Origin of the sequence: Oceanobacillus bengalensis (assembly GCF_003628445.1) — a bacterium.
Classification (GTDB): domain Bacteria; phylum Bacillota; class Bacilli; order Bacillales; family Amphibacillaceae; genus Oceanobacillus; species Oceanobacillus bengalensis.
In genome coordinates, this window is the sequence record NZ_RBZO01000021.1 from 1 (window position 1) to 57,671 (window position 57,671).

Below are 57,671 nucleotides of genomic sequence, written 5' to 3' on the forward strand. Positions count from 1 at the left end.
TGAGCCAAGATCAAACTCTCCAAAAAAGTTTGTATCTGATTAACACCAATCAATCAGACGAGTCTTAGCTTTTAGAAGTGTTACCTTCTATAGAAAGAAACTAGCGTTTCTTTTGTATAATTGTCTAGTTCGAGCGTTCAACGACTAGCGAAACTTCCTTCACCTCCGTACGATAAGTCAACATCGACTCCTTACGGTCGTCGTGTTTCCTTTATCTCCTTCGGCTCAGTCCAGTTCGTACGTCGTAAAACGAACGCTCTCACCTTTCCTTGAATCATACTGGTTGTTTTGTTCAGTTTTCAAAGAGCAATTCATTCAGCCGCTTTGTAACAGCGACTTTATTAATATAACATACGAGCCAACCACATGTCAACAAGTATTTTTGAAATTAATTGTCGTTAAATGCTTTGTTTTAGCGACAAGTTATACTTTATCATGGGTGAAATAGAAAGTCAACGTTTATTTTTTACTTTTTATTAATCCTTGAGAACTTCACTGCCAATGTTATTCTATGAAGAAAGCAGGCACATGTTACTACTTATTATTGGATTTTATATTTCCTTTGATAAACTCCCTTTCCTTTCGTCTCTTGAAGGACAACTTCAATCATTTCCTTTTCCTCTAAATAAGATATGATCGCTGACAAATCCAACGTATATGTTTCAATCATTGGAGAACTTTTTAACTCAGCATACGACCAAGGATATTCCTTCATCCTCATAATATCCAATAGATGCTCTACTGAAACCTCTGCTCTGTTTTTTATAACAAAATCCATTGCAAGTATCATTAATTCTATCCGTTTACTAATTTCCTCGTTACTCTCAATAAACTCTTCATATAATTTATAAACTTCTAGATCAATTTGCTTCACTTGATTCCATACGGTTACCTCTGGATAAAAACCTTTTTCAATCACAGCCAAGCGTGCTAAATAATGTAGGGAATAGAGCACTTTACTATTCGCATCCTTATATTCTTTTAATTCATATAACTCTTTCGCTTCATTGTAACTCTTCACAAGTTTTCCAAATTCAATTGCTTTACGAATCTTCCTTTTATCACGCGGAAAGTCTCTAAGTTTTTCTTTCAACTCACTTATGTATTCATTTCGATCATAAACTACCTTCCCGTTTATTAACCATTCTACCGCTCTTCTATAACTACTTGTATCAACCCATTCCATCAATGTTCCTTCCGTTACAACATGTAGTGCAGCTGTTTCCCCACCACTCTCATAATGCTTCACATGCCATGATTGCTTCGCTTCTTTAACAATGATTAGTAGGATAATATCAAAGTTATCTGTTAAGGGGCTGTTTGGTTTGATCTTCTCCATTGTAAGTATTCCAAGTGTATTTTGATCACTTGCACGTTCTTGATAAATAGGTCTTAGGAAATTTTCCATTTGATTCCCTCCGCATAAAATAATCAACTTTTAATAAGATATCATTTTTTCTAGTAACTGACTATATAGTAAAACATCAATTTCCGACAAAATATCACAAAAAATCTACTCCTATTATATATTTCGTTATATATAATAAAAAACCCTTTTTTCTAGAACGAATTTCCGTAAAAAATATGCTATACTACTGATGGAGAAATAAGGAGGATACATATGGCGGAACGAAACTTAGTTTATTCTAGTAAAATCAATAAAATACGTTCATTTGCTTTGATCTTAATTGGTGCTGGGATTCTTTTAATGTATGCTGGACTATTATTGAAAAATACAGAGTGGGTAATGGTACTTTTCTTCATCTTGGGCTTGTTGATGATTCTCTTAAGTTGTGTTGTATATGTATGGATCGGCACATTATCCTTAAGGGCCGTCCCTGTTGTTTGTCCTGAATGTGGTAAACCAACAAAAATGTTGGGAAGAGTTGATGCATGTATGCATTGTAAACAACCATTAACAATGGATAAAGAATTAGAAGGAAAAGAATTTGATGAGAAATATAATTCTAATCGCAAAAAGGATAAAAGCAATAGCTAAATAAAAAATCCAAATGCAATTTCACGCATTTGGATTTTTTATTTGGGATAAGTATAGTATAAAAATTCCCTTGCTACATTTTCTTTTCAGTAAAAGCACCGTCTAACACCAGCACTCGTTGCGAAGATACTCCATATACCTCTAAATGCGCTTTCGTTTTTCTTTTAATGACCTTTACTTGGTACTTTCTTACATTCTTTACATGTACCATAAACTTCTAGGCGATGGTGACTAACATCGAATCCTGTCACCTGCTCGGCTAACGATTCTACTTCATCTAGTGATGGGTAGTGAAAGTCAACTATCTTACCACATTGGTCACAAATAATATGGTAGTGCTTTGTCGTATTACAATCAAACCGACTTGATGAATCTCCATATGTTAGTTCACGTACTAGACCAACTTCACGCAAAACGCGCAAATTATTATATACAGTTGCAACACTCATATTGGGAAACTTACCTTCAAGTGCCTTATAAATCTCATCCGCTGTAGGATGGATCATTGAATTAAGTAGATATTCAAGTACCGCATGACGTTGTGGTGTGATACGGACTCCTGATTCCTTCAAAGTATCAATCGCTTGGTGTAAACGTTTTTCAGACACAGTCATCCACCTCACTTTCAGTTAATTTATACCTGTTTAATAATATTATTAATTTATAATCTTTATAAATAGTTTACCTTCTATGATTACTTTCTGTCAATATAAGTACCTTGATTATAGTATTAATATATGTCTAGTCCCTTGATTTGATTTCTCGTCCTGTTTATTTCCTTCTATATTATCCAATTTAAATATCAGCTACCAGCGATTTCTCTTCTCCACCTAAGCATGTATTAATATAACGTGCTGCAACAAAGAGAAAATCGGATAATCGATTGAGATACTGCCTTACAAAGGGATTTTCTAGTTCATCTTCAAGCGCCACTGCTGTTCGCTCTGCACGCCTTGCAACGGTTCTTGCAACATGTAGGGTACTAGATATACGATTTCCAGAAGGTAAAATAAAGTTTTTAAGTGGTTCAAGATGCTGATCCCATTCATCAATTTGCTTTTCCAGTTCATCGATATGTTCCTGCTTAAGCTTCCAGGCAACTTCTTTTCCTTTTGGAGTTGATAATTCCGCTCCCACATGAAACATGATTGTTTGTACACGATGCATCGTCTCAAGGAACTCTTCCTTCCCATCCCATTCTTCCTGTTCTAAAAAACTAACCGCTAATCCAATAAAAGAATTCGCTTCATCGCATGTCCCATAAGCTTCTACACGTAAATCATTCTTTGGAACTCTTTCCCCATATACAAGTGAAGTCAACCCTTTGTCACCTGATCGTGTATAAATTCTCGCCATTATTAATACCCCCTATCCAAATCAATTCTATTAACAAAGTTTTTCTCATTCGTTTCATATTTTTCTATGTTTTTTGCCAAAATTTCAAGTGCCCTCTTCATATAATTAGGTGATAGCCCCGAAACATGAGGAGTCACTGTAATATTTTCTTCTCCCCAGAAAGGATGATTCTCAGGTAATGGTTCTTCATGAAACACATCTAATACAGCGTGAGCAATTTCCCCAGTCTGAACAGCTGTTAGAAGATCAGCTTCTATTACCGCATCGCCTCTACCCATATTAAGGAATACAGCATTTTCAGGCATCAATTTGAACTGTTCTAACGTAAAAACGTCCTTCGTTTCCTCTGTACTTGGTAATACCGATACAATAAAATCTGTCGATGGCAAATAGCTATCTAGATTTTCTATCTTATCGTTTTCATCAAAATATTCAACCGTATTCCCACTTCTAGAAACACCGATTGTCTTCATTCGGAATGCTTTAGCTAATCGGGCTACTTCACTTCCAATCGCACCAGTACCAGCAACAAGCATTGTTTTCCCACTAATTTCCTGCATACGTATAGACTTATCCCATATATGGTTTTCCTCGTTTTTCGTAATAACTTTTGCCTGGCGATATACTTGGAGAAGCATCGAGATCGCATATTCAGACATTTGAATCGCATGAATTCCTTTAGCATTTGTTACGGTAATCCCTTTCTCTTTTAGCAATGAAAAAGGAAAGCCATCCACACCAGCAGAAAGTACAGCAATCCATTTTAGCTTCTTAGCCTCACTTAATAATTTTTCATCCACGTCATCACCAAAGGTAACGTAAACCACTGCATCTTTCACGTTCTCAAAAGCCTCTTTAGCAGAATGACAAAAAATAAATGTTTGCCGAGGAAAGCTTGTCCTTAATCGTTCCTGATGCTTGCTTGAAATTTTTGCAGAAAAAACAATCATGTTCGTACCTCCCAAGAAATGATTTACTATTATTTTACCTAAAATTATGAAAGATTGGGAGTATTATTACTTATTATCATTTTTATTAGGCGTCTCTATATCCTATTCAAATAAAAGACAACGTATTACTAAAAAAGAGAAGCATACGGAATCCCGCTAACTTCTCTTTTCATTATGATAAGTTTTCACGTATATACTGTAGTGCGTCTTCTACATGACCTTGCACTTTTACTTTACGATATTCCTTTTGTAAGACGCCTTCCTTATCAAGAATAAATGTAGAGCGTTCAATTCCGTAATATTCCTTGCCAAAGTTCTTTTTCAGTTTCCATACGTCAAAATCCTCTGCAACTTGATGTTCTTCGTCTGCTAAAAGAAGAAATGGCAATTCATGTTTATCAATGAATTTTTGATGCTTTTCAATTGGATCTGGGCTAACACCAATAATAACCGCATCAAGGTCTGCAAAACTTTCGTGATTATCACGGAAATCACAAGCTTCTGTCGTACAACCTGGAGTCATATCTTTCGGGTAAAAGTATAATACGATATTTTTCCCACGGAAATCGGATAAGCTCACCTGTTCACCATTTTGGCTTGGTAATGTAAAATCCTTTACTTGTTTTCCTACTTCAATTGTCACTTAAGATTCCTCCCCTTTTTCCCAACTATACCATATCATTCATCTAGGTTCATTTATCTCTACTTCTTTCCCTTGCTTCAAATAGTTTTAATACAAATGCAGTCGGTAGAACATAACCAATTAGCGCTTCAACTAAGGCAATAAATCTCCCTAATCCGATTGGTGTAATATCCCCATATCCGATCGTTAACATGGTCGCACCACTAAAATATATTGAGTGAATAATTGACCCTAACAAACTCGGTTGTCTTAACTCACCATTTTCTACCAAAACAATCCCTTGAAACGAAAGAATAAAGTATATCAAACCAAAACCTAAAATTACGATGATATAAATAACTAGTAAGGCAAAAAATAGTTCACTTGAAAATCTACTTTCTCTAAGTTCAAATTGCACATAAATCTTCTTACCTTTAATAAATCCAATAATGCTTATACCTATAATGAAACAAGTAAGTAAAATAAAAATCCAAGGAATTATATTCATAAATAAGTACCCCTTCATTAAACTCTATTCTATCTATATGTTGGATTTCCTAAAAGCTTGTCTCTTTTTAATTCATGACAAGTTTTTCGTGTTATTCGGTATTTTTTGGTATATTAAGTACGGGTTTAATTTTTGAGGAGGAATCTACTAATGAATTTTTCTAAATCGGAAGCATTATATAATGAAGCACTAGGACTTATTGTTGGCGGGGTCAATTCTCCTTCCCGAGCATATAAAGCAGTCGGTGGAGGCTCACCTGTATACATGGAAAGAGGAGAAGGTGCGTACTTTTATGATGTTGACGGTAATAAATATATTGATTATTTAGCAGCATATGGACCAATTATTACTGGTTTCGCTCATCCACATATTACAAAAGCGATTCATGAAGCTGCAAACAACGGTGTTCTATTCGGTACGCCAACAAGCCTTGAAAATAAATTTGCTAAAATGTTAACGGAAGCCATTCCTTCATTAGAGCGTGTTCGTTTTAATAATTCAGGTACAGAAGCTGTGATGACAACGATACGTGTTGCTCGTGCTTACACTGGAAGAACGAAAATCATTAAATTTGCAGGGTGCTATCATGGACACTTCGACGCAGTTCTCGTTCAAGCTGGATCAGGTCCATCAACATTAGGTACACCAGATTCTGCTGGTGTTCCAGTTTCTACTGCTGAAGATGTTATCACCGTTCCATTTAATGACCTAGTTTCATATAAGGAAGCATTAAATAAATGGGGAGATCAAATTGCTGCTGTTTTAGTTGAACCTGTTGTCGGCAACTTCGGTATTGTAGAACCAGAGGAAGGTTTCTTACAAGCTGTAAACGACCTAACACACGAAGCTGGTGCATTGGTTATCTATGATGAGGTAATTACCGCTTTCCGCTTTACATATGGTAGTGCACAACAATTATACGGCGTCGAGCCAGATATGACTGCTATGGGTAAAATTATCGGCGGTGGCCTTCCAATTGGGGCATATGGTGGTAAAAAAGAAATCATGGAGCAAGTTGCACCGCTTGGACCAGCATATCAAGCGGGCACAATGTCTGGAAATCCAGCATCAATGTCTGCTGGAATTGCTTGTTTAGAAGTACTCAGCCAGGAGGGTGTCTACGAAAAACTAGACAGGCTTGGTTCGCGTTTAGAAAAAGGCATTCTCGCTAAAGCAGAAACTCACGGAATGCATATTACAGTAAATCGTCTATGTGGCGCTCTAACTGTATTTTTCGATGTAGATAAAGTAACGAACTATGATGAAGCACAAGCAAGTAATGGAGAAAAGTTTGGTGAATTTTTCAAGTTGATGCTAAAAGAAGGCATTAACCTAGCACCTTCTAAATATGAAGCATGGTTCTTAACAACCGAACATACAGAAGCAGATATTGACGAAACAATCCGCGCTGTAGGAAATGCATTTGAGAAAATGGCTAAATAAATAGATTTTAACACGCACCTTCCGTTTTGGAAGGTGCATTCTTTTTAATATCCCCTTACCTTAGCTTACTATATATAAAGTGCTGGCATACTTAGTGGTGGATAGATATAATTTCTTCCTCTTATGCTGGTGTTACTTCTAGACTTTTTTCTTCCTTCTTACCTTTACGGCTGAAGCGAATCAGTCGCATAGCGTTCAGAATAACGAGCAGGACACTCGCTTCATGAATGAACATGCCTGATGCCAAGTGAATAATTCCTCCGAGCACCCCTGCTAATAGAACAAAGACAATGCCTACTGCTAAAAAGGTGTTTTGCTTCATGTTGCGAATGGTTGCTTTGGAAAGTGAATATGCATGTGAGAATTGGGATAATTTATCTGCCATTAAGACGACATCTGCCGTTTCCATTGAAATGTCTGTTCCACCTTCTCCTATTGCCAATCCGATATCTGCGGTAGCAATTGCTGGAGCATCGTTTATACCATCCCCTGCCATTGCAACAACATGACCAGATTCTTTTAATTGTTTTACATATTTCACTTTATCTTCAGGTAGTAATTCTGCATGAACCTCATCAATTTCTAACTGATTAGCAACAATTTCTGCTGTGTGTTTATTGTCTCCAGTGAGCATAATAATTTTCTTAATACCATTTTTCCTCATTTCTGCTAGTGCGCTTGGTGCGTCTTCTCTAATTTGGTCCGCAATCGAGAAGATTCCAGCAACCTTACCATCAACAGCTGCGAAAATAGCAGTGTTCCCTGCTTTCTCACGGTTTACTGCATATGTGACAATTTCTATCGGTATGTCAATGTTCTCAGACCTCATTAATTTACGGTTACCAATGACAAGTACTTTTCCTCCCAATGTAACACGTATTCCGTTTCCTTTAATGACTTCACTTTTCTCTGGTTCTTCGTCTAACGTAATATCTCTTGCTTTTGCTTCTTTCACAATTGTTTGGCCCAGATGATGTTCAGAGATCATTTCAGCTTCGGCAACAAGTTGTAATATCGCATTTTCTTCGTAATCGTTAAATGTTTTAATATCAGTAACTTCAGGTTTTCCTTTTGTGAGTGTTCCAGTTTTATCAAATACAAGCGTGTCAACTTTAGAGAAACTATCCATTACTTCTCCACCTTTTACGAGTACCCCATGTTTCGCACCATTTCCAATTCCAGCTACATTCGAGACTGGAGCACCGATTACAAGTGCACCAGGGCAAGCGACTACTAAGAATGTAATGGCTACGTGCAAATCTCTTGTCAGAACATATACGAGTACAGACAAGATAACAACGGCTGGTGTGTAAACATTTGCGAATTTATCGAGAAATTTTTGCGTTTTTGATTTGGATTCCTGTGCTTCTTCCACCAGTTCAATAATTTTTGCAAACGTTGTATCATCGCCCACTTTTTCAGCAATCATTTCAATGTAGCCATTGTCAACAATCGTTCCACTGAAAACTTTATCATCCATTTTTTTCACTGCGGGAACAGACTCCCCAGTTACAGCTGCTTCATTTAATGAAGCCTGACCTGAGACTATACTGCCGTCAACTGGAACCTTTCCACCTGATCGAATAATAATCCGATCTCCTAGGACAACATCTTCCACTGGAATGGTTTCTATATCACCATTACGAATAACGGTTGCTTCTTGTGGTGCCATATCAACAAGGTCTTTTAGGGAAGAACGCGTTTTTTCCAACGTACGTGCTTCTAGATAATCTCCAAATAAGAAGAGGAAGGTTACAACCGCAGACTCAACATATTCGCCGATAAACAGTGCACCAATTACGGCGATTGTTACTAACAGTTCAATACTGAATGCTTTCATACGTAAGGCTTGAAATGCTTTCGTGAAAATGGGTATTCCAGCAATAATCGTGGTAATGACTAAGATTGTTTGACGCACATTGTAATAGCCTGCGAGGTTAACGACAAGTGCTAGTACTAATAATCCTCCCGATAAAAATGTGATTTGTTTTTTATATTTATTAATCCATTGAATAAACATCGTGCATCTTCTCCTTTTTATATGACACATAATTGGATAAGCAATCATTGTTTTCCTTATGAATTCATCATAAAGGAGAATTGCTAAAATGAAATTGACGCGCGTCAAGATTCGGAGCAGATTTTAATCTTTTAATAAGGCTCTTTTCGTATTTTCCTGCTTTCTTTATAACTTCTTTAATTCAGAACAATTCTAAACACACCGTTCCGGAAAGATACTTCGCTTTTCGTGGTTAGCTATTGAACCTCCACCGGTATTCCACATATCTTTACCCATAAAAATAAGCAGTCCATTTCATGTGTGAAATGGACTGCCTTAAAATTCAATATTCTATTCCCTATTTAAACCCAATGCATGAACTACCATCTATGCTAGTCATCCAAGTTCTGTACCTGATATAAATTATAATAACTGCCTTGCTTTAGCATTAATTCATCATGAGAACCTACTTCGGTTATTTCCCCATTTTCTATAACAACAATCCTATCAGCATGCGTAATTGTTGCTAATCGGTGCGCGACAATAAATGTTGTACGGTCTGAAGCAAGTTTTTCCATTGTTTCTTGAATTAAATGTTCACTTTCTAGATCAAGCGCAGATGTCGCTTCATCAAAGATTAGAATTGGTGGGTTTTTCAAGAACACACGCGCGATAGCTACTCGCTGCTTCTGACCCCCAGATAATTTCACACCACGCTCCCCAACCAGCGTGTCATAGCCATTCGGTAACTTTTCAATAAAGCCATGAGCATTTGCGGCCTTTGCTGCTACAATTACTTCTTCGTCTGTTGCTTCTGGATTTCCCATTCGAATGTTAAAAGCAATTGATTCACTAAATAAAATATTATCCTGCAATACCATACCAATATTATTTCGTAGTGATCTTGCTTTTACATCACGCAGGTCCATTCCATCAATTTTTATCGAACCATCTGACACGTCGTAAAAGCGTGGAATCAAACTAACGATTGTTGACTTTCCTCCACCACTCATTCCGACAAAAGCTATCGTTTCTCCCTTTTCAACATGAAGATTAATATTTTTAAGCACTAATTGTTCTTCATCTTCATATCGGAAAGATACATTCTCTATATCAACTTTTCCTTCGACCCTACCGAGCTTGATTGCATTCTCTTTATCAGTGATATCGTATTTCTCATTGATAAATTCCATCACACGGTCAATGGATGCAATCGCTTGAACGAGCGTTGTCGATGAGTTAATTAATCTTCTTAACGGACTGTATACACGCTCCATGTATCCGACAAATGCAACCATCGTTCCTACACTTAAGCCCTCACTTATTACGAGATATCCACCAAATGCGACGACAAGTAATGGAGCTAAATCCGTTATCGTATTTGTTACTGCAAAGGTTTTTGCATTCCAATCAACCTGTTTCATCGCCTTACGTAAAAAGGTATCATTCCGCTTCCCAAATTGGCCCTGTTCATATTCTTCCAGGGCGAAGCTTCGAGTAACCGGAATTCCTTGCACACGTTCATGTAAATGACCCTGCACCTCCGCCAGCGCTTGTGACCTCTCCCTCGTTAAACGGCGTAATTTACTGTAAAAGTACTTAACCGCAAATCCAAATAAAGGAAATAGAATGATAGAAATAATCGTCATTTTTACATCTAACGTTAACATAATACAAATAGCTATAATAATCGTTATTATGTCTAACCATATATTCATCAAACCGGTTATGACAAAATTCTTCGTTTGTTCGACATCATGTATTACCCGGGAAATTATTTCACCGGATTTTGTCGAAGAATAATATTTTAAGCTCAAATTTTGTATATGATCAAAGAGTTTATCCCTTATATCATATATAATTCTGTTTCCAACCCACTGCGCTAAATATTGCCTAATGTATTCAATTGGTGGGCGAAGAACGAGAAAAACGACAAATGCAATACCCATAATCCAAAAAAGTTCATTTAGTTTTTCGGCATTAGCCATACCCTCTGCTGCAACAATATTGTCCAAGACGTATTTTAAAATTAACGGCATTAATAATGGGATACCAAATTTTACAATACCGACAATAATAGTCCAAAAGATTTTCCATCTATAGGGTTTAACAAATTCCATGTATTGTTTTACACTGCTCATCGCAAACCTTCCTCTTTACTGTTCTTATAATAAAAAAATAAATCCTTGTTACACAACACGTAACAAGGATGTTGTTCGTTAAAACTTTAACGATACGTTAAGTATCTCTCATACCAATTATCAATAAATTCTGGTGAAAAAGGCCCTTTGCGCTGACGAACCCATCTGATGAGGTAATTAATATTATTATGTAGGATACGATCCAAAACAACTGGATAATTCATTTGCTCTTTATGTTCATCATATTCATCAACATCTAATACATCGTATGTCATATCTGGATACACTTTTAAATCCAGATCATAATCGATGTATTTTAACGCTTCTTCATCAAACACAAATGGAGAGCTAATATTACAATAATAATAGATCCCATCATTCCGGATCATTCCAATAATATTAAACCAATGTTTCGCATGGAAATAGCATATCGCTGGCTCTCTTGTTATCCATGTTCTACCATCACTTTCTGTAACTTGTGTTTTATCATTTGCCAAGACGACAACTGATTCTGTACCTCTTAATACGAGACTATTCTGCCATACTCGATGTAGTTGCCCATTATGTTTATAGCTTTTTATCTGTATCTTTGACCCTGCTCTCGGAGCAACCATCCTATCTACCTTCCTTATCTATATCCCATTAGTCATCTTGCATCAATTATATAGATAATACGGTGAAATATAAAGCGAAAGACAATAGCAGGTAAAATGGAAGAAGAGCACCCTAACACTTAGGATGCTCTTCCCCACTCATAAGTAAATTTCAGGAAGGAAATTTACTTATTTTTTATTAGATTCAGCTTGTTGGTTTTGTTTTCTCACTTCTTGAGCGTTTGTCTCAGAAGCGAACTCTGTACCATACTGACTAGAACCTTGTGCTGCTTTTTTATTTTGCTTTCTCACTTCCTGAGCATTTGTCTCAGAAGCAAACTCTGTTCCATATTGTCCAGTACCCGCGGCAGCTTGTTGGTTTTGCTGTTTTACATGCTGAACGTTCGTACCAGAAGAAGTTTTTTTAGGATTAGCCATCAATATCACCTCCGCAATAATTAATTTGTCCAGATACCGGTTTGTTATCCAATCTTTTTTTCTTTAACAAGTGACAATTATGGTAATAAGTGTTGGGGAAGAAAGAAGAAATTACACAAATAATATTAGCGAAGGCATTCCTTCTATAGGAGGAAAAAAATGAATACAATAAATACGAGGGACTTTACAGAATTGTCCATGATGAGTAAGTCAAAATGGAAAGATGATGAACTAAACTATTATCAACATGCATTATCTCAATTACTCCCATATGTAAATGCAGAAGGTTTAACGATATTGCATGAAATAAATAAGGAATTGATCAGAAGAGGTTAAATAAGTCGGTAAGACGCCTGTCCTAGATCTTGTAATTGGAGAGAGATTAGTCCATGAGATCCTTTGTCATGGACTTTCACTAAGGATGAAAGGAGTTTTTCGTAAGCGTGAAAGCCCTTCTTTCTCATTGAATTTCGTGCTATCTGCTGATTCTTCCCCCCCCCATCTACCGTTTCTTCTGATTAAAGTGTGTATTGCCTATCAGAGCAACTTTATTTATTGAATATCAAAAATGCCCAGAAATTCATTCTGGGCATTTACTAGCTAATGATTGCCATATTGTTATATGAACTTCATCATATTCTGATGGGATACTGGAAAAGGATATGTCTTTAGGTCATTTTTCTTCACAAACCGCAAACGCGGAGCTGTTACAGTTTTTTCTTCTGTTTCCACCTCATGAATCTCCAATTCCCATATCAAATGGGAAAAAACATGCTTGAGATCCCCTTTTTTCTGCTGATTTCTAACAGTAAGACCGTATTGCTTCAAAAATTCTGATTCGATATCTATTTCTTTTGAAACTACCTCTATCATTGGAAATTGCCATAAATCAGCTAGTAATCCTGTATTCGGGCGCTTTTCAATTAAAAATTCATCTTTTTCATTTTTCACCAGCAACGCAATATATTGTAATTTCTTTTGTTTTTTCGCCTTTGATTTAATTGGTAAAACTTCCTGAACCCCATCCTGAAATGCCCTGCAATGTTCCGCTACTGGACACACTAAACAAGCTGGTGACTTGGGCGTGCAAATTGTCGCACCAAGGTCCATGATTGCTTGGTTATATGATGAAGGATCATCTTTTGAAATAAGTTCCTCAAGGTATTTTTCCATTTGTTTTTTTGATTTAGCTAGTGCAATATCATCTTCAATCTTTAACACCCTTGAAAAAACACGCATCACATTACCATCTACTGCAGGCACTGGCTGATTATAGGCTATGGAAAGAATAGCGCCCTTTGTATAGGGCCCAACACCTTTTAATGATTCTAATTCCTTTGCATCATCAGGAACCTTTCCATTATACGTTGCAACAACTTCCTTTACCGCTGCTTGCAGATTTTTAGCACGAGAATAATAGCCAAGTCCTTCCCACGCTTTAAGTACATCTTGTTCCTCTGCTTTTGCTAAATCATATACAGTTGGAAAGCGTTCCATAAAACGGTGGAAATATGGGATTACTGTATCCACCTTTGTTTGTTGTAGCATAATTTCAGATACCCATACTTTGTATGGATCATGACTTCGACGCCATGGTAGGTCACGTTTATTTTCGTAATACCAGTTAAGTAAATCTTCCTCAAACTGAAAATTGTTAAAATCTTGTAATATTCCCTGACTCATGATTGCACTTCCTTATGATACAATAAATGTATAAATATTTATGATTAAAAAGGTAAAACTACATATAGATAATAGAGCGAAGGAGGACCTTGGACTATGGATACAGGAACCCATATTGTCATGGGTATTGCACTCGGTGGCCTTGCAACCGTTGATCCTGTTGTGCAAAGTGACCCAGCACTATTCCAAGCAGTATTAGTTGGTACTATCGTAGGTTCTCATGCACCAGACTTCGATACTATCTTTAAGTTAAAAAACAATGCTACTTATATTCGTCATCATCGCGGTGCATCTCACTCAATACCAGCCATTATTCTATGGGGTCTGCTCATATCTGGTGTAATATTCCTATTTGTTCCAGATGTAAGTTTTCTTCATTTATGGCTTTGGACTTTTCTAGCCGTAATTATCCATGTATTTGTTGATTTATTCAACGCTTACGGTACACAAGCATTCAGACCCTTTACAAATAAATGGATAGCACTCGGTTTTATCAATACGTTTGATCCATATATATTTATGCTGAATGTCGGTTTGATTTTAGCTTGGTTATTAGGAGCACATCCCGGGATTACCTGGCTTATTGTTTATTCCGTGATTGTTTTATATTACATTAAACGTTATTTGGATAAAAGGGAAATCGTTAAGAAAATCCAGGAAAATATCCCTGGAACGATTGAGATTGCAACATCACCTACTTTGAAACAAAACTATTGGCGTGTCGCAATCACAACTTCAGATAATTTCTATGTTGGTACAGTTGAAAATGGCCACATTGAAATTGTTGATGAATTTACTAAGATTCCATTACCTGACTTTCCAATCATGCAAAAAGCATTAACAGATAAAAATGTGAAATCCTTTTTAAACTTTTCTCCAGTATATCGCTGGGAAGTTAATGAGTACGATAATTATACGGAAGTACGACTCATCGATTTACGTTACCGTTCTAAAGAATACTATCCATTTGTAGCCGTTGTACAAATTGACCGTAATTTAGAAATCATCAGTTCCTATACTGGCTGGATTTTCTCCGAGTATAAACTACAACGAAAATTGTACGTGGAAGATAATCCAATTTAACATGTAACATATAAAAGCAGCAGGCGCCTAAGTACCTGCTGCTTTTCGATTTGTTCTTTTCTAAAAGAATGTTGCTTTTCACATATTATGTGTAAAATGTGAAGAACGTAGTGCGTTAGCACGGAGTTGGCTCACCAGCCGCCCACGGAAAAGCGAAGTGCATTGCCGGGACGGTGGGATTATGCATATTTCAAATTACTTCACAATTTATACCCCTACGAGGCCAAAGAAGCAACAAACATTAAAAAATAGCCTTCTATTTTACCTTTTTCCCTAATAAAGAAATTGGTAGCGCTTCTTCATCTTCAAGAAGTTCATCTAAAAGATTAATGCGCTGTCCCCATGCAAATACACCATTTATGTAATTAATTTTAAATGTAAATCCCGGATCCATTTTCAACTGATATACTTCATCCGCTTTAAATTCTTCTGGATTCATCGTATAGGCCATAGCAACCTGCATTTTTCTTTCATTGATTTGTACTTCAGATATATTACCCAATTGTTCCGCCTTTTGCGCTTTCTCCTTAAGCTTCCCAATCTCTCTATATAATTCTTCAATGGAATAATCACTATAGCGATAATTCATGTTGATTCCCCCTTGTAGTTATTTTACATGGAATAGATAATAAAACCAATCCTATCTTTCTAGACGCTCATCTAAATAACGGTTAATGACTTCAATAGAAAAGCCTTTTCGATACAAGCCTTCCTTTATTTTATTCTTTAGTGCATAACCCTCATGTTTTGCACTATGTTTTCGTAATAGCTTGTCCCCTTGATAAGTGAGTGCATCCCACTCCGCATCATCATCCTTTTCCTCATGTATCTCAGATAATGCACCGCTAATGACTGCTTGTGAAAAACCCTTTTGTAAAAGCGTTATCTGCAGTTTTTGGATTTGATTTTGAAAAGATTCTTTCTTTGTTGTTTTCACTTTTTTTTCTGCCCAGTGAAGCACTTTTTCAAATTGGATTTCATATGGATATTCTGAGATAGCCTCCTCCGCAATTGTTGCTGCTACTCCTTTTTCAATTAGCTCCTTCTTTATAAGCAAAGGACCTTTACTTGACGTATTCATCCGTGTACGAACGAACATTTCCGAAAATAATTTGTCATCCAATAGTTTTGCCTTTATTAATCGCTCTGTAACGATTGGTATATGTTCTGGGTTTACTTCCTTCTTTATTAGGTAATCTTTCATTTCCTTTATCGTACGCATGCGATAACTTAAAAAGTTGATTGCTAAACCGTATGTTTTCTCTAAATTATCTTTTTCAATCAATTCTTCCATTAAGGATTGTTCTAACTCAAGACCCTTGCGAAGATGATATTCAACTAGAATTGCTTCATCCACACTAAACCCATAGGACTCTTCATCACCATCGGATATATAAATATTATAACGATCTTTTCTTTTCTTTTGCGTTGTAATACGGGTAATTTCCTTCACGCTGCTCACCCCTTTTCTATTTTAACATTTTTTGAATCCGTGTCACATAAGCGAAAATATTACATATCCTGTATTTGAATATTTAGCCAAAAAAATCCACGAAAAATTAACAAAAAAATCATTTCCATTTTGAAAAAAACATTGTAAAATGAAGTTATCAATTTATGAGAGAGATGAAAATTTAAATCACAAAACTCATAACTAAATAGGGAAGGCAAATGGTGCGCCACCAGTTGATACTGGTTCTAGTGGGTTCGATTCCCACCCCGAATTTTTGTTGAACTTAAAAATGAAAATTCGAGGGTGGGACCACTCACTAGTTTTCCCCTATTGGAGAACGGTACGTGCATGCCCACCTGGAATAAGGAGGGTATTTTTTTATGTTAAAAATGCGTGACTTACACGAGGTGCCGGTATTATTTGAATTAATGTCACATCCAGATGTATTTCCCTATGTTAGACATAAAGCATATACAGTAGATGAATTTTACTTCATTACAAAGCATACGATTGAAGCGGAAGAAAGTGGAGAACTTATTTCTCGCACCATTTTAGACGAATATCAACAACCGATTGGTACAATTAATCTATTCGATATTGACAAGAACTATGGATTTTTAGCTACATGGATTGGTAGCCCGTATTTCGGAAAAGGCTATAACAAACACGCAAAAGAGCAATTTTTCGATGAATTATTCTTTTCCCATCAAATTGATGGTATTTTCATGAAGGTTAGAAAAACAAATACTCGCTCATTAAAAGCAGCTAAAAAATTACCTTACGTAACACTTGCAAATGAAACCTATCGTGAAGTATATGAGAAGATTAATAACAACGACGATATTTATGATCTGTTTGTTATTACAAAAGAACACTATGCTGCTTACAAGCAATTTGCTGCCATCGATGCCGCATCTGCTGGTGAGGAAGTTTCCTAAATTAGTCGACCTCATACTAAGATAACCCTACCGAGAGTCTAGCTTCATTTAAAATAAAAAACAGACTATTTTTATTACCATTTTGAATGTATATTTTTACCTCCAAAGGTAATGATAGGTTTAAAAAGCGAGGGATTATCATGACAAAATATAACTCAACTCACCGTGACAGAATATTAAACAGTACCCAGGAAGTATTATACCAAAAGGATTTTAAAAAGGCAGATCGCGTTTACAAGCAGCACTCCCAAAAAGGAAACCGAAGTTAATAGTAACAACAGACAAAAAACACTCAGAATTCTGAGTGTTTTTTGCTTGTCAATACATTTCCCAGTAACCCTTTCTCACTTATCCCCATTAGTTATCCACAAACATTCAAAATTTATTGACAAGTTAATGAAAGCCTTGTCAATTATATATTCACTTATACACAGAAAGTTAAGTCAATTTGTTGATTAATCTGTGGGTAATGTGGATATATCGGTTTATTATTGAAATAATAACCCTTTTACTGTGTATAAGTTTAATACTTACTTTTTCAACATTACTATTGCTTGATTATCGTTCCATCTGTTATACTATAAATATAACAAGCATACAATAAAAGTAGGTGAAATTAAAATGCTTATTCAACTAGATTTAGAAAACGCCGAACCCATTTATATTCAATTACAGCAGCAGATTATTGAAGGCATTGCCAAGAAGCAATTAAACCCTGGCGAATCGTTACCATCTGTCAGATCCATGGCCGCTGATATTGGAATCAATCTCCATACCGTAAATAAGGCATATCAGCATTTAAAGCAAGATGGCTACATTTTAATTCATAGGCAGAAAGGCGTCGTCATTAATCCTGATGGTGTACCAAAAGCAGACGGAGCATACAAAGAAAAATTAAAAGCAAACTTGAGACCGTTCATCGCTGATTCCGTTTGTAGGGATTTAAGCGAAGAAGAATTTATTAAATACTGTAGCAGTATTTTTGCTGAATTTTACAATGAAGAAGGTGACAGTTAATGGAAAATATACTAATGTTTTTTCTCCTTATTATGCTTGTACCTTTCTTTATTCTTTCGATTTTCATGCCTTTTTGGACTCGAAAGACGGAGAGCTTCGGCGTAACAATACCAGAAGAAGTCTTTCACCATCCCAAGCTCCAAACAATGCGGAATAAATACGCGCGATATACAACCATTCTAAGTATTATAGGGATTGCTGCTTTCATGCTTTTAGGTTTAACTGCAACAACTGAAGAAGCAACAAGCATCTATTTTGCTGTAATCGTTGTCTCATTTTTAATAATAAATTTTATTATATATCTGAAGTTCCATAAAGAAATGAAAACATTCAAAGAGCAGGAGAACTGGGCAAAAGAGAAAACGCAACATGTATTTGTTGACATCAGGTTCCGCCAAAATAAACTAACCTATTCCTATGGATGGTTTATAATCCCGATACTCGTTACTGTCGGACTTATCATCATCACTTTTCAAAACTATCAACGTATTCCTGAGCTGATCCCAATGCAATATAATTTTGAAGGAGAAGTAACAAATTGGGCGACAAAATCTTATCGTTCTGTCTTGATTTTGCCAATTATGACAATCTATCAAAATCTACTCTTTATCTTCATTAATATCATTATTGCTCAGGCAAAACAGCAGATTAATCCTGATAATCCAGAAGAATCGATTAGAAAGAATGTTATTTTTAGACGAAGATGGTCAGCATTTTCAATTGTTTCTAGTTTTGCTTTAACACTATTATTTTCAGTGATCCAGCTCTCTTTTATCTATTCAACAAATGAGAGAATCATTACGATTGTTTCTCTCGTCGTTACAGCATTCATTCTTCTAGCTGCACTTTTCCTAGCAGTAACAACTGGTCAAGGTGGCAGTCGTGTTAAAGGAGTAAATTCAACTACTGATACGACAATCAACAGGGACGATGACAGGTACTGGAAGCTTGGACAATTTTATTTTAATAAAAATGATCCATCCTTGTTTTTAGAAAAACGCTTTGGTGTTGGCTGGACGATTAACTGTGCAAGGCCATTAGTCTGGATTATCCTTATCGCCATTATCGGTTTATTCATTGGAATACCACAATTTTTAGGAATGTAAATTCAAGCACATATACAGGAGGTTATCATCATGCAAGAATTTCTTGAAAACATTAACTGGGGTATTATTGCCCCGCTTTTCTTCATACAAGGTTTATTACTTATCTTTGCAATTCTTGACTGGGCAAAGGCAGACAACTTCAGAGGTCCAAAATGGATGTGGTTTTGTATCATTGTCTTTATTAACATCGTCGGACCTGTTGTTTATTTCCTATTTGGAAGGAGGCGTAACTAAATGGGATTACTAACTGCCCATCATTTAACAAAAAGCTATAAAGAAAAGACAGCCGTCAATAATATTAGCTTTACATTCCAGAAAAACAAATGCATTGCATTAATTGGGCCAAACGGAGCTGGGAAGACGACAATTCTTCGTATACTTGCAGGAATACTTGATCCCACATCAGGTGCAATTACTTTTCAAAACATGGAAGTAGGTAGTGATTTTAGGTCCAAGATTGGGTATCTACCACAATATCCTGTCTTTCACTCTTGGATGACAGGACTAGAATTCCTTATATACAGCGGTAGGCTTTCGAATCTTTCCAAAGTGGAATCCAGAAATCGTGCAGAAAGTCTTTTACTTAAAGTAGGAATAGAAGACGCCAAAAATACTTTGATTGGAAAATATTCTGGTGGGATGAAACAGCGATTAGGTATCGCCCAAGCAATCATCCATAAGCCCGAAATCCTTATGTTAGATGAACCAGTTTCTTCATTAGACCCAATTGGCCGTAGAGAAGTTTTAACATTAATGGGTGAACTAAAAGAAGAAATGACAATTCTATTCTCAACCCATATTTTAACTGATGCTGATGAAGTGAGTGATGAATTACTCCTTCTTCGTGATGGGGAAATCGTCGAATCTGGCTCGATGATAGAGCTTCGTGAAAAATATCAAACATCCAGTATTAAACTAGAATTTCAAACTGATTTGCATCTATATCAGAAGAAGGTTGAGAAAATCGCAAGTACAACGGGTAGCTATATCGAACGCAATGCTTTATATGTTTCCGCAACAGACATCCAGCTTGCTAGACGAGAAATATTAGCACTAGTGTCAAAGGAAAACTGGCCACTGTTAAGTTTTACATTAAATCGCGCAACACTTGAAGACATGTTTATGAAAGTGGTGAATCAATGATGCAATGGATGACACTTTTCAATAAAGAAATGACAGAAAATTGGAGAAACAAAAAGTGGATTTGGGTGCCCTTAGTATTTATTCTACTTGCTATTACAGACCCGCTTTCTACGTATTATATGCCACAAATTATTGATGCTGTTGGTGGTCTTCCAGAGGGAACAATTATCGAAATGCCTGAACCCGCACCCGCTGAAGTAGTAGCGATGAGCTTAGGGCAGTTTAGTAGTTTTGGTGTATTAATCATCGTACTAACATCGATGGGGACCATTGCTGGTGAAATTAAAAATGGTGTAGCTGAACTTATTTTAGTAAAGCCTGTTGCATATAAAAACTATATTTCTGCAAAGTGGGCTGCACATCTTCTTCTTATTTTAGTTGCATTTGCCGTCGGTATGTTTGCTAGCTGGTATTATATCAATTTATTATTTGGAGATTTATCTTTCACAAGCTTCTTATTTATCCTTTTATTCTATGGTACTTGGCTGCTCTTTGTCGTGACACTATCGATTTTCTACAATACTTTCTTCAAAACACCAGGACTGGTCGCCTTCTTTTCCATTTTAACTATTGTGGTGATGAGTATTGTCACACAAATATTTGGCACGTATCTTGAATGGAGCCCGAATAATCTCTCTAATTATATTTTTGAAATGGTACGGGCGGATGACATATCATCACAGCTAGTCGGAACATCCATCGTAACAGTCGCTATATCTATCGTTTTACTCATTTTATCGATTTATATTTTTAAAACGAAGGAGCTAATTCAGTGAAATCAAAAGGACTGATGCCTTAATAAAGCATCAGTCCTAATTTTTATTTTGCCTTCACCGTTGTGATTCTTCTCATGAAAATGAACGATAATAGGTACACAACCATTCCAATTCCAATCATCTGAATAAAGAGTGTCAAATCCATTGTACGAAAAACATCAGCGAAGAAGTCGATTAGCCAACCTTGCGCAATTCCGAATAGCAATACCACAACAACTACCCCTGAAACAATTCCACCACCTGCTAACCCATACTTGTAAAATAATAAACCAATGAGAAACATTACGGAAAAACTGAGAAACATAATCGCAATATCAATAATTACCCTGTTTGCCCATGTATCTTCTAACATCGCAGCTGGATGGATAAATCTAAAAATATGAATATTAGTTGCATCTGTAAATAATAACGTTAACGCATGGATTATATTTGCAAAGATAGACTTAGCAACAGCTAATACAAGGAAGAAGATCCCAAGACTAATGAATAAATTCTTTCTAGTCGCACCCATCTTTAATGAAAATGGAATGCTTTCTTTTACCGTAATAAAGCCTAAAATAGAACAATAAATATAGATAGGTACCGATAAACTTAAATAATATTCTGCCCCTTCAACACTTAGTAAGAAGTAGGAAATACTTAGTGAAACAACTAAGATACTCAGTAAAATTGTCCAAAATATCATTAGTGAATGACGAATATCTGTTGCAAAAAAATAAAGTAGCCCTTTAATTTGTCTGCCCACAACTTTACGCCCCCTTCTTTCTTTCTGTTAGATAGATCATTAATTCCTGAATTGGAACACCTTCTACATCCAATCCATGCATTTTCGCCTCTTCTACTGTCCCGTATACATATGCTGTCATCATTCCAGCTAACGTCTTTTTCTCAATGACTTCTTTTCCTTCGATAAATTGCTCTACTTCGTCAATCGTCCCCGATATGGCAATTGTGCTATTACGTAGGATCTCTGACTCCTCTTGTAACACTAAAGAACCTTCACTTAGGATGAGTACTTCTTCAAACAATAAGCTAACTTCATCAATTAAGTGTGTTGATAAAATAATCGTACGTGGTGCGGACTGGTATTCCTCAAGCATTATTTCATAAAATCTCTTTCTAGATGGCGCATCAAGCCCAATATATGGTTCATCAAAAATCGTAATCGGTGCCTTACTTGCAAGACCAACCGTAATTCCAAGTGCCGATTCCATTCCCTTCGATAATGTTTTTACCTTGGAATTCGGGTTGAGATTGTATTCATCAATTAAAGATTCCGCAAGTCCTTGATCCCAGTTAGGATAAAAATACGAATAAATTTTAAGGACATTTTTGACCGTTAAATCCTTCTTGAAATTCTGGCCCTCTTTAATTAAACAAATAGACTCGGTTAAGCGTTGATTATCAAACGGATTTTCACCGTCAATTAATATTTCACCACCACTTTCTAGAATTTGCCCTGATAATATATCCATGAAGGTTGTTTTTCCTGCGCCATTTCTACCAAGTAATCCATAAATCTTCGGCTCTTCCAGTGAAAACGAAATATCGTTTAGTGCAACCTTATTCCGATATTTTTTCGATAGGTTCTTCACTTCAATCTTCATCAAATGCATCCTCCCTATTCACCATTTCTCGTAATTCTTCGGCACTTATTCGTAATTTCTGAGCTTCCTCTTTCAGTGGAAGCATATAATTTTCATAAAAAGATTGCTTCCGTTTCTCGATTAAAATCTCTTTCGCATCTTCTGTAACAAACATGCCAACACCCCTCCGCTTAAATAGAATCTCCTCATGAACGAGCTCATTAATCCCTTTAGCTGCTGTAGCTGGATTAATCTTGTAATAAGCCGCAAATTCATTCGTTGATGGTACTCTTTCGCCAGCATGTATATTTCCATTGATGATGGAGTCCTCTATTTGCTCTTTTATTTGAAGGAATATTGGTTTGCTGTCATCTAATCTGTTTTTCATAATAGGCTCCTTCGTTAATCGGTTAATTACTTATGTAACTAACCATATAACAATCTGATTGAATTGTCAATGTATTTTGTGAAATTATGGTCCCATAAAGATTATTGTTAATTACTCTATTTATATAAACTGTCACTAAGTGCACGTTGATTTCCGCTACGGGAAGTATGCTTTCCGCGGGCACGGCCTCAGCCCTCCTTACGAGCAAAGACCGCTCACTGCGGGGTCTTCAGACACGTGCTTTTCCCTCAGGAGTCGACTGCCCTCCGCTCCAATCAACAACCATAATAGTGCTAAACTATATAATTTGCTTGATCAGAGAGCATTTATTAGTGGAGGAAAGACACGAAGACTCCTGCGGGAGGACAGGCCTAGGTGAGACTGCGAAGTGCGTTAGCACGTAGGAGGCTCACCAGCCGCCCGCGGAAATGAAGCGAAGTGTCTTTCCGGAACGGTATGACTATGCAAAATCCTTCACTTAGTCCACCGTTTATATCAAGTTCGAAGAAAAAAAACAACAAACATTATGAAAAACAGCCTTAAAAATAAAAAAATAGCCTAGTTTCCTAAGCTATTTCATAGTTACTCGTCTTCATTTTGTTTTTTAGGTGTTCTTCCAGCTTTTTTCGTTGCCTCACGAAGCAAAAATTCAATATGACTATTTACACTTCTAAATTCATCTTTTGCCCAGGACTCAAGAACATCATATAACTTCGGATCGATTCTTAGTGGGAAGTTCTTTTTCTTAGCCATAAAACCCCTTCTTTATTGGTATAGTGAGCCAGTGTTTATTACAGGTTGCGCCCCGTGATCCGATACGATAGAGACAAGCAAATTGTTAATCATTGCGACTCTTCGTTCATCATCCAACTCAACAATCCCCTCTTTTTCAATACGCTCAATTGCATCTTGGACCATTCCAACAGCACCGTCAACAATTTGCTTACGTGCAGAAATAATCGCACTTGCTTGTTGACGCTGCAACATTGCTTGGGCAATTTCTGTTGAATACGCAAGATGCGTTAATCTTGCCTCAATTACTTCAACCCCTGCTACTTTTAAACGGTCCTGTAATTCCGTTGTTAACTCTGATGAAACTTCCTCAGCATTCCCACGTAATGTCAGTTCTTCATGTTCGAACGTGTCATAAGGATATTTTGTCGCAACCGTTCTGATTGCTGTTTCACTTTGAATTTCAACAAATTTTTCATATTGATCCACATCAAATACTGCTTTTGCAGCATCTATTACTTTAAAAACAATAACTGCTGCAATTTCGATAGGATTCCCGTTAACATCATTTACTTTTAAACGATTACTATTAAAATTCCTTACGCGTAGTGAGATTGTTCTTCTTATTGAGAATGGAATCGTAAGTGTAATCCCTTCACGACGAATTGTACCCATGTATTTACCAAGGAAAATGACAACAACCGATTGATTCGGCTGTACTAGTGTTATACCAGAAGCCAATGTGACCGCCAATACAAGCAATATCCCGCCCAAAATAAACTGTTCTTCAAAAAAACTTAACACTGTCCCAGCCAAAAGCAAAGCGATAATCACTATCCCAATAAAACCATTCATCGACCAAGCTTTTCTTTCATTCATCATTTACATACACCATCCTATAGTGATTTTATTATTATATTAATATGATATCACTTTTATATCGTATTGTATACCAAAAAGACAGATAATTTGTATTAGAATACAAATTATCTGTCTTTTATTTATACTTTTGTTGCTCTTTTTCGTAGTTGCTACTGTTTATTTGTTAACTTTGGCGAACAAGTTGTGAACTTCGGCGATTATCTGATGAACTTCAGCGAAACTCCTGTGAACTATGGCGAAACCACTGTGAACTTCAGCGAACTTACGAATCTAAGCTGGTTTCTCCCGTATATTATCTAACGGACTACGGTCAGGTAAAACTAGAAAATCCTCCCCATCCGTAGTAATAACGACATCTCCATATACAGCCGTCGAGTAGACATCTGCGTCCACTCTATCCAAATTCTCGATTACTCTTTCAACTGGATGACCATAATCATTTTTTACACTATACGTTAATATGGCAACTTGCGGTTTTACCGCATGTAAGAATTTAAAGGATGTACTCGTATCTGAACCATGATGTGCAACCTTTATAATTTCTGATTCGAGTTGGTACTTTTTAAGCAGTTTTTCCTCCTGCTCTATTTCTACATCACTCATTAATAAAAAATCAATATCCTCATAACTTACCTGTAGTGCAATGGAAGATTCATTATTGTTCTTATTCTTCCTGTGTGCATTTAATACTTTTATCTTCACCTCTGGATCAACTATAATATTTTGGCTTTCCTTTGCTATGCTTGTTGGAATCCCTTGTTTACGGATTTCATTCACATATCTTGCAAAAGCTTTTGTAAAGTGTATTTTCCCTGTATCTAGTATTTGTTTGACCTCAACAGCCCTCATTACTTTTACTAACCCACCAATATGATCATAGTCAGGATGTGTTGCAACGAGCAGGTCAATTTTCTTGATATGAAGCTTCTCCAAGTAAGAAACAACCTTCTTCCCTGCTTCAGGTCGTCCGCCATCAATCAGTATCGTTTTATCCTGGGGTGTTTGAATTAAAATGCTATCACCCTGTCCAACATTAATAAAATGAACCCTCATTTCATCTTTCGCTTCACCATAAATAGAAATAGGAAATAATAATATACAAATCATGACAAAGCTATGAACCAACTTTCTCATCTAAACACCCTTCGTAAGCGAAATTTTGTTTATTTAGTTTGCCATGCTTGCGCTGTTTTATGTTTGTTTTTTTCTGTGGATGAAAAAAGGAGAAATTGATGTAAACAGATTTTCTTTTGTAATTGTGAACTTCAGCGATTTCGTTGTGAACTTTGGCGATTTGAATGTGGACATCAGCGAAATCGCTGTGAACTTTGGCGAAATAGCTATGAACTTCAGCGAAACGCGATTTTTTACTCTTCTTAACACAGAAAGACCCCGCTAACTCCAGCGGGGCCTCCATACAACAGCCAATCATTATGCTTTTTGAACCGCAATCTCTCCATCGACAACATCTACATAAACGTTCGAGACATTCTCGTCCTCCAATATTAGGTCTGTCAGCGCATCTTCAACTTTATCTTGAATGACGCGGCGCAATGGTCTTGCACCGAAGCGAACATCAAAGCCTAATTTTACAAGTTCACGTTTTGCATCCTCTGTAATGGAAATTGCAATGTTATTTTCCTCAATGTTTTCTTCTAATTCAGCAAGCATCAAATCAACAATCTTAATTAAGTTATCCTCACTTAATTGATTAAAGTTAACAATTGCATCAAAGCGGTTTAAGAATTCTGGTTTGAAGAAATCACTCAACATTTCTAGGGTAGAAACAGATTCATGTGCCGCACTATTAAAACCAACATTAACCTGTTTTGCACCAGTACCTGCATTACTAGTCATAATAATTACCGTTTCTTTAAAACTTACGGTTCTACCTTGTGAGTCTGTTAAATGACCATCTTCCATAATTTGTAGGAACATATTTTGTACGTCTGGATGTGCTTTTTCAATCTCATCTAACAAAATAATGGAATATGGATTTCTACGGACACGTTCTGTTAACTGTCCTGCTTCTTCATGTCCAACATATCCTGGAGGAGAGCCGATCAGTTTAGACACAGCGTGTTTCTCCATGTATTCACTCATATCTAGTCTAACAAGTGCATCTCTTGATCCAAATAATTCCTCAGCCAAGGCTTTCGTTAATTCTGTTTTACCAACACCAGTTGGTCCGACAAATAGGAAGGAACCGATTGGACGATATTTTGATTTCAAGCCTGCACGACTACGGCGAATTGCTTTCGCTACCTTGTTAACTGCTTCGTCTTGACCAATTACTTTTTTGCTTAAATCAATAGAAAGATTTTTCATTTTTTCTTGTTCATCTGTTTGCATTTTTGTTACTGGGATACCTGTTTTTTCTTCAATTATTAATTGTATATCTGAAATAGCTACATCAACAATTTTTTCGTTATCTGTTGTTTTCTCCAATTGTTTTTGTAATTGTATTTCTTGATAACGAAGATTTGCAGCCCGTTCATAATCTTCTTTTTCAGCCGCTTGTTGTTTTTCCTTCGTAATCTCGGATAATCGATTCTTAATGGATTCAGAGTCTCCTTGAGAGTTCCTCAAGTTTAAGCGTGAGCCGACTTCATCCATTAAGTCAATTGCTTTATCTGGTAAAAACCTGTCTTGAATATAACGGCTAGAAAGTGTAACAAATGCCTTTACTACTTCATCAGAGTAACGAACATCATGGAATTTTTCATAACGATCTTTGATACCTTCTATAATTTTGATTGCATCGCTGATAGAAGGTTCCTTTACAATAATTGATTGCAAACGACGTTCAAGTGCTGCATCTTTTTCGATTTTACGATATTCTTTCAATGTAGTTGCACCAATAATTTGAAGGTCTCCACGTGCTAACGCAGGTTTTAAAATATTTCCGGCATCCATTTGTGATCCTTCTGCAGTACCAGCACCAACTAATAGGTGAATTTCATCGATAAAGACGATAACATCATTACGTGTTCTTAACTCTTCAATCAATTTCTTCATACGTTCTTCAAATTGACCACGAATGCCTGTATTTGCAACTAACGATGCAACATCTAATAGATAAACCTCTTTATTTAATAATTTTGTAGGAACATTTCCTTCAATAATTTTAACAGCCAATCCTTCTGCGATAGCGGTCTTACCTACCCCAGGTTCCCCAATGAGTACAGGGTTATTTTTATTTCTTCTATTTAGTGTTTCAATTACTCGTTTTATTTCAATATCTCGTCCAATAACTGGATCGATTTCTCCAGCTCTTGCGGAATCCGTTATATTTTTACCTAATTGATCGATTAGGCCTTTTCTTTTCTTTGTTTGCTTTTGTCTTGTCCGAGTATTTGTATTTCCTTGTGCATGACCCTCGGAAGAAAAATTATTTGAAAATGCGTCTGCACCTGCAAATGGGAATCCCGAGAAAAGGTCTGATTGATTCATAACTTGACCTTGTATTTCACGAAAACACTCGTTGCAGAGATGCATTTCCATTCTTTGATTATTCATTTGCATCGATGCATTCACATTCGCTTCATTAACTCCACATTTTTGACATAGCATTTTCCATTCCTCCTCTTATAATGAAAAGCGTAAGCACCCGTTTAGCAACGTACGGACTGCGCCCACGTAGTGTGTGGGTGGTTCGATTTAATCGAACATTCCTACGTAGGAGATAAAGGAAACATGCCCCTTTATGGGGGTATGCCGACGTTGGCGTAAACCCGCTTTAGTCGGCCTTCCTTATAACCTGAGCCGATGTTGACTTATCGTGTCATAAGGTGAGGGAAGTCTCGCTAGTTGCTGGGTGCTGAAGCTGGACCGGCCTTCCCTCGTATAGGCAATAACGTGACCAACTTTCTTAAATTCTAAAGGACTAGAACCAAATTTGACTTTGACTTTCTTTGACCTTATGACTTTATTATACTCTGACCTTTTTTGACTTTCAAGTGTTTTGTTTCATTTTTTTCGTTCTAAAAAAAGAGTGAGAACAATATGCCCTCACCTGCAACCAGCTTACTTCTTCAGTTTTTCTTTCTGTCTTAGTTCCACTCTCCGAATCTTACCTGACGTTGTTTTAGGTAATTCTTCTAAAAATTCAATTTCCCTGGGATACTTATACGGTGCAGTGAGTGCTTTTGTATGATCCTGCAATTCTTTCACCAATTCTGGATTTGTTTTATCTACATTTTCTTTCAACACTATATATGCTTTCACAATGCTTCCTCTAATTTCATCTGGACTAGCAACAACCGCACATTCCTGAACGGATGGGTGTTTTACTAAAGCATCTTCTACTTCAAATGGCCCGATCGTATAGCCAGAGCTAATAATGATATCATCTCTCCTGCCTTCAAACCAAAAGTATCCGTCTGCATCCTTCCTTGCCTGGTCGCCGGTAATATAATAATCGCCTCGTCTTGATATGTTCGTTCTTTCCGTATCTTTATAATATTCTTTAAAAAGTGCAGGGCTATCTAATTTAACTGCAATATCGCCAATAACACCTGTAGGAACAGGAACACCATCTTCATCAATTATTTCTACTTCGTTACCTGGTGTTGGTTTCCCCATTGATCCAGGTCTCACTTCCATATCCTTCATCACACCTAATAGTAACGTGTTCTCCGTTTGTCCATAGCCATCCCGAACCGTTACATTAAAGTATTTACGAAAAGTATCAATCACTTCTACATTTAATGGTTCCCCTGCAGAAACGGCACTGTGAAGAGCCGGCAATTGATAATCATCTAGATTATCAACTTTTGCAAGTAATCGATATTCTGTTGGTGTGCAGCATAACACATTAATTTCCCTGTCCTGTAATAAACTCAAGTACCTCTTTGGATTAAACTGCCCATTATAAATAAAACCAGTTGCACCTGTTCCTAGGACGGATAAAAACGGACTCCAAATCCATTTCTGCCAACCAGGGCCTGCTGTTGCCCACACTTTATCACCCTCACCTGCACAAAGCCAATTTTCAGGTGCAGTCTGTAAGTGCGCGTATCCCCAACCATGTGTATGTACAACACCTTTAGGATTTCCAGTCGTTCCAGATGTATATGGTAAAAATGCAATATCATCACGTGTTGTATGTATTAAATCAAACTGTTCAGAGGCTTCATCCCTTAACCTGTCTAAGAATAGCCAATCTCCAGATGGCCCACCAACTGAAAACTTAATTAATGTATCATATTCCGTAATACCTACATACTGATTTGTATACGGATAGAAGCTCACAACTGCTTTCACTTCTCCATGTGCGATTCGATACTGAAGGTCTTTTGTCTTTAACATTTCAGAGCTTGGAATGATAATCAACCCCGCTTTCAACGCAGCTAAGTAGGTTTCATATGCCTCAATCATTCGAGGAATCATGATGAGAATCTTATCTCCCTTTTTCAATCCCTCACGCTTGAAAACGTTACCAATTTTATTCACATTTTTCATAAGTTGTTGATATGTAATTTCTCGGGTATTCCCTTGCTCATCTTCCCAAATAATTGCTTTCCGTTCTGAATCATGAGCAAACTTTTCTACTTCCATCACGATATTATAGTCTTTCGGAGCGATCAAATCTTCACGTTTCATTTTGCATTACTCCTTTATTTTGGATTATTTAAATTATAACAAAAATTATTATATTTTAAAAATATTATTTCACTCCATTAAAAAGAGGCTTAGACAATCGTGTTTTACTAAGGTGTAGTCCAAACTATTCTTTAAAATTCCCCATAACAATTCATGTTACTTCGGATTTTGTATAGATTGTTGTTGATTTCTTTAATTCAGAATAATTCTAAACACACCGTTCCGGATAAGTGGAGAGCGGTGACTCCATGAAAAAGAAAAGCACTTTTTCTCATGAAGATATTACGCTATCGAAGTCTTCCTTGTCCTGCGGGAATAGCACGTTTCCGAAGACCCCGGAAGAAGCGTTTTGCGTCACGAGGAGGCTTGTGCCGTGCCCGCGGAAAGCATCCGCCCGGAGCGATCTCGGACGGCGAGATTTGCTCCGATTTATGATATTCTTAATAAGTCCAAAGTTTGCATCAACAATGAATTTCGTTATAAAAAGTTAACATTCAAAGCTTCCTATTCTACAATCGTTCGTCTTTGGTGAGGAACATTTCAGTTAAATCCCAGATTTTTTTCTTATTCAATACTCCGCCACAATGTTAATGACGCATAACTCCTGTATGGGCCCCATAACTTACTCATATCAGTCAACGACTCTATCGTGGGCTTCCTATCCATCGCTAATAATCTCTTAACCGCATTTTGAATACCAATATCCGCTTTTGGGAATAAGTTTTTCCTGCCTAAACCAAAGAGCATCCAATTTTCAACCGTCCATGGCCCGACACCACGTATCTTCACCATTTCTTGTAGAATTTCTTGATCTGTTTTCTTTCCCATCTCTTCTAAATTAACTTCACCATTAGCTATCATCTTTGAAGTGTCGATAACATATTCCGCTTTTCTTCCACTAAATTGCAATTCACGTAACGCCGCTATTTCGATATTTGCTACTTTTTCAGGCGATGGATAAAACCACACACCATTAATCTTTTCACCGAAGTTTTCGATAAATCTAGTTGAAAGAACATATGCAAACTTCATGTTTAATTGTTGATGGATGATCGTTTTCATCAGGCAATAGAAAAGGTCAAACTCCCTAACGATTGGGGTTCCTGGATAGGTATGAAAAAGTTCCTCTAGGTTGGTGCCCTTAAAATGCTCTCCTACCTTGTTTAGATCAAAATCCCACTGAAAAAGATCGTAAATATAGCTAATAATCGAATCCTTCCTAGCATCCTCATCACTTGTAATGATAAATGCTGGTTTTTCTGTTGTTCCTACTGCTTTTACTTCCACAATATGTTTCCTTTCAAGAAAAACAACAGGCACCTTTACAGACCGTTCTTCTCTGTCCACGGTAATGATTGGGTCAAATGAAAAACGATATAATGTATAGTCAAAATCATACAGCGTAGATAACGTAATTCTTTCCGTCCACATACATTCGCCCCCCTTTTTACCCATACTATACCTAATTTTCTATACAGAGAAAAGCGAGACAGTTATCCCTGCCCCGCTTCTCTTTATTATAGCCCTATAAATCCATCTGGAAGAATATCCTTCATTAATAAATCATCTAAGCTTTTAAATGTATAGCCTTCCTTTTTTAATTCCTGAATGATTTTTTCCAATGCATCCGCATTGTCCGATGACACAGAATGGAGCAAAATAATTGCACCTGGATGTATTTGTGCCATTGTTTGGTCATAGGCATATTGCCACCCTTTTTGATTATCGGTCTGCCAATCCGAGAAAGCTAATGACCAAAATACATGTACCAACCCTAATTCATTAGCCCACTTCAGTGTTTGTTCACTAAACATCCCTCGAGGTGGTCGCATATACTTGATGTCATCTTGGTCAGAAATTCCAGCTACCGCTTCCTCTAATGCCTCAAGTTCTTTTTGAATGGCCTCTTTGTTCATTATCGTGAAGTCTGGATGGTGATAGGAGTGATTACCGATAATATGGCCTTCATCTACCATTCTGTTGATTAAATCTGGGGCACTTTCTACATAATGCCCAGTTACAAAAAAGGTCGCAGGTACCTTTTCCTTTTTCAAAACATCGAGAATTTCATCCGTGTACCCTTGTTCATATCCATTATCAAACGTTAAGTATACGACCTTATCACCAGATAAATCAGCATAATAGGAACCATACTTCTCAAGCATCGCCTGGTACTTCCCAATCTCTGGCACTTTATGTTCGGTATTCTTTGAGAATCCCCATCCATACCCACTAGCAGCCGCTGTATCCAATTGCAAAACTGCTATCGTAAAGGTAAGAAAAACGACAATTGAAGATATTATATTCTTACACATAACAACCCACCTATTTTTATCTTACCTTTCCCTGTCTCCATAAAATTATTCGGTGCCTGTCACTTGTCGGGATTTGTCGAACGGTGCTTGTTGTGTCCTATAATATAATTGCTGCGATCCAACCAAATATAAATAAAGGTATATTAAAGTGGATAAAAGTTGGAACACATGTATCCCAAATATGATTGTGTTTTCCATCAGCATTTAAACCAGATGTTGGTCCTAGCGTGCTATCGGAAGCTGGTGATCCTGCATCTCCAAGGGCACCTGCTGTTCCGATTAGTGCTGCTGTTGAAAGCGGTGAAAAACCAGCTGCCATACAGATCGGAACATAAAGCGCTGCAAGGATTGGAACCGTACCAAATGAAGACCCGATTCCCATTGTCACAACTAAACCTATGATTAAAAGTATAAATGCAATCAATGCTTTATTGTCCCCTAATATACCTGAAGATAACTCAACGAGTGCAATTACCGAACCTGTTTCTTCTAATACTGTTGCAAATCCAGATGCCGACAACATGACAAAAGCAATGGTCCCCATCATCTTGATTCCATCAGTCATGATCGTATCCCCTTTACTAAACGGAACAACGAGTAATACAAACATCATAACCAAACCTGTTAACGCACCTATAATCAAATTCCCAGTAATAATTTGAACAATAAACGCTGCTGCAATAGCAACCAACGTTAAGACATGTTTTTTATTAAACGTAATCGATGGTTTTTCCTCCATCACGATTGGAGCTTCAACAGAAACATAATCTTTATCTTTCCGATATGTAATAAATATCGCTATAAATAGACCTACAATCATTCCTAGTCCTGGTATAACCATGGATAATGCAACATCTTCCATTGAGATATCTGCACCATTTTGAACCATTCCTTTTTGGATTGCCTCATGAAATATAAGCCCATAACCAGCAGGAATCATGACGTAAGGTGTTTTTAATCCGAACGTCAATGATACTGCGACAGCTCTTCGGTCCATACGCATCTTATCGAATAACCTTAATAATGGTGGTATTAAAATTGGAATAAAAGCAATGTGTACTGGTACTACGTTTTGTGATAAAGATGCAACACCTGCTATTACGAGAAGTAGCATTGTTTTCTTACCAGTTAAAACACGGATAAGATAATTCACTAAAATAGAAGTTATCCCAGTATAACTAATCGCAACCGCAAATGCTCCTAGTAAAATATAACTCAACGCGGTACTGGATTGCCCCCCCATTCCACTAACAAACAATTCTATTGATTCAACCACTGACATCTCAGACATCATTCCAGCAGTAAGGCCAGCAGCAATAATTGCAATAATAACATTTACCTTTAATAAACTAAGGACTGTCATAATTAGTACAGAAACAATTACGACCCATTCCATATTAGCTTCCCCTCTCTATACTTAAACAAAATACTTTAATACTTCATTATGATAAAGTAATAAAGCGTAAAAATCAACCCTTAAATAAAATAAAACGCTCAGATGGAATGGGTAATCTGCGCGTTTACAAGAAAGTACTCTTAAGAAATAATTTACCAGCGTAATGCGATTAGTAAATCGCAGCAGTCTCCACCCTGCTCAGAGTTATCTAATAGTATTCGAATACCAGTTGGAGTAAAGGTAGTTGCAGTTTTGATTGTAACTCCTGTTGATTCAATTAACTCCTCAACTTTACTTTTGTCTGTCTTTTGCGCCGCACTCATTAATTCCCTTGCAAACACTGGATCTTCTACTATCTTATCTACTAGCAAATCAGCCTGCTTCATAAGTGCTTGGAATCTGCGTGCAGAGATATCTAATTGATGGATATCTACCTCTGGATACTGCACTTCAGGTCTTTGGTTGCTTGTTTGTTGTTCATGCTCATTATATTGAACAGGAACATATTGAATTGGTAAAGAATTTAACCGCGGATAATAATGTGGATAAACAACATATGGATTTGCGTAATAATACATGGAATTCCCCCTGCAAATTAAAGTAATTCCGTATAGCGTATGCCTATTAGCTTGGCAAGGTTAAGAGGTAACAGCATATCGGCGGTCTTCCTGAGACCTGCTCTCCATCTAGAGGTATATTCTCTCAGGAAATGAGCGTTCTTCCCAAGATATTTTATAAGGTTTATATCAATATTGAATTTAACAACAATTTATTAGAAAACAGGCTTTTATAAAAACCCAGAACCACAAAAAACTCCAAGGAACATTTCCTCAGAGTTTTTACCTTACTTTAATTGGAAAGAAAAGGATACATGGTCTTGAATTGGAATCCAACCACCAATTCCTTGTTTTGTTACATTCTTGATAACAATTGACTTCTTAGAACCTTTTAATTCAATATATACTTCACCAAATGTTACTTGCCCTTTTTCATTAACTGCTGGTGCATAAGCTTGTAAAGATCCATACTTTTCAGCAGGAATATTATAGGAGTTATCCTTTTTCGTGTTTTTTCCAATTACTGTATTGTAGGATAGTGGCAATTTTGTTTTCTCTTTCGCCTTTAGTAACATCATCTTCTTAATATCATCCGGATTGGAAATCTTATTTGTTAATGCTCCTAAAATTTCTTTCTCCTCTTGTTGAATATAATTCATTTCTTGATTGACGTCACCACCAAGATTATTGATTTCGTTCTTATTAATCTCCTGGTATTCCCAATTTATATTCGTCTCAAGTGATTCATAATTTAATGGCCAGCGTCCTAAATAAACCATGCCACGATAGCCAATTGCAATCGGCGAGGGCTTTAATGTTGTTTCATTAAGCATTTTAATTAAATCAGGATTATCAATTGAAGTGCTAACTTCTCCAATTAACTCTTTTGTTAACTCACTAGCTTCAATGACTTCCTGGTCTTCGGTTGAATTAGGGTAGGTGTTCTCCTTCGAAATATCCAATACATGGCTTGGTATATCATAAGGACTTTTACTTTCCTTCTTCTTCTCTTCTTCTCCAAAGCTTGCATTTGGCGACACGAGCGTATAAACAATAACAATTAATGCACTAAGTAGAATCTTCTTCATCGATGTCATCCCTTTTCATGTGTTTTCCTCTAGTTTTTTCTAAGGACAGAAAAAATATACACGATTGAAAACTTTAGAAATAAACGATTTGAGGAGCACTTCCATTAACCGTTGATTGAAGAAGTATGTGCAGCATCTCAAACATATGTATGGAGCTTTTATTGATGTATAAAAACGCTTCGCTTGGTTGTGTGAACTTCCCACTTCAAAATTAGAGGCTCTTTTTCTTTCAAAAAGAATATTATATATTGACTTCTTTACCATCCATGTTAATATAATAATAAATACTTATTAATAATTATTATAAATAAATATTAATTATTATTAGATTTAGTAAATGGAGGGATAAATCATGACTACGAGCACAATAGAAAGTCACCATCCAAAGAACGGTCCGTCAAGTAACTTTCTGTTAAAAGGCAAAGAACATATTGAGTTAATTGCAGCATTATTCAGTGGTCTTCTAATATTATTCACTTGGCTATTCGAAAATAACCTATCTGAATCAATGTGGGTCGTCCTCTATCTAGTCACATTTGGTATTGGAGGATTTGCCAAAGCGAAGGAAGGCATAACGGAAACCATTCGATCCAAACGTTTAAATGTAGAAATGCTCATGATTTTTGCAGCAATAGGCTCTGTTGCAATTGGTTACTGGACAGAAGGGGCTATCTTAATCTTTATTTTTGCTTTATCAGGTGCATTGGAAACATACACTACCAATAAAAGTAACAAAGCCATCTCTTCCTTAATGGAACTACAGCCTGAAGAGGCCTTGTTAATCGAAGGTGGCAAGGAAAGCATCGTCCCTGTTTCATCATTAAAAATAGATGATATCATTCTTGTACGTGCTGGAGAAAGAATTCCAGCAGATGGAATCATTACCAAAGGTTCCTCTTCCATTGATGAAAGTGCGATTACAGGGGAATCCATGCCCGTTAATAAAGTAAGAAATTCGGAAGTTTATGCTGGTACGGTCGCACTTGATGGATCATTAACCATTAAGATTACAACAAAACCAACCGAAACATTATTTCAAAAAATTATTCAAATGGTTCAGAATGCACAAGAAGAAAAATCACCCTCACAACTTTTTATCGAGCGATTTGAAGCCATTTATGTAAATATCGTTCTAATAGTAGTAGCAATTATGATGTTTTTACCATATCTTGTCTTTGGTTGGTCACTTTCTGAGAGTATTTACCGCGCAATGGTGCTTCTGGTTGTCGCTTCTCCATGTGCACTTGTTGCATCCATTTCACCTGCTACCTTGTCTGCCATCTCCAATGCCGCTAAAAAAGGGGTTCTTTTCAAAGGTGGAATTCATATGGAGAACCTAAGTAATATTAAGGCAATTGCTTTAGACAAAACTGGGACATTAACAAATGGAAAACCCAAAGTAACTGATGCTTACTTTAAAAAGGATGTTGATAGAGATTATATTACTTGTGTTGTTGGAGCTATCGAAAGTGAATCAACTCATCCATTAGCACAGGCACTCACGACCTATAGCAATGAAAACACGGATACAAACCAGCCAATCGAAGTCTTCGGCATGAAGAATATTAGCGGAAATGGTGTCACTGCATTTGTTGATCAGAAAAAGTGGGAAATCGGAAAACCTGATTTTGTTGGAATGGAACATGCTAATAGCTTTTTAGACGGAGTTGCTGGAAAATTGGCTTCAGAAGGAAAAACGGTAGTCTTTGTAAAAAGGCAAGATGACATTGTTGCTGTGTTTGCTCTAAAAGATACCGTACGTGATACAACGAAGGCAGCAATTATGAAGTTAAAGAATCTTGGCATCCATACTGTTATGCTCACTGGGGATAATGAAATTACGGCAAAAGCAGTTGCAGAAGAAGCGGGGATTGACGATTATATCGCAGACTGCCTGCCACAAGAGAAAGTGGAACATGTAAAAGCACTTCGAAATAAATACGATAGTATTGCAATGGTTGGTGATGGGATAAATGATGCCCCTGCCTTAGCAAGTGCTTCTGTTGGTATAGCCATGGGCGAAGGAACCGATGTCGCGTTAGAAACAGCGGATGTCGTTCTTATGAAAAGTGATTTATCTAAAATAACCAATTCAATATCCCTTTCTAATCGAATGAATCGGATTGTAAAACAAAATGTTATCTTTTCTTTAAGTGTCATTTTTATACTTATACTTACAAACTACGTACAAATATTAGACCTACCACTTGGTGTCATCGGACATGAAGGAAGTACGATTTTAGTAATATTAAATGGACTGCGACTTTTAAAATAGTTGGTAAAACTCGTCTCTAAACAGGCGAGTTTTTGTTATAATGAAATAAACAATTTAGGCTGTTTTCTAAAAGATTGTGTACACTATTTGTATAGACTTCGGATCTATTTAATTCAGTATTGTGCAAAACACATCATTCCGGAAACACACTTCGCTTTCCACGGGCGGCTGGTGAGCCTTCTTCGTGCTAACGCACTACGTAGTCTCACCTAGGCCTATCCTCCCGCAGAACAGGGAAAGCTTCGTCAGCATTTGCTTCGCACGCAGAAAAAGTGATTTTCTTTTTCAAAGAGTCTACGTGTCTTTCCTCCACTAAGGTGCCTGCTCTACTTGTCTAAAATTAGAAATATGCTGTTTTTTACAGAAAACAACTGTCCGAAACGTGATTATATGGACTATAACTATAAAAATATCTAGAGCAGGTATCATAGCGGAGGCAGAATACGAAGACTCCTACGGGAACAGCACGTGTCCGAAGACCAGGAAGAAGCGTTCTTTGCGTCTGAGGGGGCTGAGGCCGTGCCCGTGGAAAGCGAAGTATTCTGCCGCAGCGAATGACGACATAAACCAATCATAAGTGTAAGCGAGAGCTTAATTGCTTGAATTCAAATAGTCTACACTATCTATCAACTACAAAAAATTAAGAGCAGCAAACCTTACGAAAACAACCATTTTAAAAATAAGGATGGGACTTATGGGCAGAAGTGAAAAAGTTATATTAACAAACATGTGTATGATTTATGATGACAATGGAAGAATTCTTGTACAAGATAGATTGAATCCAAACTGGTCCGGCATTACATTTCCAGGAGGCCATGTGGACAAGGGGGAATCTTTCTCGCATTCCGTAATACGCGAAGTATATGAAGAGACTGGTTTAACCATTAAGTCACCTTTACTTTGCGGTGTGAAACAATTTCAAACAACGGAGGATGAACGTTACATAGTCCTTTTTTACAAAACAAATAAATTTGAAGGCAAACTTACATCCTCAGAAGAAGGAAATGTGTTTTGGTTAAAAAGAGAAAACCTCTACAAATATAAACTAGCTAATGACTTTGATAAAATGCTTGAAATATTTGAGTCAGATGACCTTAGTGAATTCTATTATAATAAAGAATCGGAACTACTAACCGTGCAACTTCTCTAAAAGATTTTTTTAAAACTATTTTCATTAGTGGGTTAAGCATATAAACTTAATTCAGAATTTCCCTAAATACGTCGTTCTAGCAATACACTTCGCTTTCCGTGGGGAGGCTTGAGGCATGCCCGCGGAAAGCGAAGTATTCTGTCGCAGCGAATGATAGCACATAACATTAATACATGTAAGCGAGAGCCACACCATCACTTTTTTAGCTCCTTATATTGACGGATAGTAGCATTAACAACACCACCAAATATAATAATTAATCCAAAAAGATAAAACCAAATCATAAGCACAATAACTGTTCCCAGGCTACCATATTTAGCAGAATAATTTGCAATTGCCGATACATAAAAAGAAAAACCATATGCAACGATTTGCCATAATACAGTCCCTAACATGGCACCCCAAACAGCATTTTTAAGATAGATCCTTTTATTTGGAGCCAATTTATACAGCGCTAGTAAAACAATGAAGAATACGATTGTTGAAATAACCCATCGCATTGCATCCCAAACTTGCAGAAATCCTGCTGATAGTCCGAAAAGCGAAAAAATATATTCCCCAATAATTCTACCAAATATCGGAAGTAATAAAGAGACGATAATAACAAGTACCATCGCAATTGTTAGGACAATTGCAATGAGTCGTGCGACTAAAAATGAACGACTTTCTTCTATCTCATACGCTCGGTTAAATGCCTTCATGATTGCATTGACCGCATTTGACGCTGCCCAAACCGTTCCGATAATACCAATGGATAATAAGCCACCATTTTGCTCATTCAACAATTGGTTTATGTTTGTATTAATTAACTCCATGATTTCCTTTGGTGCGTAATTACCAATAAATTCTATAACCATGTTTGAATCTATTGGAAGATAACCAATTAAATTAAGCAAGAATAAAAGAAAGGGAAACAAAGATAACAGGAAAAAATAGGCTAATTGTGCGGCTAATCCAAAAATATCGACGTCATCAATTCGTTTATATAAAAGCTTGCCAAAACCCATGATATTATTCACAAAACTCGCTCCTACAATCCTAATTAGTAAAAAAATCGACTTTATGTCGATTTTTTTACTTCGTTATGTAGCTAACTTATATCTATTTTCTAGTTTTTATTCGTTAATTTTTCAATCGTATCTTCTACTTGTTCCAATGCATTAATTGCATTATCCGCTCCACTAGAAATATTTTGATTTAGTTTATCCATCGTCTGTCGAACATTTTCTATTGCTTCTGATGGATGCTTTATGTAATAAGCTGAACTAGTCTTCGCATCATTCAATTTAAGTTTCGCATATTCTCTCGTATCCTTATCACATAATGCTACAACTGCTCCAACTGCTGCTCCAATTACAGTACCTACAATTAACCTACTTCTACCCAAAATAATCTCTCCTTTATTCTATGTAAGTGAATGTTGCTTTTTAATATAATTTAATAATTGCCTGCATCCTTCTGAAACCAACTCATACGTGTAATTAAAATTACCTGTATAGTATGGATCAGGTACATCCTTTTCATTACTATTTTCGACAAAATCCATTAATTTTGCAACGATAAACCCTTCTTTTGTGCTCCTTAAAGCTTTTAATTCTTCTATGTTCTGTTCATCCACCTGCAATGATATAATCAAAATCATCCCAATCCTTTTCCCTAATCTGCCTTGCAACAATCCCTTCATATGAGATTCCTTCGCGTTCTAAGATACCTCTTGTGCCTTGATGTGGTGTATTTCCAACATGCCAGCCCCCTAGTCCACTAGAATCCACTATCATTTTATCAGAAAGATTCTCCTTTTTCACCAAATCACGAAATATAGCCTCTGCCATTGGTGACCTGCATATATTTCCTAAACAAACAAAAAGAATACGAATCATACGAAATCCCCTTATGTCTTTTAATTCTATTATAAGCAATTTATAACACGATAAGCAAAAATATGATGTTCCCTGAATAAAACAATAGATATTATATGCCGTTAATTTAGAAAGTTTAGAATTTTACTTGACATTTTTATATTATTTTAGCAATATTTTAATATATAGAATATAAATCATGCTAAGAAGGGGGAAAAAACATGGAAGAGCTTATTGAAAAAGTCGGCAGCTTTGTCTGGGGACCTCCAACCTTAATACTAATTGTTGGCGCTGGGCTGTACTTATCATTTCGACTAGGGTTTATGCAATTTAAGACATTACCTTATGCGTTAAAATTAGCCTTTAGTCCGAAACGCCAAGACAAGGAATCGAAAGGTGATATCAGCCACTATGAAGCATTATCGACTGCTATGGCTGCTACGGTCGGTACTGGAAATATCATTGGGGTTGCAACCGCTGTTGTACTCGGGGGACCTGGTGCAATTTTATGGATGTGGATTACCGCATTGCTTGGAATGGCAACGAAATACTCAGAAGCATTGTTAGCGGTAAAATATCGTGTTATCAACAGTAAGGGCCAAATGTCAGGCGGCCCAATGTATTATATTGAAAGAGGTTTGAAACAAAAATGGTTGGCTATACTTTTTGCTCTTTTCGGTGCAATAGCCGCTTTCGGTATCGGGAATATGGTGCAATCGAATGCTGTATCTTCTGCCCTTAATGAATCGTTCAATGTACCAACTTGGCTAACTGGTATTGTTCTTACCGTATTTACAGGATTAGTAATCTTAGGTGGAATCAAAAGTATTGGAAGGGTTACTGCTTTATTCGTCCCAATTATGGCATTATTTTATATCCTAGCAGGACTTGTAATTATTGTAATGAATATTGAATTACTACCAGCAGCTATTGGATTGATCTTCTCAGACGCTTTCACAGCACAAGCTGCTGGTGGTGGATTACTTGGATCCGTAATCCGCTGGGGAGTTGCACGTGGTGTGTTCTCCAATGAAGCAGGTCTTGGTTCTGCTCCAATTGCAGCAGCTGCTGCAAAAACGGATTATCCTGCACGTCAAGCACTCGTATCCATGACACAAGTATTTCTAGATACAATCATTGTCTGCTCAATTACAGGGATTACCATCGTTATGGCTAACTTATACGCAGGAGCAAATGTAGACAGTGGCACATTAACCAATATATCCTTTACCCACTTCTTAGGTGATACTGGTGGTTACCTCGTTACCATAGCAATTGTATTATTTGCCTATTCGACACTTGTCGGCTGGTCATATTACGGCGAAAAGTGTTTTAGCTATTTATTAAGTGACAAAGCGGTTCCATATTATCGTGTAGTCTTTGTATTGGCTGTATTCTACGGTGCTGTTGAAACATTGGATATCGTATGGGGAATTGCTGATATAATGAACGCATTAATGGCTATCCCTAATATAATCGGCTTACTAGGACTATCTGGAGTAGTCGTATACGAGACAAAGAAATTTATGAAAGTTGCTAGAGAAGAGAAAGAAAAGGCGAAAGCAGAAAGAGTAACGTCCGCATAAAGAACAAGGCATTATCCACTTTTCGGATAATGCCTCCTTAATTTATGCAATCGGCTTAATACACATTTCATCGTTATTTTTTGCTGCATTCACATAATCACCAACATCATAGGCCGTCATTTCCTCTGTCTCAACCGAACGTAAAAATGCATTTGCTTCCTCCGGCCTAAATTTCACAGGTGCAATCCACTCATCTTCTCTTTCCTTTGGTAAAATGATTGGCATGCGATGATGAATTTCCTGCATAAATGGATTAGCCTCTTTCGTTAAAACAGTACATGTAAATAAGGTTTTATCCTTATCTACCCACTTATCCCAAAGCCCTGCGAATGCAAATACTTTTCTATTTTGAAGACTTATTCGTTTTGGTTGCTTTTGTCCATCATTTTTTTGCCATTCGTAGAAACTATCTGCAATAATTAAACATCGTTTTTGTGTCATTAGTCGTTTAAAGCTTGGCTTCTCATGTGCTGTTTCGCTTCTTGCATTAATCATTTTATAGCCAATTTTCTCATCCTTCGCCCATGAAGGGACAAGCCCCCAACGAAGAAAACCCGCACGCTTTTCTTTTCCATTATGAATAATCGCTAATACATTTTGTCCAGGTGCGATATTAAAACTGGTGTGATAGGAATCAATTGGGTGCTCGATATCGAACTCGTGTAAGATTTCTAATTCATCCGCTAATAACGTGTAACGTCCACACATCTCCTCGCCCTCCTTAAAAAATACTTAAATCCCATTGTTTTGCAATATGTCTAAGTAATCGTATTCCAGCAACACTATTCCCCTGCTTATCTAATGCTGGCCCATAAACACCAATTCCACATCCTTCAAGAAATGGTAAATCATCTTCCCTAATTCTTGGTGGAGCTACAGCAACGATTCCACCTGAAACCCCACTCTTTGCTGGTATACCTACATATGCTGCAAATTTCCCTGAAGCTTCATACATCCCGCACGTTAACATTAAAGCTTTAGCTAGGCGCGCTACCTGTCTCGGTATGATCTCCAATCCTGTCTTTGGGTCTTCTCCATCATTCGCTAAAATCATCCCCATTTGTGCTAAATCTCTTGTAGCTATTTCAATGGAACATTGTTTAAAATACGTTTCTAATGTTAATTCAAGTTCTGACTCCAGGAAACCCAACTCTACCAAATAATAGCCAATTGCACGATTCCTTACAGAGGTTTCACTCTCTGATTCGTAAACATCTTTATTTAATTTGGGCCTGAAACCTAACATACGCTCAAATAATTGAAATAGGGCTTCCAGCTTTTGATCAGATGTATCCCCATAAAGCATGGATGTTACCGTTATTGCACCAGCGTTTACAAGTGGGTTGAAAGGTTTTTTAACCTGTCTCATTTCCAAATGCATGATGGAATTGAATGCTTCACCAGTTGGTTCCACATCTACACGATCGAGTACGTACGGAATACCTCTTTCCATACATGCCACAATAAACATAAAAACCTTTGAAATACTTTGTATTGTAAAAGGAATATCAACATTTCCTGAGTGAATGTTTATTCCATTTTTACTAATAATGGATATACCAAGATGATTCTTGTCCGCTTCTTTTAGAATCGGTATGTATGAGGCTACCTCACCTTCCTCTGTTTGACGATGGTAAAAACTTACCCAGTCATCCACATAATTTTGAAGCCATTCTTCCGTTAATTTTGTATTTCGATTTACAGCACCTTGTACCAAGGTAACCACCTCACTTAATAATAGTATGTATAAATTCAGTTAAAAATTGCATGAGAAACGAAGGCAAATCTTCTTCCATAGCTTACCTTGAATATCTACATAATCGAGTCGTTCTTGTTGTGATTTTGTGAAAAGGCTAGTTAGCGATAAAGGGTATCGACATCATTATCCTTTCCAACTGTAACTTTTGCCATCTCTAATATCTTTTCTTTCTTTATTTGAAATAATCCTACAAAAAAGAGATAAGACAACTAACAGGTCCTTATCTCTTCTTTTCTCTTATCATGTTCTTACTACCTCTAATTCTTTTGTATCTATATCATATTCTACTAAGCTATTTTCTATAATTGCTTGTACTTTTGAAGCAACCTCTCCACTTTTCATATCCGTATACGTTTCAGGATAGATTGGATCATGAATTGACAATGTAATTGCCGAGGGAGTAATCCTTCCGTTTGAACCTTCCAACATTTGATAGGTTCCATCAATAGTAACAGGAACAATTGGGACATTCGATTTAAGGCCTAATCTGAAACTACCAGGTTTAAATTCATTAATTTCTCGACCTTCTCCCCTCGTTCCCTCAGGAAAAATCACGATGGAATGCCCTGCTTTTAAATAATCAATACCTCTATTAATTGCCTTCATTGATTGTCTCCTATCAGACCGGTCAATAAACACACAATAGACGAGTTCCATCCACTTGCTGATGATTGGCAGCTTTTTAATCTCCTTTTTAGCAATAAATCCAATTGGTTTTCCTAAGTATCCGAGCAATGCCAATATATCAAATAAACCTTGATGGTTAGCAACAAATAAAGCAGCCCCTTCAGGCAGTTTCTCCTGGCCTTTTACTTCAACCGTTGTTCCTGTCTTTTCAATAACCTTTCGGGATACAGTTTTTGGCGTAACAAACACTTCTTCATCTGTTATCGTTGCTGGATGATTTTTTAATCTATTTTTTGTTCTCTGTAATTTAAATACCGTACAAATAACAAGCAATCCTGCGTATAAGTAAATTCCTACTGTGCGAATCATGTGATGACTCCTTTCATTAACTATTTAATTATACAAAGGAACGCAATAAATATAAAGTACGATATAATTGCATATCCAATTTATATTTTCCACTTTTCTGATAAAATAAAATATGTAATATTTTTAGGAAGTAAGTAAAAAGGAGGAGAATCGAAAGAATGAGTAGCCCAATCAAAAACCAAATTAACACTATTTTTGTTCACGTAAGCGATTTAGAGAAATCGGTTAAATGGTATAGTCAATTACTCAATCAGACAATTGATTTAACGACAGTATCCAAACCTGTTCATAACTTAAGTATTACTCATTACACCGGTCTAACTTTGGATGCAGGTCCAATAGGTTATAAGAAAGAAATAGTTCCTTCTAAGTATCCATTGTTTAATTTTCATACACATGATATTGAACAATCTCTTGCTTATGTTAAGAAGTTAGGTCTTCAAGTAGAATCAAGTATCATTCAATTCGATGATTTCGCTTATTTTAACATTAGTGACCCTGATAAAAATATTATAATGATATGTACTGGTTAGTAGAAACAAACGAGAGATTCAGTCTACATCACCTTTATATTTAGCCATAGAAAAACTGCACCTCTACTTGTTCGATCGTGTCAAACAAGTAGGATGCAGTTTAATATGAACTATTTGCCGATAAATTGTTGTGTCCAGATATTTCCATTCTCAACATAACCTACACCAATATGGGTAAAGTTACCATTTAGAATGTTAGCACGGTGTCCTTCACTATTCATCCATGCATTTACTACTTCGGCAGGTGTTCTTTGACCTTTAGCAATGTTCTCACCTGCTGTGTTATAAGAAATGCCAAAGCTTTGCATCATATCAAATGGCGACCCATAAACAGGACTATTATGGTCAAAATAATTATTTACAGCCATATCATTTGATTTTTCACGGGCAACTTTACTTAGTTCTGTATCAATTTCTAAAGCAGATAAACCGTATTTTGCTCTTTCTTGGTTTGTTAATTCTACTACCTCTTGCTCAAATTGACTTAACTGAGAAACTTGCTGATTCTTTTCTGTTGGTTCTGTTTTTTCTTGTACAGGTTGCTGAACAGGTGCTTCCGCTTTTGGTTGTTCAACTGGCTTCTCGACTACTGGTATTTCTTCAACTGGCTTCTGTTTAACCGGTTCTTCCACAACGGTTTCCTTTTCTACTGGATTTTCTACTTTCTCTTCTTTCTGCTCATTAGGTACAGCTTGTTCTGTTAGTTGCTCGCTGAATGGATTCTTCCAATCAATTTGGTATCGATTCATTATCTGATTCACCAAGTTATAAATTTTATCATCGTCTATATTGCCACTCGAAAAGTTCCCATTTTCACCATTAATAGAGTAATAGATTTTATAGGATACATCTGAATGATTAACATCAGCTGATGCATCTGCCGATTGAAATGCTCCCCCGAATATCAATGCTGTTGATAGTGCAGTAACCATTCCTATTTTTTTCAACATTTTTGTTTCCTCTCCTTTAAACATTATTGTGAAAAGTTTGCTGTTTGCCTTGCAGGAATATCATAGCACGGAATTCTTGTAATAATTTTGGAAGGGATTTCCATCTATATTAATAAAGATTGATTTACACGAAGAACCTTTGTGTATCAACACAACAGAATATCCAAAATTAAGTTAGATTGGTAAAATTACTCTGGTATGGGAAAAAACTCAACGAAAATACTATTGACAACATCTGAAAATACCTCGTATATTACAATCTAGGTAATTTTGTAAATAAAATGTTACTTGATTTGAAAGCGCTACGTAGGTTAATTTTATATATAATAACAAAAGTAGACATATTAATGTAGAATTACTTTTACTATAAAATTGAAATAGCTGTTTTAACAATTGACATCATTGGAGGAAGTAATTATGTTTTCTAACGCAGAAATAGGTATCGATTTAGGTACTGCAAATATTTTAATCTATTCTAAATCGAAAGGCATCGTATTGAACGAGCCTTCCGTAGTGGCAATCGATATCCATACGAAACAAGTCGTAGCAGTTGGTACTGAGGCAAAAGAAATGATCGGGAAAACACCTAGAAATATCATACCAATAAGACCATTAAGAGATGGTGTCATTGCTGATTATGATGTAACCGCACAAATGTTAAAGGCTTTATTAAAGAAAGTAAGTAAAAAGGCTGGTATTTCTACGAGAAAACCGACTGTCATTGTTTGTACTCCCTCTGGAAGTACATCTGTCGAACGAAGGGCAATCCATAATGCCGTTACCAGTTACGGTGCAAAACAAGTTCACCTAATTGAAGAACCTGTTGCAGCAGCTATTGGAGCGGATTTACCTGTTGACGAGCCTATCGCGAATGTTGTCGTGGATATTGGTGGCGGAACTTCTGAGGTTGGTATTATTTCATTCGGTGGGATTGTCGCTTGTAATTCCGTGCGTGTTGGTGGAGATAAATTAGATGAGGAAATTATTCAACATATCCGTAAACATTATAACGTCTTGATTGGCGAGCGCACCGCTGAAAATATTAAAATGGAAATTGGTTATGCACATCCAAACCATAAAGAAGTAACAATGGAAATACGCGGACGTGATATGGTTACTGGCCTTCCCCAAACAATCACCGTTACTTCAAAGGAGATTTATACAGCGATAAAAGAATCACTGGAACAAATTCTGGATACAGTACGAGCAACTCTAGAAGAATGTCCTCCTGAGTTAAGTGGAGATATCGTTAATCATGGTATCGTCATTACAGGCGGCGGGGCATTACTGAAGGGGATCCAAGAATGGCTTGCAAATGAACTTAATGTTCCCGTTCATCTTGCACCAAACCCTCTTGAATCTGTTGCAATCGGTACTGGGAGAGCACTACAAATGATTAACAAACTAGAAAAGGCTGCGAAGTAAAAACTGATTCGTTCAGACTACGTGGAAAAATGCGAAATAGTAGCCTATAAATACACATCAAAAACAGCACAATTAACAAACGAATTAACATGCAAAAACGCTTGAAACCGAACTGCACCCAAATTGTATAACACAATCTAACAATTGAAGGTGTAGTTTTCTTTTTTTTTACTTTTTAACCCTTTGACTTTTAACTGATATTCTGGTCCCTTCGTATTTCAACCGAGTACTTTATTCGTTTGTAAGCCCGAATCTTATATGTAACTCTAGAAATGATCAGTATCTGATTTATGTTGGCAAATTAATATTTTTTTAATTTTACAAAGGAAACGTTTACAACAAACTAAAAATACGTTATAATCAAAATAATTCAAATCGTGTTAAAGCGCACTCCACGTTCACACGATTATAAAATTACTGTCTAAACTGTTCAGATTCCCTTTCCAGGTTTGTCCCGACAGTTGAGAGCCAGTTCAATTTTAATTGCAGTTTGTCTGTGATTACTTTGAACTGGCTATTTTTTTGTTACAGCATGGATTATTTCAGTGCCCAGCGACTAGCGCGACTTCCCTCACCTCCATACGTCGCTATACGGGCACTTGCACTTTTGATTAGAGAGGAGTGAGAAAATGTCTTTAGCTCTTTCGAATATTAGAGTACTTGATTTATCAAGGGTACTTGCAGGTCCATATTGTACGATGATTCTCGGTGATTTAGGCGCTGAGGTTATTAAAGTAGAAGCACCTGGCGGAAGTGATGAAACACGTTTTTGGGGACCACCTTTTCAACATGATGTAAGTGCATATTATCTCTGTGCCAATCGAAATAAAAAAAGCATTACCGTTGATTTAAAATCAAAGGAAGGCATAAAAATCATTAAAGAACTCATTCAAGATAGCGACGTCGTGATTAACAATTTCAAAACTGGAACAATGGAACGATTAGGCCTTAGCTATGACACACTTTCGAAACTGAATCCGAAAATTGTTTATTGCTCCATCACTGGATTTGGTGAAACTGGTCCTTACAAAGATATGCCCGGATATGACTTTATTATTCAAGCAATGAGTGGACTAATGAGTATTACGGGGGATGAAACATCTGGACCACAAAAAGTAGGCGTTGCTATTACCGATATTTTAACAGGTCTTTATGCAACGATTGGAATTCAAGCCGCTTTACTTGAAAGAACGCAATCAGATATTGGCCAAAAAATTGATATCTCTCTATATGATTCTGCTGTTAGTTCACTTGTTAATGTTGGTAGTAATTACCTTATGTCAGGCGCAGTTCCGAAGCCACTTGGGAATAAGCACGCGAATATTGTACCATATCAGACATTCAAAACATTAGATGGCGAAATGGTTATTGCAGTAGGAAATGATAACCAATTCAAAAACCTATGTAGAATGATGGAAAAACCAGAGATTAGTGAAAACAGTAAATTCAGGACGAATCCAGCTAGGGTTAAAAATAGGGAGCAACTCGTTCCATTATTACAGGATATTTTTTCAACCAAAACGACTGCATTTTGGCAAGGAAAATGTAATGAGAATAATATTCCATGTGGACCTATCCAGAATATCGAGCAAGTAATAAACGATCCACAATTACAAGCTAGAAATATGTTTCTTGAGGCAGACCATCCAACTGCAGGTCCTATTAAAATGGTTGGTAGCCCGATTAAATTATCAAGAACACCCGTTAAATTAAATGCACATCCGCCTGATCCAGGAGAACATAATAAAGAAATTTTTTCTAAATTAAAAAATATAAATGATAAATAAGGAGTCGATAAGAATGAACTTTGAATTCTCAGAAGAACAAGCAATGCTAAGAAAAACAGTAAGAGATTTTACAGATAAGGAAATCATGCCACACATTGCAGATTGGGATCGCGAGGGTAAGTTTGATCCAGATGTCTTTCCAAAATTGGCCGAATTAGGGCTAATGGGTGTTTGTATCCCCGAGGAATATGGTGGTGCAGGAATGGACTATAATTCACTTGCCATTGTTTGTGAAGAATTAGAACGTGGTGATACAGCCTTCCGTACAGCCGTTTCTGTTCACACAGGGCTTAATAGCATGACACTTCTACAATGGGGTACAGAAGAACAAAAGCAAAAATACCTTGCTCCACAAGCAAAGGGTGAAAAAATTGGAGCATTTGGTCTTACAGAACCTGGTGCTGGATCTGATGTCGCAGCCCTCCAAACAACTGCCGTAGATCACGGAGATTATTATGTATTAAATGGCCAAAAAACGTGGATTTCTCTTTGTGACTTTGCAGATAATTTCATCGTATTTGCCTATACTGGTGACCGCTCCGAAAGACATAAAGGAATATCCGCATTCATCGTGGAACGCGCTTTCGAAGGTTTCTCTTCTAAAGCAATTAAAGGAAAACTCGGGATTCGTTCAGGTAATACTGGAGAAATATTCTTTGAAAATGTGAAAGTACCAAAAGAGAATCTTCTCGGGAACGAAGGAGAAGGTTTCAAGATTGCTATGGCAGCACTTGACAATGGCCGCTTCACTGTTGCTGCTGGGGCAGTTGGGCAAATCATGGCATGTCTTGAGGCAAGTGTAAAATACAGTCATGAAAGAGAAACATTTGGAAAGGAAATTGGTCGCCATCAACTTGTACAGCAAATGATAGCAAAAATGGAAGCAGGCCTACAAATGAGTCGTTTACTCGTTTATCGTGCAGGCGAATTAAAAAATCAAGGAAAACGCAACACAAGAGAAACCTCTCTTGCAAAATGGCAAGCATGTGATTTTGCGAATGAGGCAGCAAACGATGCTGTTCAAGTGCATGGGGCTTATGGTTATTCTGATGAGTATCCAGTTGAACGCTACCTGCGTAATTCGAAAGCTCCTGTCATTTATGAGGGAACACGTGAAGTTCACACCATTATGCAAGCAGAATATGTTCTCGGATATCGAACAGACAAACCTTTGAACAAAATGCTACCAGCTTGGGATGGTCAAGCAACAGAGCTAGCAAAGTAGGATATGGTGTGTGGTGCGTATATCCTGAGATAAAAGATTTTATCCTGAGATAAGAGATTTTATCCTGAGATAAGAAATTATATCCCGAGATAAGAGGTTATATCCCGAGATAAGGAATTATATCCTGAGATAAGGAATTATATCCCGAGATAAGACATTTTATCCTGAGATAAGAGGTTATATCCCGAGATAAGACATTTTATCCTGAGATAAGGAATTATATCCCGAGATAAGACATTTTATCCTGAGATAAAACATTATATCCCGAGATAAGAGATTTTATCCTGTGATAAGGAATTATATCCCGAGATAAAACATTATATCCTGAGATAAAACATTATATCCTGAGATAAAACATTATATCCTGAGATAAAACATTATATCCTGAGATAAAACATTATATCCTGAGATAAAACATTATATCCTGAGATAAAACATTATTAACTTACACATACCAATTTGCACCGCGAAATTACCACGGTGCAAATTGGTACTAATTATTAGATGCTATTTTTCAGGATAATACCCACACTGCTATTCACCCTTTTTTTCTTCCCAAAGCCGTATACGTTCTTCATGACTCACTACTCTATGTATTTGGTGAAGCATCCATACATAGCCAAAAGAGTCCATAAATATCGCATTTGATATTCCGTAATCAGGTAACTCAGTAACGGCTTGTATCTCTGTAAACCCCAAACGCATTGCCTCCTGGTATGTTTCCTTGATATCAGGGACAGAGACGTTAAACCAAATTGTTTTAGGGTCATCTTGGGTCGGAGCTATCAACTGGAATTCTGGATTTTCATCCAACATATGAAATCGTACGCCATAAAGGGTAAAAACCGCTTCATTTTCACCTTTGGGTAAATCTGAAACCTCAACACGTTCAATATCAAATATCTTTTCGTATAATTCAAACGCCTTTAAACAATCTGAAACAACCAAATCAACTTCTACTCCTACCAATATGAGCACACTCCTTTTGTAATTTAGTAAATATTATTTACTTCATCTAAGTAAATTACACGGTTTTATTTATCCTGTAGCAATAATCTTACAACACAGATTACAAATTAAATCTTTCTGAGATTATTTTAGCAACTTCTATGGCACTTAATTTCGTATTATTTATTTTTATGTAGTTGTCTCTTTTAACTTCACCCTCATAGGAGTTCAATCTATATTCTTCCATCGTCTTCTTAAGTTCCTTTTCTGACCAATCAACGTTTCTTTTTGTAGGCTTGTGTTCTAGTCGATGCGGACTTTTATTCCTTTCAAGTCTCTCGTCAAGATCCACTTCTAATTCAACAAAATAAATACTTGCACCTTTGGCTTCAAAGATTTCACAGACCTTGTCTACATAGTCCCAATCCTCTTGTTGATCAAATGCCCAAACATAGGTGAATATCATTCCTGCCATTTCACTGTTAGCGACTGCCTTAAAGATTTCTTCCCTAAATAGATTGGACAATTTCCACATTTCTGGACTAAATCCTAAAAATGGCTCGAGTAATTCTATAGTCATATGGTTGTGAAACAGCTTCAAATCCGTTATTTTTTCTACTTCCTGCCCTACTGTCATTTTACCAACTGCTTGTGGTCCAAATATAAGTACGAACTTCATAAATTCCCTCCACAAATGTTTTAATTTCTAGGTTAATTAAAGATATCAGTTAAAAAATGTAAAAAATCAGTAAGCTGACCGCAAATAGCAAAAAAGCACCCTGAATAGTGAGGTACATTGCAAATTCAAAGGTTGAAAGTTTTCTTTGTTTCCTAGTTTTGTCCAAATATCGAAAATAAAAAGAGGAACAAATAACTAAAACCGATATAGAAATCGCACGTAAAATTTCTGCAAAGAGTATCAAGAGATTCACTCCTGCCTAATAAATTCCACTTTACAATCGTCTAAAAACGAAAAAGAACTATCGTAATAACGTTCTAATATTTCTAGTGTTCAAGCAATAGAGATTTAATTAAATAACTTAATCCATATAAGATAAAATTCTGTCTTTTAAACCTCCTATACTTGTATAAAGTATATACGTTTCTGCTTTTGTTTTGATTACCACTCTGTCTGTGTGTCCATAAGGATTGCCTATCCTGAAAGCTGATTTTTCTTCTCCACCATAAGTGTCATCATTAACAACATCGCAAATATTAGATAATGGTATATCTATTTTACTTAATTGCCACTCGATTCGGATGTTTTCATTAATTTTAGACACCTTCACTTCAAATATCCCCACTTCGTACACCCCATCTATATATTCAATTACGATAATTCACGTCAAAAGGCTATTCAGCTAAATCTAACTCATAATGATAAAATTCAGAATCCCTTTTGTATCCACTTTTTTCATATAATCGTTGCGCAGAGAAGTTATTCGGTGCTGTACTGAGGCTAAGGCTGTTTGCTCCTGCTTCCATTGCAAATTCTTTTGCTTTTTGTAAGAGCATTTCTCCTACCCCTTGATTTCTCGCTTCTGGATCAACATATAAGTCATTTAAAATCCACGCTCTTTTCATAGATATAGATGAAAATGTCGGATAAAGTTGCGTAAAGCCGGCATAATATTGTTTGTCTTTCACGACAAATATAACAGAATCCTTGCTTTCTATACGCTTTTCTATGTAAGCCCTCGCACCTTCTAGATCAGATTCTTGTTGATAGAACATCCGATACAAATTAAATAAATGTGATACGCCCTCTAAATCTTTAATTTCAGACTCGAATATTTCCATAATTCCCTCTCCTCTTAAACGATTTAATTATCGAATAATTTTACACCAAATTTGGATTTTTTGATATTAAATTAACTTGGGCTATGTAAGGAAAATCCTCCATCAACAAAAAATGACCACCATATCGGTGGTCATTTTTAATCGTTAACGGAACCCGTTACGCCCATCATGGATCCCTTTCTATCTTTATACTAATACCTTCAGTCCTTCTTTTCCTCATACTGCTTATACAAGTCCTTTAAAGCGGAGTTCAATGCATTCCCAGCCTTCCCTAAATAATGCTCCTGGATTACTTTCGCTGGCTGCTCAATTCCCTCACGCAAACTATAACCTCGAAGCAATCGCTCTACGAAATCCCTACCGTGTTCGGTTGCTAATGTACAATTAGCAGCAACAATCACACCGTACTTTTTATCAATCTCCGCAGTTATTGTTAATGTTTCATACATGCTTCTTGCAGCCATCCCTTGCGGCAGACGTGCATGCCCTGCTATAAATACTGTATTCATCATACTCAGACCTTTCTACCATTACTAGATTCATTGTTTGATGCAAGATGTATAGTGGTGTTAATTGTTTTTCTCTTGAATAATAACGCCTCTTTTTGCCATTTCTTTAATATAAATATCTCCTGGTACAACTTGTTCTGGTGGATAAACTCCTTTATCTTTTATTATGCCATTTCCTATCATTTGTGCAACTACTGAAATTGTGTTTGCTGTTGCTCTTGCCATTGCCGTCACCTGTGTATCCTTTTCTTTATACGTAGCCATTTCATATTGATAGGAATGTACTTTACCATCCTTTTCCCCTGAAACAATGACTCTTAATAAAACAACATCATCCTTTTTCCCAAGTTCTACGACTGGATCAAGCACTTTCAGCAATACCTCACGAGGATTTATATCATTGCCATTCACATTTACGGAATAGTCTTTACGCGTTAAATTTAGATCTACAAGCAGTTTAAACTTTTCAGCATGCCCTGGATAGCGAATCGTCTTATATTCTAGTGTTTCTAAATCAGGATAAGAGATGGATAGTGTTGAAGTACCTCCAGACGTGTGGAAAGCCTCTAAAGGTCCAAATTTCTCAAAGTGTACCGTCTCAACTTCTGACAGAGAGGGAATTTCTTGTTTCATTCCATTCCGAATAATTAAGGATGGGTCTGTGTAATGGTCGAAAACACCTTCCATGGAAAAAACATGATTATATTCTAATGGCGGCTCTGGTCTAACTGGAATTCCCCCAACAAATAATTTAACAAGCTGTGGATTATCCAACTTACTTGCACCATAGCCTGACAATATATTTATCATTCCTGGTGCTACACCTAAATCAGGGATGATTGTAACGTTTGCACTTTTTGCATCATCATAAAGAGCTAAAACCTTATCCGTAATATGTCCAATATGTCCACCAAGATCAATGGAACTTACTCCAACTTTAATCGCTGTTTTTGCTACAATTTCATTAAAGGAATAAAACAACGCATTAATAATAACGTCATATTGCTTTATAAATGCTTCCAACTCATTGATATTATGCGCATTTACTCGATGTGCAGTAATTTTGGAAGACTTAAACCCGCTACAAATGTTTTGAGCTCTGTTAAAATCAATATCAGCCAATCCAACGGCCGTTACGGCTTTACTTGCTATTAAATCTCTTGCCGCTTCTTTTCCCATTAGACCTGAGCCTAATACACCGATTTTCATCATCTTATCTCCTTTCATGAATCTTTCGAAAGTCCATTTCCATTCTACAATTATAAAAAAAACCTTACAGTTATAACTCCTCACATTATTCTATTTTCCATGCCCCTTACATATACCTGTAGTTGTGTTATACTAAGAAAATCATTTTCATCTTAGAAGGGATTAGAATATGCAACCAAAAAAACAACAATGGTCATCAAAAATAGGATTTATTTTATCATCAGCTGGGGCAGCAATTGGGTTAGGTGCCATTTGGAAGTTCCCCTATATGACAGGGATGAATGGCGGAGGAGCTTTCTTTTTATTATTTATTGCCTTCACCATCATTATTGGCCTACCTATCTTAATTGCCGAATTCATCATCGGTAGAGGCTCTGGAAAAGAGGCTGTTAGTGCTTACCAAACCCTTGCGCCAAAACGGATTTGGTCATTCATTGGTCATTGGGGAGTATTAGGAGCATTCTTACTGATGTCCTTCTATAGCGTTGTAGGAGGTTGGGTTCTTATCTATAGCATCCTCTCTATTCCAGGACTAATTATAAAAGAGGGTGCAAATTATCCAGAACTTTTTGGACAAATTACAGGTAACCCACTTATCACTATATTAGGTTTAGCATTATTTATAGTCATCAACATTATCGTTGTGTCATTCGGTATTCAAAATGGGATTGAAAAAGCTAGTAAACTATTAATGCCATTGCTTTTTGTATTCTTTATAGTACTCGTCATTCGAGCTATAACCTTTGAAGGGGCGATGGATGGAATCCGTTTCTTTCTCCAACCCGATTTTTCACAACTAACGACGGAAAGTATACTATACGCTTTAGGACAATCCTTCTTTTCATTAGCGGTTGGAATTTCTGTTATGGTGACATACAGTTCGTATTTAAAGAAGGACGTTAGTTTACCCGCAGCTGCGGGGTCTGTTTCCATTATGAATATCTTTGTTTCCTTGTTAGCAGGGCTTGCGATTTTCCCAGTAGTGTTTGCATTCGGACTTGAGCCAGCAGAAGGACCTGGATTATTATTTATCGTACTGCCCGAAGCATTTAGTATGATGCCTTTTGGTGAGGTCTTCTTAAGTTTATTTTTACTATTGTTTTTATTTGCTGTTTTAACTTCTTCTTTCAGTATGCTAGAAATTATTACTTCTGCATTCACAAATAAGAAAAATCGTTCACGTAAAAAAGTCGCCATCATTTCTGGCGTATTTGTATTTATTGCAGGAATCCCTGCAGCACTCTCTTCCAATGTGCTCGCAGACTTTAAAATACTCGGATTAACTATTTTCGATGCGACGGATTACCTTGTAAGTAATATCATGCTACCTGCTGGTTGCCTATTCATTGCCTTGTTTGTTGGATTTAAGATGGAGCAAACACTAGTTAAAGATGAATTCCTCAGTGCAAATCAGTTCTCTAATGGGGCATACCAAACTTGGCTATTGCTCATCCGTTTTCTTGTACCGATAACGATTGTTATTGTGTTTTTAAATGCGTTGGATATTATTTAATAAGCGCATTTTTTCCAGCTACCAAAAAGAGGTACAATTCATGAACGAATTGTACCTCTTTTTTTGTTGCTATTTAACAGTATTAATATAGGCGTTTTTTCACTCAGTTATTGAAAATTCAATTCGTAGTTGATGTAAACTTCAAACTAACTTCATTCAGATTTTCTTAAATCGGAGGAAATCTCGCCGTCCGGGAATATGGGGCGGATGCTTTCCATGCGGCAAGGCCCGATCCTCCTCGCGGAAAAAACGCCGCTGCGGGGTCTTCGGACACTTGCTATTCCCGTAGGATTCACCGCCCTCCACTCACCCAGACTAGTGAGGTAGTAGTACTATGCTCTTGATTTTCCG

General features: G+C 36.7%; 57 protein-coding genes and 1 pseudogene. 19 read left to right on the top strand and 39 right to left on the bottom strand.

Annotation, left to right across the window (positions count from 1 at the left end):
* Positions 1-541: 541 nt before the first annotated feature.
* Positions 542-1,408, bottom strand: a complete 867-nt coding sequence (locus D8M05_RS13035) for a nucleotidyltransferase-like protein (protein ID WP_121132506.1) — start codon at positions 1,406-1,408, stop codon at positions 542-544.
* Positions 1,409-1,621: 213 nt separating this feature from the next.
* Here D8M05_RS13035 and D8M05_RS13040 point away from each other — a divergent pair, with 213 nt between their 5' ends.
* Positions 1,622-1,999 carry a YgzB family protein gene (locus D8M05_RS13040; RefSeq protein ID WP_121132509.1) on the top strand — a complete coding sequence of 126 codons (378 nt, stop codon included), beginning with the start codon at positions 1,622-1,624 and terminating at the stop codon, positions 1,997-1,999.
* Between the two features lie 164 nt (positions 2,000-2,163).
* On the opposite strand, the gene perR is transcribed toward D8M05_RS13040, so the two are convergent.
* The 5 genes from perR to D8M05_RS13065 form a co-directional block, all read right to left on the bottom strand.
* Complete coding sequence (gene perR, locus D8M05_RS13045; protein WP_121132510.1) at positions 2,164-2,613, bottom strand: peroxide-responsive transcriptional repressor PerR; 450 nt, start codon at positions 2,611-2,613, stop codon at positions 2,164-2,166.
* Between the two features lie 181 nt (positions 2,614-2,794).
* A complete protein-coding gene (locus tag D8M05_RS13050) occupies positions 2,795-3,355 on the bottom strand; it encodes a cob(I)yrinic acid a,c-diamide adenosyltransferase (RefSeq protein WP_121132512.1) in 561 nt (186 codons plus the stop codon).
* A gap of 2 nt (positions 3,356-3,357) precedes the next feature.
* Entirely contained in the window at positions 3,358-4,305 is a 948-nt protein-coding gene (locus D8M05_RS13055) for a D-2-hydroxyacid dehydrogenase (protein ID WP_121132514.1), read from the bottom strand.
* A 172-nt stretch (positions 4,306-4,477) separates the two neighbouring features.
* Entirely contained in the window at positions 4,478-4,948 is a 471-nt protein-coding gene (gene bcp / locus D8M05_RS13060) for a thioredoxin-dependent thiol peroxidase (protein WP_121132516.1), read from the bottom strand.
* Positions 4,949-4,997: 49 nt separating this feature from the next.
* Positions 4,998-5,435, bottom strand: a complete 438-nt coding sequence (locus tag D8M05_RS13065; RefSeq protein ID WP_121132518.1) for a potassium channel family protein — start codon at positions 5,433-5,435, stop codon at positions 4,998-5,000.
* Between the two features lie 150 nt (positions 5,436-5,585).
* Here D8M05_RS13065 and D8M05_RS13070 point away from each other — a divergent pair, with 150 nt between their 5' ends.
* The gene (locus D8M05_RS13070; protein ID WP_121132520.1) at positions 5,586-6,878 is read left to right on the top strand and encodes a glutamate-1-semialdehyde 2,1-aminomutase; all 1,293 of its coding nucleotides are present in this window, start codon (positions 5,586-5,588) and stop codon (positions 6,876-6,878) included.
* A 121-nt stretch (positions 6,879-6,999) separates the two neighbouring features.
* On the opposite strand, the gene D8M05_RS13075 is transcribed toward D8M05_RS13070, so the two are convergent.
* From D8M05_RS13075 to D8M05_RS13090, 4 genes are all read right to left on the bottom strand, one after another.
* Positions 7,000-8,898: a heavy metal translocating P-type ATPase gene (locus D8M05_RS13075; protein ID WP_121132522.1), complete on the bottom strand. Its 1,899-nt coding sequence runs from the start codon at positions 8,896-8,898 to the stop codon at positions 7,000-7,002.
* A 371-nt stretch (positions 8,899-9,269) separates the two neighbouring features.
* Entirely contained in the window at positions 9,270-11,018 is a 1,749-nt protein-coding gene (locus D8M05_RS13080; protein WP_121132524.1) for an ABC transporter ATP-binding protein, read from the bottom strand.
* Between the two features lie 86 nt (positions 11,019-11,104).
* Positions 11,105-11,632 carry a nucleoside tri-diphosphate phosphatase gene (gene ntdP / locus D8M05_RS13085; protein ID WP_121132526.1) on the bottom strand — a complete coding sequence of 176 codons (528 nt, stop codon included), beginning with the start codon at positions 11,630-11,632 and terminating at the stop codon, positions 11,105-11,107.
* A gap of 168 nt (positions 11,633-11,800) precedes the next feature.
* The gene (locus D8M05_RS13090; protein ID WP_379543433.1) at positions 11,801-12,052 is read right to left on the bottom strand and encodes a gamma-type small acid-soluble spore protein; all 252 of its coding nucleotides are present in this window, start codon (positions 12,050-12,052) and stop codon (positions 11,801-11,803) included.
* 156 nt (positions 12,053-12,208) lie between these two features.
* On the opposite strand from D8M05_RS13090, the gene D8M05_RS20240 reads away from it, so the two are divergent.
* Entirely contained in the window at positions 12,209-12,385 is a 177-nt protein-coding gene (locus D8M05_RS20240) for a hypothetical protein (RefSeq protein WP_183072797.1), read from the top strand.
* Positions 12,386-12,667: 282 nt separating this feature from the next.
* On the opposite strand, the gene mutY is transcribed toward D8M05_RS20240, so the two are convergent.
* Positions 12,668-13,732 carry an A/G-specific adenine glycosylase gene (mutY, locus tag D8M05_RS13095; RefSeq protein WP_121132530.1) on the bottom strand — a complete coding sequence of 355 codons (1,065 nt, stop codon included), beginning with the start codon at positions 13,730-13,732 and terminating at the stop codon, positions 12,668-12,670.
* A 96-nt stretch (positions 13,733-13,828) separates the two neighbouring features.
* Here mutY and D8M05_RS13100 point away from each other — a divergent pair, with 96 nt between their 5' ends.
* Positions 13,829-14,815: a metal-dependent hydrolase gene (locus D8M05_RS13100; protein ID WP_121132533.1), complete on the top strand. Its 987-nt coding sequence runs from the start codon at positions 13,829-13,831 to the stop codon at positions 14,813-14,815.
* 256 nt (positions 14,816-15,071) lie between these two features.
* Here the strand turns inward: D8M05_RS13100 and D8M05_RS13105 are convergent, their stop codons facing one another.
* On the bottom strand, positions 15,072-15,404 hold the full coding sequence (locus D8M05_RS13105; protein WP_121132535.1) for a YfhH family protein: 333 nt from the start codon (positions 15,402-15,404) through the stop codon (positions 15,072-15,074).
* Between the two features lie 51 nt (positions 15,405-15,455).
* Entirely contained in the window at positions 15,456-16,268 is an 813-nt protein-coding gene (gene recX / locus D8M05_RS13110) for a recombination regulator RecX (RefSeq protein ID WP_121132537.1), read from the bottom strand.
* Positions 16,269-16,648: 380 nt separating this feature from the next.
* Here recX and D8M05_RS13115 point away from each other — a divergent pair, with 380 nt between their 5' ends.
* From D8M05_RS13115 to D8M05_RS13145, 7 genes are all read left to right on the top strand, one after another.
* The gene (locus D8M05_RS13115) at positions 16,649-17,206 is read left to right on the top strand and encodes a GNAT family N-acetyltransferase (protein WP_121132539.1); all 558 of its coding nucleotides are present in this window, start codon (positions 16,649-16,651) and stop codon (positions 17,204-17,206) included.
* Between the two features lie 140 nt (positions 17,207-17,346).
* Positions 17,347-17,475 carry a YfhE family protein gene (locus D8M05_RS13120; RefSeq protein ID WP_121132541.1) on the top strand — a complete coding sequence of 43 codons (129 nt, stop codon included), beginning with the start codon at positions 17,347-17,349 and terminating at the stop codon, positions 17,473-17,475.
* 352 nt (positions 17,476-17,827) lie between these two features.
* A complete protein-coding gene (locus D8M05_RS13125; RefSeq protein ID WP_121132543.1) occupies positions 17,828-18,223 on the top strand; it encodes a GntR family transcriptional regulator in 396 nt (131 codons plus the stop codon).
* On the top strand, positions 18,223-19,329 hold the full coding sequence (locus D8M05_RS13130; RefSeq protein ID WP_121132544.1) for a DUF1648 domain-containing protein: 1,107 nt from the start codon (positions 18,223-18,225) through the stop codon (positions 19,327-19,329). Before D8M05_RS13125 ends, D8M05_RS13130 begins: the two co-directional genes overlap by 1 nt.
* 30 nt (positions 19,330-19,359) lie before the next feature.
* The gene (locus D8M05_RS13135) at positions 19,360-19,563 is read left to right on the top strand and encodes a PLD nuclease N-terminal domain-containing protein (protein WP_121132546.1); all 204 of its coding nucleotides are present in this window, start codon (positions 19,360-19,362) and stop codon (positions 19,561-19,563) included.
* Positions 19,564-20,472: an ABC transporter ATP-binding protein gene (locus tag D8M05_RS13140; protein ID WP_121132548.1), complete on the top strand. Its 909-nt coding sequence runs from the start codon at positions 19,564-19,566 to the stop codon at positions 20,470-20,472. It abuts the gene before it with no gap.
* The gene (locus D8M05_RS13145) at positions 20,469-21,248 is read left to right on the top strand and encodes an ABC transporter permease (protein WP_121132550.1); all 780 of its coding nucleotides are present in this window, start codon (positions 20,469-20,471) and stop codon (positions 21,246-21,248) included. Before D8M05_RS13140 ends, D8M05_RS13145 begins: the two co-directional genes overlap by 4 nt.
* Before the next feature lie 43 nt (positions 21,249-21,291).
* On the opposite strand, the gene D8M05_RS13150 is transcribed toward D8M05_RS13145, so the two are convergent.
* From D8M05_RS13150 to D8M05_RS13215, 13 genes are all read right to left on the bottom strand, one after another.
* Positions 21,292-21,993 carry a hypothetical protein gene (locus tag D8M05_RS13150; RefSeq protein WP_121132552.1) on the bottom strand — a complete coding sequence of 234 codons (702 nt, stop codon included), beginning with the start codon at positions 21,991-21,993 and terminating at the stop codon, positions 21,292-21,294.
* A gap of 4 nt (positions 21,994-21,997) precedes the next feature.
* Positions 21,998-22,855 (bottom strand): ABC transporter ATP-binding protein, encoded by an 858-nt coding sequence (locus tag D8M05_RS13155; protein ID WP_121132553.1) that lies wholly within the window; start codon positions 22,853-22,855, stop codon positions 21,998-22,000.
* Entirely contained in the window at positions 22,845-23,222 is a 378-nt protein-coding gene (locus D8M05_RS13160; RefSeq protein ID WP_121132555.1) for a GntR family transcriptional regulator, read from the bottom strand. Before D8M05_RS13160 ends, D8M05_RS13155 begins: the two co-directional genes overlap by 11 nt.
* Positions 23,223-23,804: 582 nt before the next feature.
* On the bottom strand, positions 23,805-23,975 hold the full coding sequence (locus D8M05_RS13165) for a type II toxin-antitoxin system antitoxin (protein WP_121132558.1): 171 nt from the start codon (positions 23,973-23,975) through the stop codon (positions 23,805-23,807).
* Positions 23,976-23,987: 12 nt separating this feature from the next.
* Positions 23,988-24,833: an SPFH domain-containing protein gene (locus D8M05_RS13170; protein ID WP_183072799.1), complete on the bottom strand. Its 846-nt coding sequence runs from the start codon at positions 24,831-24,833 to the stop codon at positions 23,988-23,990.
* Positions 24,834-25,106: 273 nt separating this feature from the next.
* A complete protein-coding gene (locus D8M05_RS13175) occupies positions 25,107-25,970 on the bottom strand; it encodes a ComEC/Rec2 family competence protein (protein WP_121132562.1) in 864 nt (287 codons plus the stop codon).
* A gap of 297 nt (positions 25,971-26,267) precedes the next feature.
* Positions 26,268-28,409, bottom strand: coding sequence for an ATP-dependent Clp protease ATP-binding subunit (locus tag D8M05_RS13185; protein ID WP_121132566.1), 2,142 nt, complete (start codon positions 28,407-28,409; stop codon positions 26,268-26,270).
* Positions 28,410-28,862: 453 nt separating this feature from the next.
* Positions 28,863-30,440: an acyl-CoA synthetase MbcS gene (gene mbcS / locus D8M05_RS13190; RefSeq protein WP_121132568.1), complete on the bottom strand. Its 1,578-nt coding sequence runs from the start codon at positions 30,438-30,440 to the stop codon at positions 28,863-28,865.
* 564 nt (positions 30,441-31,004) lie between these two features.
* Positions 31,005-31,871, bottom strand: coding sequence for a DNA-3-methyladenine glycosylase family protein (locus D8M05_RS13195; protein WP_121132570.1), 867 nt, complete (start codon positions 31,869-31,871; stop codon positions 31,005-31,007).
* 86 nt (positions 31,872-31,957) lie between these two features.
* Positions 31,958-32,755: a delta-lactam-biosynthetic de-N-acetylase gene (gene pdaA / locus D8M05_RS13200; protein ID WP_121132572.1), complete on the bottom strand. Its 798-nt coding sequence runs from the start codon at positions 32,753-32,755 to the stop codon at positions 31,958-31,960.
* A gap of 97 nt (positions 32,756-32,852) precedes the next feature.
* Complete coding sequence (locus D8M05_RS13205; protein ID WP_121132574.1) at positions 32,853-34,151, bottom strand: Na+/H+ antiporter family protein; 1,299 nt, start codon at positions 34,149-34,151, stop codon at positions 32,853-32,855.
* Between the two features lie 152 nt (positions 34,152-34,303).
* On the bottom strand, positions 34,304-34,729 hold the full coding sequence (locus D8M05_RS13210) for a YuzC family spore coat inner layer protein (RefSeq protein WP_121132575.1): 426 nt from the start codon (positions 34,727-34,729) through the stop codon (positions 34,304-34,306).
* A 266-nt stretch (positions 34,730-34,995) separates the two neighbouring features.
* The gene (locus D8M05_RS13215) at positions 34,996-35,796 is read right to left on the bottom strand and encodes a YfkD famly protein (protein ID WP_121132577.1); all 801 of its coding nucleotides are present in this window, start codon (positions 35,794-35,796) and stop codon (positions 34,996-34,998) included.
* Positions 35,797-36,148: 352 nt separating this feature from the next.
* Between D8M05_RS13215 and D8M05_RS13220 the strand changes: the two genes are divergently transcribed.
* Together D8M05_RS13220 and D8M05_RS13225 are read left to right on the top strand one after the other, a co-directional pair.
* On the top strand, positions 36,149-38,071 hold the full coding sequence (locus D8M05_RS13220; RefSeq protein WP_121132579.1) for a heavy metal translocating P-type ATPase: 1,923 nt from the start codon (positions 36,149-36,151) through the stop codon (positions 38,069-38,071).
* Positions 38,072-38,765: 694 nt separating this feature from the next.
* Positions 38,766-39,221, top strand: coding sequence for an 8-oxo-dGTP diphosphatase (locus D8M05_RS13225; RefSeq protein ID WP_121132581.1), 456 nt, complete (start codon positions 38,766-38,768; stop codon positions 39,219-39,221).
* A gap of 194 nt (positions 39,222-39,415) precedes the next feature.
* Here D8M05_RS13225 and D8M05_RS13230 read toward each other — a convergent pair whose 3' ends face one another.
* From D8M05_RS13230 to D8M05_RS13240, 3 genes and pseudogenes are all read right to left on the bottom strand, one after another.
* Positions 39,416-40,240 (bottom strand): YihY/virulence factor BrkB family protein, encoded by an 825-nt coding sequence (locus D8M05_RS13230; RefSeq protein ID WP_245985360.1) that lies wholly within the window; start codon positions 40,238-40,240, stop codon positions 39,416-39,418.
* A gap of 89 nt (positions 40,241-40,329) precedes the next feature.
* Positions 40,330-40,608 carry a YtxH domain-containing protein gene (locus tag D8M05_RS13235; protein ID WP_121132582.1) on the bottom strand — a complete coding sequence of 93 codons (279 nt, stop codon included), beginning with the start codon at positions 40,606-40,608 and terminating at the stop codon, positions 40,330-40,332.
* 18 nt (positions 40,609-40,626) lie between these two features.
* Positions 40,627-41,101 (bottom strand): annotated as a pseudogene (locus D8M05_RS13240) (low molecular weight protein-tyrosine-phosphatase).
* A 200-nt stretch (positions 41,102-41,301) separates the two neighbouring features.
* Here D8M05_RS13240 and D8M05_RS13245 point away from each other — a divergent pair.
* Complete coding sequence (locus tag D8M05_RS13245; RefSeq protein WP_121132584.1) at positions 41,302-42,666, top strand: alanine/glycine:cation symporter family protein; 1,365 nt, start codon at positions 41,302-41,304, stop codon at positions 42,664-42,666.
* A gap of 42 nt (positions 42,667-42,708) precedes the next feature.
* On the opposite strand, the gene D8M05_RS13250 is transcribed toward D8M05_RS13245, so the two are convergent.
* The 3 genes from D8M05_RS13250 to D8M05_RS13260 all read right to left on the bottom strand — a co-directional run bounded on the left by D8M05_RS13250 (position 42,709) and on the right by D8M05_RS13260 (position 45,421).
* Positions 42,709-43,374 carry an SOS response-associated peptidase gene (locus tag D8M05_RS13250; protein ID WP_121132585.1) on the bottom strand — a complete coding sequence of 222 codons (666 nt, stop codon included), beginning with the start codon at positions 43,372-43,374 and terminating at the stop codon, positions 42,709-42,711.
* Between the two features lie 13 nt (positions 43,375-43,387).
* Positions 43,388-44,383, bottom strand: a complete 996-nt coding sequence (locus D8M05_RS13255; RefSeq protein WP_121132587.1) for a glutaminase — start codon at positions 44,381-44,383, stop codon at positions 43,388-43,390.
* 282 nt (positions 44,384-44,665) lie between these two features.
* Positions 44,666-45,421: a lysophospholipid acyltransferase family protein gene (locus D8M05_RS13260; RefSeq protein WP_121132589.1), complete on the bottom strand. Its 756-nt coding sequence runs from the start codon at positions 45,419-45,421 to the stop codon at positions 44,666-44,668.
* Between the two features lie 158 nt (positions 45,422-45,579).
* Between D8M05_RS13260 and D8M05_RS13265 the strand changes: the two genes are divergently transcribed.
* Positions 45,580-45,954: a VOC family protein gene (locus tag D8M05_RS13265; RefSeq protein ID WP_121132591.1), complete on the top strand. Its 375-nt coding sequence runs from the start codon at positions 45,580-45,582 to the stop codon at positions 45,952-45,954.
* Positions 45,955-46,064: 110 nt separating this feature from the next.
* On the opposite strand, the gene D8M05_RS13270 is transcribed toward D8M05_RS13265, so the two are convergent.
* Positions 46,065-46,904, bottom strand: a complete 840-nt coding sequence (locus tag D8M05_RS13270; RefSeq protein ID WP_121132593.1) for a CAP domain-containing protein — start codon at positions 46,902-46,904, stop codon at positions 46,065-46,067.
* 417 nt (positions 46,905-47,321) lie between these two features.
* On the opposite strand from D8M05_RS13270, the gene mreBH reads away from it, so the two are divergent.
* The 3 genes from mreBH (at position 47,322) to D8M05_RS13285 (ending at position 51,341) form a co-directional block, all read left to right on the top strand.
* Positions 47,322-48,329 carry a rod-share determining protein MreBH gene (gene mreBH / locus D8M05_RS13275; protein WP_121132595.1) on the top strand — a complete coding sequence of 336 codons (1,008 nt, stop codon included), beginning with the start codon at positions 47,322-47,324 and terminating at the stop codon, positions 48,327-48,329.
* Between the two features lie 629 nt (positions 48,330-48,958).
* Positions 48,959-50,116, top strand: a complete 1,158-nt coding sequence (locus tag D8M05_RS13280; protein WP_121132597.1) for a CaiB/BaiF CoA transferase family protein — start codon at positions 48,959-48,961, stop codon at positions 50,114-50,116.
* A 13-nt stretch (positions 50,117-50,129) separates the two neighbouring features.
* A complete protein-coding gene (locus D8M05_RS13285) occupies positions 50,130-51,341 on the top strand; it encodes an acyl-CoA dehydrogenase family protein (RefSeq protein ID WP_121132599.1) in 1,212 nt (403 codons plus the stop codon).
* A gap of 534 nt (positions 51,342-51,875) precedes the next feature.
* On the opposite strand, the gene D8M05_RS13290 is transcribed toward D8M05_RS13285, so the two are convergent.
* From D8M05_RS13290 to D8M05_RS13320, 6 genes are all read right to left on the bottom strand, one after another.
* Entirely contained in the window at positions 51,876-52,310 is a 435-nt protein-coding gene (locus D8M05_RS13290) for a VOC family protein (protein ID WP_121132601.1), read from the bottom strand.
* 100 nt (positions 52,311-52,410) lie between these two features.
* Positions 52,411-52,968 (bottom strand): DEAD/DEAH box helicase family protein, encoded by a 558-nt coding sequence (locus D8M05_RS13295; protein WP_121132603.1) that lies wholly within the window; start codon positions 52,966-52,968, stop codon positions 52,411-52,413.
* A gap of 361 nt (positions 52,969-53,329) precedes the next feature.
* Complete coding sequence (locus D8M05_RS13305) at positions 53,330-53,593, bottom strand: SunI/YnzG family protein (RefSeq protein WP_379543451.1); 264 nt, start codon at positions 53,591-53,593, stop codon at positions 53,330-53,332.
* Between the two features lie 49 nt (positions 53,594-53,642).
* Positions 53,643-54,089 carry a GNAT family N-acetyltransferase gene (locus D8M05_RS13310; protein ID WP_121132607.1) on the bottom strand — a complete coding sequence of 149 codons (447 nt, stop codon included), beginning with the start codon at positions 54,087-54,089 and terminating at the stop codon, positions 53,643-53,645.
* A gap of 200 nt (positions 54,090-54,289) precedes the next feature.
* The gene (locus tag D8M05_RS13315) at positions 54,290-54,598 is read right to left on the bottom strand and encodes a DUF3870 domain-containing protein (protein WP_121132646.1); all 309 of its coding nucleotides are present in this window, start codon (positions 54,596-54,598) and stop codon (positions 54,290-54,292) included.
* A 60-nt stretch (positions 54,599-54,658) separates the two neighbouring features.
* Positions 54,659-55,807: a saccharopine dehydrogenase family protein gene (locus tag D8M05_RS13320; protein ID WP_121132609.1), complete on the bottom strand. Its 1,149-nt coding sequence runs from the start codon at positions 55,805-55,807 to the stop codon at positions 54,659-54,661.
* A 169-nt stretch (positions 55,808-55,976) separates the two neighbouring features.
* On the opposite strand from D8M05_RS13320, the gene D8M05_RS13325 reads away from it, so the two are divergent.
* Complete coding sequence (locus D8M05_RS13325) at positions 55,977-57,320, top strand: sodium-dependent transporter (RefSeq protein WP_121132610.1); 1,344 nt, start codon at positions 55,977-55,979, stop codon at positions 57,318-57,320.
* The last annotated feature ends 351 nt before the right edge of the window (positions 57,321-57,671 follow it).

Coding starts and splice junctions, on each gene's coding strand:
- D8M05_RS13080 (WP_121132524.1), bottom strand. CDS start 11,018: ATGAGCAGTGTAAAACAATACATGGAATTTGTTAAACCCTATAGATGG.
- D8M05_RS13205 (WP_121132574.1), bottom strand. CDS start 34,151: ATGGAATGGGTCGTAATTGTTTCTGTACTAATTATGACAGTCCTTAGT.
- D8M05_RS13120 (WP_121132541.1), top strand. CDS start 17,347: ATGACAAAATATAACTCAACTCACCGTGACAGAATATTAAACAGTACC.
- D8M05_RS13320 (WP_121132609.1), bottom strand. CDS start 55,807: ATGAAAATCGGTGTATTAGGCTCAGGTCTAATGGGAAAAGAAGCGGCA.
- D8M05_RS13250 (WP_121132585.1), bottom strand. CDS start 43,374: ATGTGTGGACGTTACACGTTATTAGCGGATGAATTAGAAATCTTACAC.
- D8M05_RS13160 (WP_121132555.1), bottom strand. CDS start 23,222: ATGAAAAACAGATTAGATGACAGCAAACCAATATTCCTTCAAATAAAA.
- ntdP (WP_121132526.1), bottom strand. CDS start 11,632: ATGGTTGCTCCGAGAGCAGGGTCAAAGATACAGATAAAAAGCTATAAA.
- D8M05_RS13050 (WP_121132512.1), bottom strand. CDS start 3,355: ATGGCGAGAATTTATACACGATCAGGTGACAAAGGGTTGACTTCACTT.
- pdaA (WP_121132572.1), bottom strand. CDS start 32,755: ATGTGTAAGAATATAATATCTTCAATTGTCGTTTTTCTTACCTTTACG.
- D8M05_RS13070 (WP_121132520.1), top strand. CDS start 5,586: ATGAATTTTTCTAAATCGGAAGCATTATATAATGAAGCACTAGGACTT.
- D8M05_RS13130 (WP_121132544.1), top strand. CDS start 18,223: ATGGAAAATATACTAATGTTTTTTCTCCTTATTATGCTTGTACCTTTC.
- D8M05_RS13310 (WP_121132607.1), bottom strand. CDS start 54,089: ATGGAAATATTCGAGTCTGAAATTAAAGATTTAGAGGGCGTATCACAT.
- D8M05_RS13170 (WP_183072799.1), bottom strand. CDS start 24,833: ATGAATGAAAGAAAAGCTTGGTCGATGAATGGTTTTATTGGGATAGTG.
- D8M05_RS13185 (WP_121132566.1), bottom strand. CDS start 28,409: ATGCTATGTCAAAAATGTGGAGTTAATGAAGCGAATGTGAATGCATCG.
- D8M05_RS13165 (WP_121132558.1), bottom strand. CDS start 23,975: ATGGCTAAGAAAAAGAACTTCCCACTAAGAATCGATCCGAAGTTATAT.
- D8M05_RS13105 (WP_121132535.1), bottom strand. CDS start 15,404: ATGAATTATCGCTATAGTGATTATTCCATTGAAGAATTATATAGAGAG.
- D8M05_RS13225 (WP_121132581.1), top strand. CDS start 38,766: ATGGGCAGAAGTGAAAAAGTTATATTAACAAACATGTGTATGATTTAT.
- mbcS (WP_121132568.1), bottom strand. CDS start 30,440: ATGAAACGTGAAGATTTGATCGCTCCGAAAGACTATAATATCGTGATG.
- D8M05_RS13220 (WP_121132579.1), top strand. CDS start 36,149: ATGACTACGAGCACAATAGAAAGTCACCATCCAAAGAACGGTCCGTCA.
- mreBH (WP_121132595.1), top strand. CDS start 47,322: ATGTTTTCTAACGCAGAAATAGGTATCGATTTAGGTACTGCAAATATT.
- D8M05_RS13195 (WP_121132570.1), bottom strand. CDS start 31,871: ATGTGGACGGAAAGAATTACGTTATCTACGCTGTATGATTTTGACTAT.
- D8M05_RS13325 (WP_121132610.1), top strand. CDS start 55,977: ATGCAACCAAAAAAACAACAATGGTCATCAAAAATAGGATTTATTTTA.
- D8M05_RS13125 (WP_121132543.1), top strand. CDS start 17,828: ATGCTTATTCAACTAGATTTAGAAAACGCCGAACCCATTTATATTCAA.
- D8M05_RS13215 (WP_121132577.1), bottom strand. CDS start 35,796: ATGAAGAAGATTCTACTTAGTGCATTAATTGTTATTGTTTATACGCTC.
- D8M05_RS13260 (WP_121132589.1), bottom strand. CDS start 45,421: ATGATTCGCACAGTAGGAATTTACTTATACGCAGGATTGCTTGTTATT.
- D8M05_RS13065 (WP_121132518.1), bottom strand. CDS start 5,435: ATGAATATAATTCCTTGGATTTTTATTTTACTTACTTGTTTCATTATA.
- D8M05_RS13270 (WP_121132593.1), bottom strand. CDS start 46,904: ATGTTGAAAAAAATAGGAATGGTTACTGCACTATCAACAGCATTGATA.
- D8M05_RS13140 (WP_121132548.1), top strand. CDS start 19,564: ATGGGATTACTAACTGCCCATCATTTAACAAAAAGCTATAAAGAAAAG.
- D8M05_RS13280 (WP_121132597.1), top strand. CDS start 48,959: ATGTCTTTAGCTCTTTCGAATATTAGAGTACTTGATTTATCAAGGGTA.
- mutY (WP_121132530.1), bottom strand. CDS start 13,732: ATGAGTCAGGGAATATTACAAGATTTTAACAATTTTCAGTTTGAGGAA.
- D8M05_RS13285 (WP_121132599.1), top strand. CDS start 50,130: ATGAACTTTGAATTCTCAGAAGAACAAGCAATGCTAAGAAAAACAGTA.
- D8M05_RS13100 (WP_121132533.1), top strand. CDS start 13,829: ATGGATACAGGAACCCATATTGTCATGGGTATTGCACTCGGTGGCCTT.
- D8M05_RS13155 (WP_121132553.1), bottom strand. CDS start 22,855: ATGAAGATTGAAGTGAAGAACCTATCGAAAAAATATCGGAATAAGGTT.
- D8M05_RS13115 (WP_121132539.1), top strand. CDS start 16,649: ATGTTAAAAATGCGTGACTTACACGAGGTGCCGGTATTATTTGAATTA.
- D8M05_RS20240 (WP_183072797.1), top strand. CDS start 12,209: ATGAATACAATAAATACGAGGGACTTTACAGAATTGTCCATGATGAGT.
- D8M05_RS13055 (WP_121132514.1), bottom strand. CDS start 4,305: ATGATTGTTTTTTCTGCAAAAATTTCAAGCAAGCATCAGGAACGATTA.
- D8M05_RS13315 (WP_121132646.1), bottom strand. CDS start 54,598: ATGAATACAGTATTTATAGCAGGGCATGCACGTCTGCCGCAAGGGATG.
- D8M05_RS13075 (WP_121132522.1), bottom strand. CDS start 8,898: ATGTTTATTCAATGGATTAATAAATATAAAAAACAAATCACATTTTTA.
- perR (WP_121132510.1), bottom strand. CDS start 2,613: ATGACTGTGTCTGAAAAACGTTTACACCAAGCGATTGATACTTTGAAG.
- D8M05_RS13245 (WP_121132584.1), top strand. CDS start 41,302: ATGGAAGAGCTTATTGAAAAAGTCGGCAGCTTTGTCTGGGGACCTCCA.
- D8M05_RS13175 (WP_121132562.1), bottom strand. CDS start 25,970: ATGAGAAAGTTGGTTCATAGCTTTGTCATGATTTGTATATTATTATTT.
- D8M05_RS13265 (WP_121132591.1), top strand. CDS start 45,580: ATGAGTAGCCCAATCAAAAACCAAATTAACACTATTTTTGTTCACGTA.
- D8M05_RS13295 (WP_121132603.1), bottom strand. CDS start 52,968: ATGAAGTTCGTACTTATATTTGGACCACAAGCAGTTGGTAAAATGACA.
- D8M05_RS13210 (WP_121132575.1), bottom strand. CDS start 34,729: ATGTATTATTACGCAAATCCATATGTTGTTTATCCACATTATTATCCG.
- D8M05_RS13145 (WP_121132550.1), top strand. CDS start 20,469: ATGATGCAATGGATGACACTTTTCAATAAAGAAATGACAGAAAATTGG.
- D8M05_RS13040 (WP_121132509.1), top strand. CDS start 1,622: ATGGCGGAACGAAACTTAGTTTATTCTAGTAAAATCAATAAAATACGT.
- D8M05_RS13135 (WP_121132546.1), top strand. CDS start 19,360: ATGCAAGAATTTCTTGAAAACATTAACTGGGGTATTATTGCCCCGCTT.
- D8M05_RS13035 (WP_121132506.1), bottom strand. CDS start 1,408: ATGGAAAATTTCCTAAGACCTATTTATCAAGAACGTGCAAGTGATCAA.